A 50,387-nucleotide genomic window follows, 5' to 3' on the forward strand; every position below is an offset into this window, starting at 1 on the left:
TGGTATCGTTCTTCTCGGCTGAGGTGCTTGTACATTGGGCAATTTCGATTTGGCGGTTAAAGCGGCCATGATGCTCTCGCATCCTCAGCCACCTATAACCAGTTCATCTTTGTTGCACTTCGTCCTTGAATCCGCCAAAGAAAAAAGCCGCTCCTAAGAGCGGCTTTTGACTGAGCGAGAAAAACTTAAGCAGTTTCGCCGTACACAGACACAGTGATCTCAACCACTACGTCAGTGTGCAGAGCCACGCTCACAGTGCTGTCGCCAACAATCTTGATCGGGCCTGTAGGCATACGCACTTGTGACTTAGCCACAGCGTAACCGTTCTTTGCCAAAGCTTCAGCGATGTCGCTGTTGGTGACCGAACCGAACAAACGGCCGTCCACACCCGCTTTTTGGCTGAGCTTGACCGATGTACCGGCCAATTTTTCGCCTTGAGCTTGAGCAGCAGCCAACTTTTCAGCAGCAGCTTTTTCGAGTTCAGCGCGGCGCACTTCGAATTCTTTGATCGCTGTCTCAGTGGCGCGACGAGCGCGGCCTGAAGGGATCAAGAAGTTACGTGCGTAACCGTCTTTCACTCGGACGATTTCGCCGAGATTGCCGAGGTTCACGACCTTGTCGAGCAGAATAATTTGCATGGTCGGGCTCCTTAGATCTTGTGCTGGTCGCTGTAAGGCACCAGGGCCAAGAAGCGTGCGCGCTTGATGGCTGTGTTCAGCTGACGTTGGTAAATGGCGCGTGTGCCGGTCAGGCGTGCGGGGATGATTTTGCCGTTTTCGGCAATGAAATCACGCAATGTGTCGACGTCTTTGTAGTCGATTTCTTCAACGCCCGTGACGGTGAAGCGGCAGAAGCGCTTGCGTTTGAAGAGCAGAGATTGCGTATTGCGCTTAGGGCGCTTGTCTTTGTTGAATTTCTTGAATGTGGCCATGATCTGGGCCTCCTATGAAATTTGCTGAAAATCTTGAATATGAAGAACGACGTTTTTGCTATTGCGAGGGCTGGCTAAAAAACCGGTGAACTGCCACAGACTCCCCAAGGACTGGCGAACTAAACGTTCTGCCAAAGAACCTAAAGCGACTGTTTTGACGCTTGTTTTGACTTGCCGCTTGTGCCCCGCCTCTTCAATTTCAGACTCATGTTCGAGCCTCAAATCAAGTGCAGGTAAACCTGCTGGGGTGTACCGCATGGCCGAAACCTCTGCGATGCAAGCGTTCAAAACAACGTGATTCACACCTTGCAATAAGGCAAAAATTAGCCTGCGAACTCAGCTTGCTGAGTTTTACGGGCTTCTTCGCGCTCCACTGTCTTCATCATGAGTGAAGGTGCTGTATCAGCTTTCTTCTTCAAGACGGTCAGGTGACGCAACACAGCATCGTTGAACTTGAACGCGTGTTCGAGTTCAGACATCACAGCTTGGTCAGCTTCGATGTTCAAACAAATGTAGTGAGCTTTGGCAAGCTTGTTGATCATGTAGGCCAACTGGCGGCGGCCCCAGTCTTCCATACGGTGAATAGCACCACCACCAGCGGTGATCATGCCTTTGTAACGCTCCAGCATGGCTGGAACTTGCTCGCTTTGATCCGGGTGGATCAACAAAATGATTTCGTAATGACGCATGGACACTCCTTGTGGGTTGAAGCTGCTTGCGGCGTCAGACGCAGTGCAGCAAGGGAAAGCCCGTTAGTATAGTCAATTTTTATGCGGCCAGCGCTTGCTGAAGACGAATCCCATCAATAAACCGACCGGCACGCCAAAAACACCCGCACAAATCGGCTCCAACCCCCACCACAGCGTGTCACTCGGCTGCAAGTCCAAATACAAATGCACCCACGGATGGTTGGCCACGATGTAATAAAAAGAAATGGCAAGGCCTGACACCATCGCAGCCACCGCCCCCGTGCGACTCATCGCAGGCCAATACAAGCCAAGAAGCAGCACGGGGAAAAAAGTCGAGGCGGCCAAAGAAAAAGCACAAGTCACCCAAAACAAAATGTTCACAGGCCGATTTGTCGCAAACCAAGCTGCAAACAATGCCACCACCATCAACAAAATTTTGGACAACATGACGCGTCGCAAAGGTGGGGCTTGCGGATTCACCGTTTCAAAATACAAATCCTGAGCCAATGCGTTGGAAATGGTCAGCAACAAACCGTCGGCCGTCGACAAGGCCGCGGCCAGCGCGCCAGCAGCAATCAACCCTGTGAACACCGGCGATATCCGAACAATTTCAGGCACAGCCAACACCAAATACTCTTCGATCAATCGAATATCGGCGTACTGAACCACCCCATCGTTGTTGTAGTCGGTGATGCTCAGCAAGGCCAATTTGCGCAGCTTCAAGCGATCGGCCCATTCGGGCAACTGGTTCAAATGTGCCCCCACCAACTCAGTCAACACAAACGACTTGAGCAACACCGCCAACGACGAAGCGCACAGATAAACGATCACGATGAACACCAAGGCCCACACGATAGAACGCTGAGCCTGCGCAGGACTGGCTGCGGTGTATGAGCGCACCAAAATATGGGGCAGCGCAGCGGTCCCGATCATCAAACAAAAAACCAAGGCCATCGAATTGACCCACCCTTGCGTGAAGCCCTCCGGCCGTGGCGCTTGGAAACCCACAGGGTGTTTGATGGCCAGCGCCAAACTGTCGCGCTCGGCTTGCCATGCTTGTATCAACCGATCCACGCCGGTTTCTCGCCAAGCGGGGTTGGCCTCTAGGCGCTGAATATCACGCAAAGGCGCATTGTCAGATTTGGCTTTCGCAATTTGCTTGGCCAAGACTTGATGCTCCAACTCACGGGCATTCAACGGATCGGCCATCTTGGCGTCGAGGTCCCACATGCGCTGCGCCATCACCTCGCGCGTGGCCATCTCGGCGGGATCAGCCTCAATCACCTTGATGCGCGACTCCATCTGTTGCAGCGACTGGGCGGCCGCCACCGCAATCACGGGATGCCCTTGCGTCTGCCACGACACCGCCACCGACACGGCCACCATGGACGCGACGATCACCACGCACTGGACCACCTGCGTCCACGTCACAGCACGCATGCCGCCTAAGAAGGAGCACAACAAAATGCCCCCCAAAGCCAAGAAAACGCCCAACTCAAAAGTCAGCCCCGACAGCATGGAGGCCACCAAACCCACCCCGTAAATTTGCGCCACCAAGTAAATGCTGGAGCACAAAATGGCCCCCAAAGCAGCCAGCCAGCGCACCATAGGACTGTCAAAACGCTGGCCTAAAAACTGAGGAATGGTGGTCGCACCGGAGGCATTGAGTTTGGCGGCAAACAAAAAGCCCAGCAAACAAAAGCCCCCCGTCCAGCCCAACACATACGCCAGACCGCCGGCGTGAAAACCATCACCCACAAAGCCATCGGACAGCAACAGACCGGTCACGCCCAAAAACGACGCAGCGGACATCCAATCAGCCGCGGTGGCCATGCCATTGAACGGAGCCCTGACGCGGCGCCCCGCCACGTAATACTCATCGGCCATGGTGGTGCGACAAAACATACCAATGGTCGCGTAACCAATGATGGAGACCACCAAAAAGAAACCGTTGATCACGGACTTGGACACGCCCATCACATCGGCAATCAGCAAGCTCGCAGACAACACGATCAGCCCAGCCAAGCCGGCCAAGACCAAGCGCCAGCGCCAAGGTTTAAGCGGCATCGCGATCCTCTGTGGGGGCTTGCGCACCCCACCAAGCCAACACCACATACAACACAGGCATCGCTTGGGCGACCAACCAAAAATGCAGCAAGGTTTGGTCAGGCCAATGCCAAGCCCACGCCATGGCCAACAACGTCACACCAAATAGACAGAGCACGCCCACAAACGCTCGCCCATGAGAGGACGACCGCGCGACAGACTCCGGGTTGTTCGCCCGTGCGTCGATCAAGGGGGTCGGCTTAAGTTCGTGCATCACGCCTGAGTTTTATCAGCTTCCCATGTGAAAAGATCTCAGGATTTGCCCCTGAGATCTTTGTCACACAGCACCGTGTTGGTTTACTTGGCGAGAGATTTCCAAGTCTCAATCACGCTGTCTGGATTGAGCGAGATCGAGGTGATGCCTTGATCGGCCAGCCAATGGGCAAAATCAGGGTGGTCGCTGGGGCCTTGGCCGCAAATACCCACGTACTTGCCTTGCGCCAAACACGAAGAGATGGCTTTGGTCAACAAGGCTTTCACAGCAGGATCACGCTCGTCAAAGTCAGCGGCCAGCAACTCCAAGCCAGAGTCACGGTCCAGACCCAAGGTGAGCTGGGTCAAGTCGTTTGAACCAATCGAGAAGCCATCAAAGAACTTCAAAAAGTCGTCGGCCAAAATGGCGTTGCTCGGCACTTCGCACATCATGATGACCTTGAGATCGTTCACGCCGCGCTTCAACCCGTGCTCGGCCAACAGGTTGGTCACGCGCTCGGCTTGGCCCAAGGTGCGCACGAAAGGCACCATCACTTGCACGTTGGTCAAGCCCATGTCTTCGCGCACGCGACGCATGGCTTCACATTCCATCGCAAAGGCTTCACCGAAGTCTTCGCTGATGTAGCGCGCGGCACCACGGAAACCCAGCATGGGGTTTTCTTCCTCTGGCTCGTAGCGGCTGCCGCCAATGAGTTTGCGGTATTCGTTGGACTTGAAGTCAGACATACGCACGATGACGGGTTTTGGATAGAACGCCGCTGCAATGGTGGCAATGCCTTCGGCCACTTTGTCCACGTAGAACGCGCGAGGAGACGCGTGGCCACGGGCCACAGACTCCACCGCCTTCTTCAAATCGGCATCCACATTGGGGTAGTCAAGAATCGCCTTGGGGTGCACACCAATGTTGTTGTTGATGATGAACTCCAAACGGGCCAAGCCGACGCCTTCGTTGGGCAACTGGCAGAAGTCAAACGCCAACTGTGGGTTACCCACGTTCATCATGATCTTGGTTTTGATCTTAGGCATCTCGCCGCGCTGAACTTCAGTCACTTCGGTTTCGAGCAGGCCGTCATAGATGAAGCCCGTGTCACCCTCAGAGCAGCTCACCGTCACCAACGTGCCGTCTTTCAAACGCTCGGTCGCGTCACCGCAACCCACTACAGCAGGAATGCCCAACTCACGCGCAATGATGGCGGCGTGGCAAGTACGGCCACCACGGTTGGTGACGATGGCGCTGGCGCGCTTCATCACGGGCTCCCAGTTGGGGTCGGTCATGTCGGTCACCAGCACATCGCCGGGCTGGACCGTGTCCATCTCGCTGATGTTGTGCACCAAGCGCACAGGGCCTGTGCCAATTTTTTGGCCAATCGCGCGGCCTTCGGCCAACACGGTGCTGTGGCCTTTGAGCTTGTAACGGAATTCAGACTGGCCTTTGGCTTGGCTCTTCACGGTTTCTGGACGCGCTTGCAAGATGTACAACAAGCCGTCTGTGCCGTCTTTGCCCCATTCGATGTCCATGGGACGGCCGTAATGGGCTTCAATCACCATGGCGTAGTGGGCCAATTGCTCAACATCTGCATCGGTCAACGAGTAGCGGTTACGCAACTCAGTGGGCACATCGGTGGTCTTGACCAATTTGCCAGTGGCTTTTTTCTCTTCGGCTGTGGAGAACTCCATTTGCAAGAGCTTGGAGCCCAAGTTACGGCGAATCACAGCGCGCTTGCCAGCCTTAAGGGTTGGCTTGTGCACATAGAACTCGTCAGGGTTCACAGCGCCCTGCACCACGGTCTCGCCGAGGCCGTAGCTTGACGTGATGAACACCACGTCTTCAAAACCTGATTCGGTGTCGATGGTGAACATCACACCGGCAGCGCCTAAGTCGGAGCGCACCATGCGTTGCACACCGGCAGACAAAGCCACGTCGGCGTGGGCAAAGCCCTTGTGCACGCGGTAGCTGATGGCGCGGTCGTTGTACAACGAGGCAAACACCTCTTTCATTTTGTGCAGCACTTCATCGATGCCGTGCACGTTCAGAAAAGTTTCTTGTTGGCCTGCGAACGAAGCGTCAGGCAAGTCTTCGGCAGTGGCCGATGAACGCACCGCAAACGTGGCGGCAGCGTTGCCAGCAGACAAAGTGGCAAAAGCCTCGGAAATGGCCTTTTGCAAGTCAGCAGGGAAAGGTTGGGCTTCCACCATGGCACGGATTTCAGCGCCAGCTGCGGCCAAAGCACGCACGTCTTCGGTGTCGAGCTTGTCCAAACGGGCGTTGATTTTGTCGACCAAGCCGTCGTAAGCTAAGAACTCACGAAAGGCGTGAGCCGTGGTGGCAAAACCGGTAGGTACGCGCACGCCAGAAGGCAATTGCGAAATCATCTCGCCCAAACTGGCGTTTTTACCGCCGACCGACTCGACATCGGTCATTCTCAAGTTTTCGAACGGGACCACCAAGGCGGTAGGGCTGAACAGTGCTGACATAGGAAAGCTCCAAAAGTTAAAACAGGCGCGGCCACACGCAGGGGAACAACTTTGTTGTTTTTTGAATGGGTTGCCGTGAAGCGGTGGCGAAATTCAGATAATAGGCAATTGTAGGTGGCTACCCTAACCGCTTGGTGCACCAAACGTGTGCAAACCAGCTCTCGAACTTGAAAGTTTTTCATGCCCAACCCCACCGTTTTCTTCGTTTCCGACGGCACTGGCATCACCGCCGAGACCTTTGGCAACGCCATCCTTGCGCAGTTTGAGTTCAAGTTTCGCCACATTCGCCTGCCGTTTGTGGATTCAGTGGACAAAGCGCACCAAGCCGTGCGCCAAATCAACCACACCGCAGAAGTCGAAGGCCGCAAGCCCATTGTGTTCACCACCTTGGTCGACATGGATGTGCTCAAAGTCATTCAAGACGGCTGCAAAGGCCGCTTGCTGGACATGTTTGGCACGTTCGTGAATCCACTGGAAGAAGAGCTGGGCGTCAAATCCAATCACCGCATTGGGCGTTTTTCGGACGTGAGCAAAAGCAAGGAATACCACGACCGCATCGAAGCCATCAATTTCAGCTTGGCGCATGACGATGGCCAGCTCAACCGCGACTTGGAGTCTTCCGACGTGATTTTGGTAGGTGTGAGCCGCAGCGGCAAAACGCCGACCAGCCTTTATTTAGCAATGCAATACGGCCTAAAGGCCGCCAACTATCCGCTGATCCCCGAAGACTTCGACCGCCGTCAACTCCCCCCTGCCCTGACGCCACACAAAAAGAAAATCTTTGGACTGACCATTCAGCCCGAGCGTCTGAGCGAAATCCGCAACGAGCGCCGCCCCAACTCCAAGTACGCCAGCCTGCTCAACTGCAGAAACGAAGTGGCCGAAGCCGAAGCCATGATGCGTCGCGCGGGCATTCGCTGGTTGTCCACCACGCACAAGAGCATTGAAGAAATTGCCACCACCATCCTGCAAGAGATCAGCCCTGAGCGCTTGATTTACTAAAGCCAACCTCCCACATGCACAAAAGCCCCACATCGCAAACGCAATGTGGGGCTTTTGTTTGGGCGCAACGTCAACCTAACGGTGAAACCCAGCGCCTGTCAGCGCTGATTTACAAGCCGATGGCCGCGATACCAGCCTTGGCAATTTGCGCATCTTCGTTGGACTTCACACCGCTCACGCCAACTGCACCGATGCACTGGCCGTCTTTCATGATCGGCACGCCGCCTTCGAGCAAGCCTTTGAGATCGGGAGCGCTCAAGAAAGAAACGCGGCCACCGTTGATCACGTCTTCGTAAATTTTGCTTTCACGGCGACCCAACGCGGCTGTGTTGGCTTTAGAGGGCGCAATGTGTGCAGAAATAGGAGGTGCACCGTCCAAGCGCTGCAAAGACAGCAAATGGCCACCGTCGTCCACGATGGCAATGGTCACCGCCCAGTTGTTCTTCAGGGCTTCCGCTTCAGCGGCAGCAGCGATGGCTTTGATATCAGCAGATTCGAGAAAGTGTTTGGTCTTCATAGCAATACGAGAGGTCAGTTTGAAAGACGCTAAGCATACCGACTGAGCGAGGTCGAATTAAGCCGCTGAAAGCAAAAGAAACCTCAAGAAAAGTAGGAAGTAAATCAAAAGGAACAGACACATTAGAATTCGCCACATCTGCATGTGCAGGTGTTTTTCGGAGACCTTGGTATGTACAACCAATTCCAAACTGCTGACCATTACGTTTTAGACGAACAACAGCGCAACCGCGTCATGCGTAACACTTACGTCTTGCTCGCTCTGAGCATGCTGCCCACCGTGCTCGGAGCATGGATTGGCGTTGAAACCGGCATCAGCCGTGTGTTCTCAGGCGGCTTGGGCATGATCTTGATGCTTGCCGGTGCTTTTGGCTTCATCTACGCCATCGAAAAAACCAAACACAGCGTCACAGGCGTGTATGTGCTGTTGGGCTTCACCTTCTTCATGGGCCTGATGCTCTCTCGCATGATCGCCATGGTGTTGGGCTTCAAAAACGGCGCTGAATTGGTGATGACCGCGTTTGGTGGCACAGCTGGCGTGTTTTTCTTGATGGCCAGTTTGTCCACGGTCATCAAACGTGACCTGTCCAGCATGGGCAAATGGTTGACGATCGGCGCCATGGTGCTGTTGGTGGGCAGCATCATCAACATGTTCGTCGGCTCATCGGCGGGCATGATGGCCATTTCGGTCTTGTCCATCGGCATCTTCAGCGCCTTCATGCTGTATGACCTGAAGCAAATCGTGGACGGCGGCGAAACCAACTACATCAGCGCCACCTTGACGCTGTATTTGGACGTGATCAACGTGTTCCAAAGCCTGCTGGCCTTGCTGGGCATCTTTGGCGGCGAACGCGAGTAAACACAACCATACGCCAACGAACGCCCTAGGCGTTCAGCGCACACAAAAAAGGCTGCTCATGAGCAGCCTTTTTTTACGTCGATCCAAACAGCTTTGTTTGTGTTGAACGCGGCCTGATCGGCCTCACGCCAAGTCAAACACCGCCATGCTTTCCACATGCGCCGTGTGCGGAAACATATTCACAGCGCCCGCCGATGAGATGCGGTAACCCGCTGAATTGACCAGCACCCCCGCATCTCGCGCCAGCGTGGCGGGGTTACAGCTCACGTAGACGATGCGCTTGGGCGGCGTCCAGCCTTGACGCAACTCGGGTTGTTCATGCAACGTCGCCAAGGTTTGGGCCAAGGCAAACGCACCTTCGCGCGGTGGGTCCACCAACCACTTGTCAGCCGTGCCGTCTTGAATCAACAACTCAGGCGTCATTTCAAACAAATTGCGTGCCACAAACTGCGTAGGCGCCAAAGGCGTGTGACGCCCCGCTTGGTTGGCCACCAAGTTTTCGCGCGAACGTGTCACCAAAGCCTCGCTGCCCTCAATGCCGAGCACCTCGCGTGCCATCGTCGCCAAAGGCAAGGTGAAGTTGCCCAAGCCACAGAACCAATCAATCACACGTTCATTCGGCTTCACATCCAACAAGCGCAAGGCACGGGTGACCAACACGCGGTTGATGTGTGGGTTGACTTGCGTGAAATCTGTGGGCTTGAATGGCATGGTGATGCCGAACTCAGGCAAAGCGTAAGACAGCGGCACCGCGCCCTCTTCGTCCATCAACTTCACCGTGTCAGGGCCTTTGGATTGCAACCACCACTGCACGTTGTATTGCGCGGCAAATTGGCGCAGCAGCGTCATGTCGCCATCGCTCAACGGCTCCATGTGACGCAACACCAAGGCTGTGACGTGATCACCACAAGCCAATTCAATTTGAGGCAAGGTCTCACGCGCCTCCATGCTGCCAATCAAGGCACGCAGGGGTAGCAACATGGCATCCACATGGGGCGGCAAGATGCGGCAGCTGCGCATGTCGGCCACATAGCGGCTCTTGCGCTCGTGAAAGCCCACCAAAACCTCGCCCTTCTTGATGACATAACGCACCGACAAACGGGCGCGGTAACGGTAGCCCCAAGCGGGGCCTTGAATCGGGCGCAGCATGGTTTCGGGTTTGACTTTGCCCAAATGCCACAAGTTGTCTTCCATCGCGCGTTGTTTGATGGCGACTTGCGCCGTGGCATCGAGGTGCTGCATCTTGCAGCCACCACAGGCACCCGCATGCAGCCCGAAGTTCACACAGCCGGGCGTCACACGCTGTGAGGACTCTTGCATGACTTCCAGCAACGAGCCCATTTCCCAATTGTTTTTCTTGCGATGGATGTTGGCGCGCACCACCTCAAAGGGCAAGGCGCCTTCCACAAACACCACTTTGCCGTCGGCGCGGTGTGCCACGCCTTGGGCTTCGAGGTCCATCGATTCAATGGTCAGCGCGTTGTCCGGCCATTTCTTTTCTGTCGTCGTTGTATCGGTCATCAGTTCGCAGGCAAATATTTGGCGGGGTCCACCGGTTTGCCTTGACGGCGAATTTCAAAATGCAGCTTCACTTGATCGGCGTCGCTGTTGCCCATTTCGGCAATTTTTTGACCCCGCTTGATGGCTTGGTCTTCTTTCACCAGCAAGGCTTGGTTGTGCGCGTAAGCCGTCAAATACGTGTTGTTGTGTTTGACGATGATCAAGTTGCCATAGCCACGCAAGCCCGCGCCGGCATACACCACGCGACCGTCGGCGGCTGCGAGCACGGGATCACCGGCTTTGCCTGCAATGTCCAAGCCTTTGTTTTTGGCTTCATCAAACCCAGCAATCAAATTACCACGGGTGGGCCACTGAAAATTGACAGCCTCTTCAGCTTCTGCGGCCACAGGCGCAGCAGGCTTGGCCCCTGCCGCCGCAGACGCCGCACTGGCCGCTGGCATCGCAGGTGTCGCACCCGCGGAGGCTGCAGGCAAGTTGGCGACGGCGGCTGGGGTCGTCCCAGGCTTGGTCGCCACCACCTCGGGAGCAGGCGGCGCAATGCGCAGCACTTGGCCCGTCTCAATCAAATTGGGGTTTTCTAAGTTATTCCAGCGCACCAAGTCGCGCCAAGTTTGGCCGTTGTCCATGCCAATGCGAATCAAGGTGTCGCCCGGTTTGACGGTGTAGTAACCCGCCTTGCCCGTATTTTCAGCACCTGGCAGTGGCTTGGTTGCAGATCGCGATGTCTGAGGAGAGCGTTCATCCACAGGCGCTTGGCGTGTTTTATTGGCGCACCCCGACAGCACACAGGCTGTCATCAGGGCAACAGCACCCCATTTTCCTGCACGTAACATGCGTTTTTCTCCGTCGTCAAGCAATGCCTGATTTTAGAGGTACGAAGTGCACCGCTTCGAGCAAAGTTTGCTGCAAGCCCTGTGGCGTCTTGTCAATCACCACCAAGGCCTGTTGACCCGCGGTGGTTTGCATGGGCGCCACGATGCGCCCGCCCATGGCCAATTGGTCAATCCAAGCTTGCGGCACCGCCTCGCCGCCCGCTGCTGCGATGATGGCGCTGTAGGGCGCACCCTTGGGATAACCCAACATGCCATCGCCAAACATCAAATGCAGATTGGGCAAGCGCATGGGCCGCAAGTTCTCTTTGGCTTTGTCGTGCAAGCCCCGCAAGCGCTCCATGCTGTAGACCTCGCGCGCCACCAACGACAGCACGGCCGCTTGGTAGCCGCACCCAGTGCCAATTTCAAGCACGCGCCCCATAGGCGCAGCCTGCAGACCTGGCGCCTCGCGCAGCAAAGTAATCATGCGGGCCACCACATTGGGCTTTGAAATTGTTTGCCCCAGCCCAATCGGCAAGCTGGTGTCTTCGTAGGCTTGGTTCACCAAGGCTGAATCGACAAAGCGGTGGCGCTCAATGCGCCCCATCGCGTCGAGCACCACGTTGTCTTGCACGCCCTGCTCAGCCAGCTTTTGCACCATGCGTTTGCGCACCGCCGAAGAATCAAGGCCCACCCCCGTTGGGCTGGCCAGGGGCGTAGGCGCTGCCCCGCGCATCGCCGTTTGCGGGGTCACCACACGCGTGGCACCCAGCAAGGCCTTGGGCTTGGCTTGGTCATTCGAGGTGTCTAAACGTGCTGGAAAACTGGGCCTAGGTTTCATGCCGTCTTACTCTCGCTCAAACGCTGAGCCCACACAGGCAAGGTGGCGTGCTCCGTGAGGTCCACATGCAAGGGCGTGATCGAGAGGTGGCCTTCAAACGTGGCATGAAAGTCGGTGCCATCGCTGTCGTCTTTGGCCGCGCCCGCGCTGCCAATCCAATACATGGTCTCGCCGCGTGGGCTCATTTGGGTGATCACCCGCTCCGCCGAGTGGCGACGGCCCAAGCGTGTCACCCGCAGCGGTTTGAGTTGCGCCAACGGCTGATTGGGAATGTTCACATTCAGCAGCCAAGGTTCGCCCTTGATTTGCCCCTGCTGCTGCATTTGCAACACCAAGGCGCGAGCGGCTGCGGCTGCATCGTCAATGTGCGCCCAACCCTTTTCTACTTGAGAAAATGCAATCGCGGGGATGCCAAACAGATAGCCCTCCATCGCGGCACCCACGGTGCCAGAGTAAATCGTGTCGTCGCCCATGTTTGCGCCGTTGTTGATGCCGGAGACCACCAAATCGGGGGTGTAGTCCAACAAGCCCGTCAGCGCAATGTGCACACAGTCGGCGGGCGTGCCGTTCACATAACGAAAGCCATTCGCTGCAGTGTGCACATACAGCGGCGAATGCAGGGTCAAGGCATTCGACTTGGCGCTGTTGTTGTGCTCGGGGGCCACCACTTCAACACGGCCCAAATCTTTGAGCGCTTCGTACAAAGCGACGATGCCTGGGGCCTGATAGCCATCGTCATTGGAAATCAAAATGTTCATGCGAGCCTTTAATTGCTTTTCAATTGTAGAGTTTGAGACAAACCCAGCGCCCCCGCACGCCTATCATTCAGCAAACACTCAAAGGAGACTCCTGTGCATGCTTGGCTTTGTGAAAACCCCATCGGCGTCGACGCCCTGACTTGGCAAGAACTGCCCACGCCCCAACCCGGTGCAGGCGAAGTTCTGATTCGCATCGAAGCGGCCAGCTTGAACTTCCCCGATCTGTTGATCGTGCAAAACAAATACCAAATGAAGCCGCCCCTGCCCTTCGTGCCGGGCTCTGAATACGCCGGCACCATCGAGGCCGTGGGCGAAGGCGTCACGCACCTCAAGGTCGACCAAGCCGTGGCCTGCCTCAGCGGCACCGGTGGCTTTGGCACCCACACCTTGGCCCCCGCCAAGCTGTGCATGCCTTTGCCAGCAGGGTTTCCGGCGGTCGATGCCGCCGCCTTCATCATGACTTACGCCACCTCGCACCACGCGCTGATGGACCGTGGCCAACTCAAAGCGGGTGAAACGGTGTTGGTGCTCGGCGCTGCGGGCGGCGTGGGCACAGCCGCCATTCAAATTGCCAAAGCGGCAGGCGCACGCGTCATCGCCGCTGCATCGAATGCGGAAAAATGTGCGCTCTGCACGTCCATCGGTGCCGACGCCAGCATCAACTACAGCACAGAGAACTTGCGCGACGCCCTCAAAGCCCTCACCGATGGCAAAGGCCCAGACGTCATTTATGACCCCGTTGGTGGCGAATTTGCCGAGCCCGCGTTTCGCTCCATCGCTTGGCGCGGCCGTTACTTGGTGGTCGGCTTTGCCGCAGGCCCCATCCCCGCGCTACCTTGGAACTTGGCCTTGCTCAAAGGCGCCTCCATCGTTGGGGTGTTCTGGGGCGACTTTGCACGCCGCGAACCCGCAGCCAATGCCGCCATGATGCAAGAGCTGGCCCAGTGGTATGGCGCTGGAAAAATCAAACCCGTCATTCACAACACCTTGCCCATGGCGCAACTCAAGCAGGCGTACGCCGACATGGGCTCACGCGGTGTGATGGGTAAATTGGTCATGGTCAATTGAGCACCACACCCCAAGCCCCCGGCGCACTCAAAGGCTTGCTGCCTTTCGTGCGCCCCTACAAGAGCCGCATTGTTTTAGCCAGTGTGTTCTTGCTGCTGGCGGCGGGCACCACGCTGAGCTTTCCGTGGGCGCTGCGTCAATTGATCGACCAAGGCTTGCACAACCCCACCGATGGCCAGCAATTGGTTGGCCACTTTCTGGCTTTGTTCGCGGTTGCGGGAGCCTTGGCGGTGTTTTCGGCGGTGCGCTTTTACTTGGTCACTTGGCTGGGTGAGCGCATCACCGCCGATGTGCGCAACGCCGTCTACGGGCATGTGCTGCGCCAAAGCCCCTCGTTTTTTGAAACCACGCAAACGGGCGAAGTGCTGTCGCGCCTCACCAACGACACCACACTGATTCAAACCGTCGTCGGGTCATCGCTGTCGATGGGTTTGCGCAACGTCATCATGGGCGTGGGTGCCTTGTTGATGCTGATTTGGACCAACCCGTTGCTCATGCTGCAAGTCGTGGGTGTGCTGGTCTTGGTGGTCTGGCCCAGCGTGCTGTTAGGTCGTCGTGTGCGGCGCCTCTCGCGCGCCAGCCAAGACCGCGTGGCCGATGCCAGCGCCATGGCCGCCGAAGTACTCAACGCCATTCCCGTGGTGCAAAGCTACACCGCAGAAGCACAAGAAACCACCCGCTTCATCCACGCCACCGACTCGGCTGTAGGCACCGCCTTAAAGCGCGCCAAAGCCCGTTCGATGCTGGTGGGCTTCATCATCTTGGCGTCTAGCGCGGCGTTGCTGTGGGGGCTCTACCAAGGCACGGTCTCGGTTCAACAAGGCACCACCACCGCGGGCGAATTGGGGCAAACCGTGGTGTATGTCATCTTGCTGGCCAGCGCCTTCGCCGTTTTGGGCGAGGTGTACGGCGACTTGCTGCGTGCCGCCGGTGCCACCGAGCGCTTGATGGAGTTGCTCCACACCCGCTCAGATGTGCATTCGCCTGAACACCCCCAGCACGCCACATGGCCTCAACACGGCTCAAGCCTGCAACTCAACCACGTGGCATTTCGCTATCCCTCACGGCCACAACAGCCTGCGGTGGACCAGCTGACGGCCCAAGTGAACGCCGGTCAAACGGTGGCCATCGTTGGCCCCAGCGGCGCAGGCAAAAGCACCTTGTTTGGGCTGCTGCTGCGCTTTCATGATCCCGATGCGGGCCACATCATCCTTGACGGCGTGGACCTCACCCAACTCGATTTGGTGGATCTGCGCCAACGCATTGGCATCGTGCCGCAAGAGCCCGTCATTTTTTCGGGCACCGCGTTTGACAATATTCGCTACGGCAGCCCCAACGCCACACAAGCACAAGTGATGGCAGCGGCCCAAGCGGCCTTCGCCGATGAGTTCATCACCGCCCTGCCCCAAGGCTACGACACGTTTTTGGGTGAACGCGGTGTGCGCTTGTCGGGCGGTCAACGTCAACGCATCGCCATTGCGCGTGCCATGCTCAAAAACCCGCCGCTCTTGTTGCTCGACGAAGCCACCAGCGCCTTAGACGCGCACAGCGAGCGCATGGTGCAAGCCGCGCTGAACACCGCCATGCAAGGGCGCACCACCTTGGTCATTGCCCATCGCTTGGCCACCGTGCAAAAAGCCGACGAAATTTGGGTGATGGACCACGGGGCCTTGATCGAACGCGGCACCCACACGAGCTTGCTGGCACAAGGCGGTTTATACGCCAGCTTGGCAGCGCTGCAGTTCAATACCGATACCGCCTCGTGAAGGACCGTACAGCGAAGTCAGCGCGTCACACCATACGCCAACATCAACAAGGTGCCCGTTAACAAGGCGGGCACCAAGCGGCGCTTAGGGCTTGACACCATCACACCAAGGCTCAGCGCGCAAATCAACACGCGCAACGCCATGGGGACCGTCGACAACAAGCCCAAGGGCATCAAAATCATGCGAATCGTGAGCGCTGCCACCATCGCGTAAGTCACCGCAGAAATCCACTTAAAAAACTCGCTCTCAGCGTGAATATGCCCCGACAACTTGACGCCCAAAGCACGGCACAGGTACGTGCCCAAGCATGCCGCGCTGAGTGCTAGCCACGTCTCCCAACCCTGCACCGCAGCACTCATGCCGACACCTCCACGGGTGCTGGGCGCAGCCACTTGCGGTCCAGCGCATAAGCCAAAGTTCCAGCCACCAAACCGGTGGTCAGCAAACTGCTATTGGCATCCAACACATAAAACCCCGGCCCGATCAGACAGCCCAACACAATCGCGATGCGATTGGCCCACGGCTTGACCTCGGTGAACGTCAACAAGAAAAACAACGGGTTGATGAACACCAAACCCAAAGTCACCGCCGCAGGCACCCAGCCCGCAGCCAGATAACCCAACACCGTGCCGGGCAACGCAATCAACCAGCATGGCAAGCCAATGCCTATGAAATAACTCAAGCGGTACTTGGGGGACATGTACGTGAACTCGCGCATGGACACCGCCCACGCTGTCATCGCCAGCAAGTGCACCCACGCATACAAACCACGGTTGCGATCTTGGCGGTGCAGTTGCGGAAACAAGGTCACCACCATCGTCACAAAACGCGCCGATGTCAGCGTCACCGCAAACGCAATGGCCAGCACGGATGAGCCCGAGATCAACATCTCCAACAACACCACTTGACCCGGCAACGCAAACATCAACAAACTCGTCAGGCCCGTCATCCAAGCATTGAACCCGTGGGTTTGGCCCATCGCACCGAAGCCAATCATGCCCGCGAACAACACCAACACGGGCGCCCCCAACGCGTCTTTGAAACCAGTGGCAAAAGCAGCCCGTCGGTTTGAAAAATGTCGGGACGGCTTTGTGGAATCAGGAGGTTGCATACAAGAAATTTTATAGTTGCGCCCTTGCACCATCGATTGGCATGCAGCATGCAGGTCAAACCGTCCGATAAATTGAGCACATGAAACAGCCCTGCCGGAAGTGACTGATTGTGAAAAACGTGTGCAGGGAGTGTGTCGAGTGTGCAGGCGAAAAAAATGCCCATACTTGCGAACAAGTACAGGCATTATTCTGGAGGCGCGACCCAGAGTCGAACTGGGCTAAACGGATTTGCAATCCGGTGCATAACCGCTTTGCTATCGCGCCATCTACTTTGACGAAAAAGGGAAGCTGCTGCTTCCCTTATCGAATTTGGAGCGGGAAACGAGACTCGAACTCGCGACCTCAACCTTGGCAAGGTTGCGCTCTACCAACTGAGCTATTCCCGCATAAGCCTTATATTCTAGCGCACTTTTTCAAAGAAATTAGCGCGCTTAGAAAACTTCATGCATTTACATCAATGTTTGACAGCTTCCGCTTTGACGTTCGCATCCGCCACAGCTGGTGCAACAGGAGGCACGTCATCAGGCAATGGCGTTGGCATGCGCTCTAAAGCGACTTCCAAGACTTTGTCGATCCATCGGACAGGAACAATCTCCAAACCATTTTTAACATTCTCAGGAATGTCTTGCAGGTCTTTGACGTTTTCTTCAGGAATCATCACGGTCTTGATGCCACCGCGCAACGCAGCCAAGAGCTTCTCTTTCAAGCCACCAATCGCCGTGACTTCACCGCGCAAGGTGATTTCGCCGGTCATCGCCACGTCGGCACGCACAGGGATTCCTGTGAGCGCAGACACCAAGGCTGTGGCCATGGCAGCACCCGCACTCGGACCATCTTTCGGCGTCGCACCATCGGGCACGTGAATGTGAATGTCGCGCTTTTCCAGCAATTCTTCAGAAATGCCTAAGCGACGCGCACGACTACGCACCACGGTACGAGCCGCCTCGACCGATTCTTTCATCACATCACCCAGAGAACCGGTGCGCGTGATGGTGCCTTTGCCAATCATGATGGCGGCTTCGATGGTCAGCAAATCACCGCCCACTTCGGTCCACGCCAAGCCGACCACTTGGCCCACTTGGTTTTCAGCCTCAGCACGGCCATAGGAGTATTTGCGCACGCCCAAGAAGTCTGCCAAATTGGCATCGGTCACTTTGACTTGTGGCGTCATTTGTTTGAGCAACAAGGCTTTGACCACCTTGCGACAAATCTTGGACAACTCACGTTCCAACGAACGCACACCCGCTTCACGCGTGTAGTAGCGCACGATGTCGCGGATGGCCGCTTCGTCCACGGCCAACTCTTCGTCTTTCACGCCGTTATTTTTGAGCTGCTTGGGCAGCAAATACTTCATGGCGATGTGCGTTTTTTCGTCTTCGGTGTAACCCGACAAACGAATCACTTCCATACGGTCTAACAAAGCCGGTGGAATGTTCATGGAGTTCGAGGTGGCCACGAACATCACGTCGCTCAAGTCGTAGTCGACTTCCACGTAATGGTCACCGAACTTGTTGTTTTGCTCGGGGTCCAACACCTCCAACAAAGCGCTGGAAGGGTCGCCACGGAAATCCGTGCCCAATTTGTCGATCTCGTCGAGCAAGAACAAGGGGTTGCGCGTGCCGACTTTGGTCAAGCTCTGCAGCACCTTGCCGGGCATGGCACCGATGTAGGTGCGACGATGGCCGCGAATCTCGGCCTCGTCACGCATACCACCCAAGGCCATGCGCACGTACTTGCGGCCCGTGGCTTTGGCAATAGATTGACCGAGCGAAGTTTTACCCACGCCAGGAGGCCCCACCAAACACAAGATAGGCGCTTTGACTTTGTCGACGCGTTGCTGCACCGCGAGATATTCCAAAATGCGGTCTTTGACTTTGTCCAAACCGTAATGGTCTTCGTTGAGCACGCTCTCGGCATTGCCCAAGTCGTGTTTGATCTTGGTTTTCTTGCTCCAAGGCAAGCCAATCAGCACGTCGATGTAGTTGCGCACCACCGTCGCTTCGGCCGACATGGGCGACATGAGCTTGAGCTTTTTCAGCTCGGCATCGGCTTTTTTACGTGCCTCTTGGGGCATTCGGGCCGCTTTGATCTTCTTCTCGATCTCTTCGATGTCCGCGCCCTCTTCGCCTTCACCCAGCTCTTTTTGAATGGCTTTGACCTGTTCGTTCAGATAGAAGTCGCGCTGGTTCTTTTCCATCTGACGCTTGACGCGACCACGGATTTTCTTGTCCACGTTGAGGATGTCCACCTCACGCTCTAACTGCTCAAACAAATTGGTCAAACGGTCGCGCACATTTGACAAATCGAGCACCACTTGCTTGCTTTCCAGCTTCAATGGCAAATGCGCGGCGATGGTGTCGGCCAGACGGCCTGCATCGTCAATGCTGGCGATGGAGGTCAAAATTTCAGGTGGGATTTTCTTATTCAGTTTGACGTACTGGTCAAACTGCTGCATCACGGCACGGCGCAAGGCTTCCACCTCGCTGCCAGCTTCTGCAGGCGCCACTTCGATGGGCGTGACATGCGCCGTAAAGTGCGACTCACCGTCTTCAATACCGTCCACTTTGGCGCGCTGCTGACCTTCGACCAACACCTTGACGGTGCCGTCGGGCAGCTTGAGCATTTGCAAAATGGTCGACACGCAACCAACTTCAAACATGTCGCCCACAGCGGGCTCATCTTTGGCAGCTGCTTTTTGGGCCACCAACATGATGCGTCGTTCAGCGGCCATGGCCGCTTCTAGAGCTTTGATGCTTTTTGGACGCCCCACAAACAAGGGAATCACCATGTGCGGGAAAACCACCACGTCGCGCAAAGGCAGCAACGGCAGTTCAAGAGGGGTAGCGGGTAACGGTGGTTGTCCAGACATGGTCAGCCTTCCAGTAAAAAAGGGACAGGCGATATGCGCTGTCCCCGAGATGAATCTTGTTTAAGCTGTCTTGGCAGCTTCTCGGTACACCAGCAATGGTGGTTTATTGTCTTCAATGGTGGCTTCTTCAACCACCACTTTTTCAACGTTCGACGCATTCGGTAATTCGAACATGGTGTCGATCAGCGATTGTTCAAGGATAGAACGTAAACCACGCGCACCTGTTTTGCGAATCAAGGCTTTTTTGGCAATCGCACGCAAAGCGCCAGGACGGAACTCGAGCTCCGCACCTTCCATCGCCAACAGCTTGGCGTATTGTTTGACCAACGCATTTTTGGGCTCAGTCAAGATTTGCACCAAAGCGTCTTCGGTCAACTCGGCCAAAGCAGCAATCACAGGCATACGCCCCACCAATTCGGGGATCAAACCGAATTTAATGATGTCTTGTGGCTCCACTTCGCCAAACACTTCGGTCAGGCTGCGGCTTTCTTTGCTCTTGACCGAAGCTCCAAAGCCGATGCCAGAAGCTTCGGTACGGCCTTCGATCACTTTTTCCAAGCCTGCGAACGCACCACCGCAAATGAACAAGATGTTGGTCGTGTCGATCTGCAAAAAGTCTTGGTTCGGATGCTTGCGACCACCTTGGGGAGGAATGCTCGCCATCGTGCCTTCGATCAGCTTGAGCAACGCTTGTTGCACGCCCTCACCCGACACATCACGCGTGATGGAGGGGTTGTCTGATTTGCGAGAAATCTTATCAATTTCGTCAATGTAAACGATGCCGCGTTGTGCACGCTCGACATCGTAGTTACAACTTTGCAACAACTTTTGAATGATGTTCTCAACGTCTTCACCCACATAACCGGCTTCGGTCAGGGTGGTGGCGTCGGCCATCACAAAAGGCACATCCAACATGCGGGCCATGGTTTGAGCCAGCAAAGTTTTGCCAGAGCCCGTGGGGCCGATCAACAAAATGTTGCTCTTAGAGAGCTCCACATCGTCTTTCTTGGCGCCCTCTTTGTGCTTCAACCGCTTGTAGTGGTTGTAGACCGCCACAGCCAGCGTGCGCTTGGCGGGCTCTTGGCCAATCACGTAATTGTCGAGGTTGGCTTTGATTTCGGCAGGCGTTGGCAACGCATCGCCCGCTTCCTGGGTCAAATCGGCGTTGGGCAACTCATCACGGATGATTTCGTTGCACAAGTCAATGCACTCGTCGCAAATGAAGACCGAAGGCCCTGCGATGAGTTTTTTGACCTCGTGCTGGCTCTTACCGCAGAACGTGCAGTAGAGCGTTTTTTCGCCGGAAGCGCCTTTTTTATCAGCCATGGATGTGTATTTAGAGGGAAAGGGAACGCAATTAACCGCGCTTGCTAATCACTTGATCGATCAAGCCATAGTCTTTCGACTCGTCGGCGCTCAGGTAGTAATCGCGTTCGGTGTCACGCTCAATTTTCTCGAGCGGTTGACCGGTGCGCTCAGCCAAGATGCGGTTCAATTGGTCGCGTGTCTTCAAGATTTCACGGGCGTGAATCTCGATTTCAGTCGCTTGACCACGGGTACCGCCCAAAGGCTGGTGAATCATGACCTTGGAGTTAGGCAAAGCGAAACGCTTGCCCTTTTCGCCTGCAGCCAACAAGAACGCGCCCATGCTGGCGGCCATACCGATACACAGCGTAGACACATGAGGCTTGATGAAGTTCATGGTGTCAAACACGGACATACCCGCGCTGACCGAACCACCGGGAGAGTTGATGTAGAGCGAAATGTCCTTGTCAGGATTTTCGCTTTCGAGGAACAACAACTGAGCCACCACCAAATTGGCGGTTTGATCATTCACCTCGCCCACCAAGAAGATCACGCGCTCTTTGAGCAAACGTGAATAAATGTCGTAAGACCGCTCGCCGCGGCCCGACTGCTCAATGACCATGGGGACCATGCCCAAGGCTTGTGTTTCCAGTGCGCTCATGTTGTTTCCTTATGACCGAAGACGGATCAGGATTGGCCCATCAATTCGTCGAACGAGACCGCTTTGTCGGTCACCTTCGCTTTAGACAAGATGAAGTCAGTCACGTTGTTTTCAATAACGACTGCTTCAACTTCGCCCAAACGGCTCATGTCGCTGTAGTACCAACGCACCACGTCAGCAGGCTTTTCGTAGCTTGATGCCAACTCTTCGATGTGCGCTTTGATTTGCTCAGCGGTGGCTTGCAAGTTGTTGGCGCGAACCAAATCGGCCACCACCAAACCCATGCGCACGCGCTTTTCAGCTTGTGGACGGAACACGTCATCAGGAATTGGGGCTTTGTCTGCGTCTTTGATGCCACGGGCCTTCAAGTCAGCGCGAGCGCCTTCAACCATGCGTTCGAGTTCAGCTTGCACGCTGGCGTTGGGCAAGTCAAGTTCAGCTTGGCTCGCCAAAGCGTCCAAAGCAGCTTGCTTGTTACGGCCCAACAAACGGAATTTCACTTCGCGCTCGAGGTTGTTTTTGATGTCTGCGCGCAAACCGGCAACGGTGGCGTCAGCCACGCCCAAAGACTTGGCCAACTCGTCGGTCACGTCGGGCATGTTGGCGACTTCCACCTTCTTCAAGGTCACCAAGAAATCAGATTGCTTACCGGCCACGTCTTTGCCGTGGTAGTCGGCGGGGAAGCTCAAGGGGAAAGTCTTGCTTTCGCCAGCCTTCATGCCGCGCACGGCATCTTCAAATTCTTTGAGCATCTGGCCTTCGCCGAGCAAGAACTGGAAGTCTTCGGCTTTGCCGCCTTGGAAAGGCTCGCCGTCGATCTTGCCTTCGAAGTCGATGGTCACGCGGTCGCTGTCTTGTGCAGCACCGTCAGCAGGACGCTGAGCGAAAGTGCGACGTTGCTTGCGCAAGATGTCGATGGTTTTGTCGATGGCCGCGTCGGTCACTTCGGCCGAGACTTTTTCAACGGTCACAGCAGACAACTCGCCCAGCTTCACTTCTGGGTACACCTCAAAAATGGCGTCAAAGTGCATTTCGCCTTCGGGTGCGCCTTCTTTTTCGTTGATACGGGGCTGACCTGCCACGCGCAATTGCGCTTCTTGAATGGCCGAGTTGAAAGCCTCGCCCACTTTGTCGTTCATCACTTCCATCTGTGTGGAATAGCCATAGCGCTGTGCCACAACGTTCATGGGCACTTTGCCTGGACGGAAACCGTCCATCTTGACTTGGCGTGCCACACGCTTCAAACGCACGTCAACTTCTGCAGCAATGGCGCTGACAGGCAGTGTCAAAGTGATTTTGCGTTCCAGTTTTTCCAGAGTTTCGACGGTCACAGCCATGTGGTTTCTCCTAATTTGGCAGGGTCAGCAGCAGCTTTGAAGCCGCTTGCTTTCAATAAATATCAATGGTGCGCGGGGCGGGACTCGAACCCGCACATCCTTGCGGACGTCAGGACCTAAACCTGGTGCGTCTACCAATTTCGCCACCCGCGCGGGTTTTTCAAAACAACAACGGGTGGCCTTGGTAGACCACCCGCTTGAAATCGGTCAACCGAGGATTTTAGACGGCTTTTCGACCTTAAACCACGCCGCGTACATTGCAGGCAACGCCAGCAAGGTCAAAACGGTCGCAACGATCAAGCCGCCCATGATCGCCACGGCCATGGGGCCCCAAAACACGCTGCGCGTGAGGGGGATCATGGCCAGCACGGCGGCGGCAGCCGTCAAGACAATCGGGCGCAAACGGCGCACAGCCGACTCCACAATCGCCTCCCAAGCCGGAATGCCTGCGGCGCGGTCTTGCTCAATTTGGTCAATCAAGATGACCGAGTTACGCTGAATCATGCCCATCAAGGCGATCACGCCAAGCAGCGCCACAAAACCAAAGGGCCTGTTGAGCGCCAGCAACGCCCCCGCCACGCCAATTAAGCCCAAAGGTCCCGTCAAAAACACCAACACGGCACGGCTGAAGCTGTGCAACTGCAGCATCAACAATGTGAAGGTGAGAAACAGCATGATGGGCATGCCTGCCGAAATCGAGCTAGAACCCTTTGAGCTTTCTTCCACCGCGCCAGCCACTTCAATGCGGTAGTTCGGTTGCGCCGACTGGGCCCAGGCCTCCTCGAGCTTTTTCAACTCAGGATACAGCTGGTTGGTCACGGTAGCGCCCTGCAAGCCCTCAATGATGTCGGACTGCACGGTAATCGCGTACTCGCGCTTCTCGCGCCACATCACACCTGGCTCCCACGTCAACACAGGTCGGACGATCTCGGTGGCCGGAATCATGCGGCCTGAGGCGGTTGGCAGATAGGCACTGGCCAAATCGCTGATGGCATCACGCTCGTCCAAAGGTTGGCGCAGCACGATGTCGATGAGCTTGTTGTCCTCTCGGAACTGCTCCACCGTGGTGCCCACAAGCAACGTGCGCGTGGCTTGTGCAATGGACTGGCTGCTCACGCCCAAGCTACGTGCTTTGGCCTGATCGACCTGCAGCTTGACCACTTTGATGGCTTCGTTCCAGTTGTCGTTCACACCACGGGTGGCTGGGTTGCTGCGCATGACAGCTTTCACCTCGTCAGCACGTTGGCGCAACACCTTCGGATCTGCGCCGACCACGCGGAACTGCACGGGATAAGGCACGGGGGGTCCGTTAGGCAGCAGCTTCACACGGGCGCGCGCTTCTGGAAACTCCTGCGCCAACAAGGCTGGCAAAGCTAGGCGCAAAGATTCGCGAAACTGTAAATCTTGCGGCACTACGATCAACTGAGACACGTTCGCTTGTGGAAACACCTGATCCAAAGGCAGGTAAAAGCGCGGCACGCCAGAACCAATCCAAGTGCTGACGGTTTGCACACCCTCTTGTTTGAGCAAGCGTTGCTCCACCGCTTGCGCCACCGCCTCGTTGGCTTTGAAGGACGTGCCCTCAGGGAACCAGAGGTCCACCAAAATTTCAGGACGGCTGGAGTCAGGGAAGAACTGCTGCTGCACACGCCCCATGCCGACAATGCCCAAAGCAAACATCAGCACAGTGGCGCCAATCGCTTTCCAGCGGTGCTCCACGCACCACGTCACTGCGCGGCGGAAGTTGGCGTAAAACGGGCCATCAAACAGCTCATGCTCAGCATCTTGCTCGGCATGGGGTTTGACCTTGAGCAGCAAGGTGCCCAAATACGGCACGAAGTAGACCGACACCCACCAGCTCAACACCAGCGCAGCCACCGTCACCGCAAAAATAGCGTAGGTGTACTCACCCACCGTCGACTTCGCCATGCCAATGGGCAAAAAGCCAGCCGCCGTGATCAACGTGCCCGTCAACATGGGCATGGCCGTCACTTCGTACGCAAAGGTGGCGGCACGCACACGGTCGTAGCCTTCTTCCATTTTGCGCACCATCATTTCCACGGCAATGATCGCGTCATCCACCAACAAGCCCAGCGCGATGATGAGCGAACCCAGCGAAATTTTGTGCAAACCAATGCCCAAATACTGCATGGCCAAAAAGGTCATGGCCAACACCAACGGAATGGTGATGGCCACCACCAAACCCGGGCGAATGTCCACATGCCAGCCAAACCGGCCGCCTTTGTGCAAGCCCAAAGCCACGAAGCTGACCACCAACACAATCAGCACCGCCTCAATCAGCACATGCACAAACTCACCCACCGACTTGGTCACCGCTTTGGGTTGGTCTTGCACCTGCACCAAGGTCACGCCCAAGGGCAGCGTTTTCTCAATGCGGGCCGTGGCTGCCTCTAAAGATTTGCCCAACGCGATGATGTCGCCCCCTTTGGCCATCGATACGCCCAAAGCAATGACAGGTTTGCCTTGGTGATGCACTTTGACCGATGCGGGTTCGACATAGCCACGCTGGATATTGGCAATGTCGCCGAGCTTGAACTGCTGGCCGGAACTGCCACGAATGGGCATGGCGCGCAGCTGTGCTTCGGTTTGAAATTGCCCCTCAATGCGCAATTGAATGTTGTCCAAGGGCGCTTGCACCATGCCTGCGTTTTCAACGGCATTTTCTTGCCCCAACTGCGCCAAGACGGCGTTTAAGTCCAAGCCCATCTGCACCAGGCGTTTTTGCGGAATTTCGATGAAGATTTTTTCATCCTGCACACCAAACTGCTCCACTTTGGCCACATCCGGCACGTAAAGCAATTGCTGACGCACATCGTCGGAAAACTTCTTCACCTCAGCAGGGCTAAAGCCAGGCGCGTCAATGGCGTAGATCACGCCATACACATCACCAAAATCATCATTAAAAAATGGGCCCTGCACGCCCTGCGGCAGGGTGTAGCGCATGTCGCCAATTTTTTTACGCACCGCGTACCAAACTTGCGGCACATCACCCGGCTTAGACGAGTCTTTGATCTGAAAAATAATTTGCGACTCGCCAGGCTTGGAATAGCTGCGAATTTTGTCGGCATAAGGCACCTCTTGCAGGGTGCGCTCTAACTTGTCGGTCACCTGCTCGGCCACTTGCTGAGCGGTCGCACCCGGCCAATACGTACGCACGACCATGGCACGGAACGTGAACGGCGGGTCTTCGTCTTGGCCCAGCTGAAAGTAGGCCGCCACGCCCAACAGCATCAGCACGACCATGAGGTAGCGGGTCAACGCCGGATGATCCAGCGCCCATTTGGAGAGGTTGAACTTGTCCATCGTCAACTCACTTCCCTGCGCCGAAGATCGACACTTTTTGGCCTGCCGTCAGCACATGCACGCCAGACATCACCACCTGATCGCCTGCATTCAGACCAGAACTCACCACCGCGTCGTTGCCATCTGCGGTCTTGACTTCAATGGCTTGCGATTTGACGGTCATCGTGGCGGGGTCTAACACCCAAACCGAAGTGGCGTCACCCTCTAAGCGCAAAGCGCTGCTGGGCAATTTGATGGTGGCAATCGCTGTCCCAGTGACCGGTTTCAACACCGTGACCGTGGCCCCCAACACGGCATCGGCACCGTTAGGCAATGCGGCTTTGACCAAAAAAGTGCGCGTCACGGCATCGGCGCTGGCTGCCACATCGCGAATTTGGGCTTGCAGCGTTTTGTCGCGGCCCCACAAGCGCACGCCCACGCTTTGACCGGTTTTGAACAATGCCAATTTGTCTTCTGGCACCGCAAACACCACGTCACGCGCACCGTCTAAAGCCAAACGCACCACCGGCTGACCCGCTGCGACGACTTGACCGGCATTGGCATCGACCGAGGTGATCACGCCAGCGCCATCGGCCACCAAACGGGTGTAGCCCGATTGATTGCCCTGCACCGAGTTTTGCGCTTGCGCTTGTTGCCACTGGGCTTGTGCCGCCGAAAAGGCCACCTCACGGCGTTGCAACTCAGCCGCGCTGATGAAACCTTGCGCGCGCAAATCTTGGTAACGCTTCAAATCAGCCGCGGCCAACTCACGGTTGGTTTGCGCCGCCATCAGTTGCGCCGCAGAAGCGTCTGCTGCCAAACGGTAATCTTGCGGGTCCAACTGCGCGAGTAATTGGCCAGCTTGCACACGTTGGCCAATTTCTGCAGGGCGACTGAGCAACTTGCCGCTCACCCTAAATCCCAAACTCGACTCCACGCGCGCGCGCACATCGCCCGAAAACTCCAACTCGGCAGTCCCCGCCGAAGCGCCAATGGTCATGACTTTGACGGCGCGAATGGGCTCTTGGGCCGCAGGCGGCTTTTGACAAGCCGCCAAAACAGCCAAGGAAAGGAGTGCGACAGGCACTCGAGCGCGAGAGAAAATTGTTTGCAACATGGTCTAACCGATCGCTAATGACTAACTGGTTAGTAATGTAGCCGATTGAGGAACGTCACAATCACCACAACTATGTCGTCCATTGAACATTACGAAAATTTTCCGGTCGCGTCGTGGCTGTGCCCTGCCCGTCTGCGCCCCGCCATCGTGGCGCTGTACCACTTTGCCCGTACCGCAGACGACTTGGCTGACGAGGGCGACGCCCCTGCCCACCGCCGACTGGAGGACTTGGCGCACTACAAAGCCGATCTGCAGGCTTGCTTGAGTGGTGCCAAAAACGCAAGCACGCGCTGGCCTGGGGTGTTTCAGGCCTTGGGCGCTGCTGTCGTGCAGCACCAATTGCCCGCCCAGCCTTTGTTTGACCTGCTGGATGCGTTTGAACAAGACGTGATTTACACCCGTGTAGGCCAACGCTACCGAGATCGGACCGAATTGATGGACTATTGCCGCCGCTCGGCCAATCCCGTGGGCCGTTTGATGCTGCATTTGTACGGGGTACAAGACGCCACGTCTTTGACGCAAAGCGATGCCATTTGCAGCGCTTTGCAGCTGATCAATTTTTGGCAAGACCGTCAACAAGACGTCCAGCGTGGTCGCGACTACCTGCCTGAAGGTCATACCCTCGCCGAAGAATTGGTCTTTGCTCGCGGGTTGATGGCCCAAGGTGCGCCGCTGGTCAAGCGCGTCCCAGGTCGGGCGGGCTGGGAGTTGCGCGCTGTGGTGCAAGGCGGACTGCGCCTTCTCGACAAACTCGATGCGCTGCAACGCCAACTCGGGGGCGATGGCACCACATGGCCTCGGCCACGCCTGCACAAAAGCGACGTGCTGCTGATGGCTTGGCGTTGTTGCCGAATGTGAACGTGGCAACGCCGATAATGAGTTCCGACATGACACCTCAAGACTACGTTCAGCAAAAAGCCTCTGCCTCGGGCAGCAGTTTTTATTACGCCTTTTTGTTTTTGCCGCCACAGCGGCGAGCGGCCATCACTGCGTTTTATGCGTTTTGCCGCGAAATCGACGACGTGGTTGACGAAGTGACCGACCCCGGCGTGGCCAGCAGCAAGTTGGCTTGGTGGCGCAAAGAAGTGCACCAAGCTTTCGCGGGCCACCCCACCCATCCCGTCATGCAAGCGTTGATGCCTTTGTGCGACACGTTTGGCATTGAAGAGGCGCCCTTGCAATCGGTGATTGAAGGCTGCGAGCTAGACCTCTCCCAAACCCGTTACCTCGACTACCCCAACTTGACGCGTTACTGCCATTTGGTCGCGGGCGTGGTGGGTGAAGTCTCTGCCAAAATTTTTGGCCAAACCGATCCCGCCACCACTGCGTATGCCCACAAGCTGGGTCAAGCGTTTCAGTTGACCAACATCATTCGAGATGTCGGCGAAGACGCCTTGCGCGGACGCATTTACCTGCCGGTTTCAGAGCTGCAGAAGTTCGATGTGAAGGCGCATGAAGTGCTCAATCGCATCGATTCCGAGCGTTTTCAAGCGCTGATGCAATTCCAAGCGCAGCGTGCCCACACCTTGTACGACGAAGCCTTGGCGTTGCTGCCTGCCGCCGATTGGCGCCATCAAAAACCGGGCTTGATGATGGCCAGCATTTACCGCACCTTGCTGCGCGAAATCGAAGCCCAGAAGTTTCCCGTGCTCAAACAACGCGTGGCGCTCACGCCCCTGCGTAAGCTCTGGCTGGCTTGGAAGATGCAAGCCTTGGGCCGTTTTTAAACCACCCACACTCGCTGTTTGGCTGTGAAGCACCTCACCATCGTTGGCGCAGGCTGGGCAGGACTGGCTGCTGCCGTCGCGGCCGTGGAACAAGGCTGGCAAGTTGAGTTGTTTGAAGCTGCGTCAGTGCCAGGCGGTCGCGCTCGCAGCCTAGAGGCGCCCCCAGATGTCACGCCTTTAGACAACGGCCAACACATCTTGATTGGCGCTTACCGCGACACCTTGGCGTTGATGCGACACGTCGGCGTCCAACCGGAAGCGGTATTGCAGCGCCTGCCATTGGATGTGCGCTTTGCCGATGGCCGTGGTTTGGCGCTTCCCAATTGGCCAGCCCCCTTGAACGTGTTGGCAGGCATTGTCCGCACACGCGGCTGGACTTGGCGCGACAAAGCCTTGCTGCTGAAAGCCTGCATGCAATGGCAGTGGGCAGGATTCACATGCGACGCCCGTTGGACGGTGGCAACGTTGTGCGCCCAGTCGTCATTGCCTGCGTGCGTGGTGCAAGCACTGATCGAGCCCCTGTGTTTGTCAGCGCTCAACACCCCCATCAGCCGCGCCAGTGCCACCGTCTTTTTGCGTGTGTTGCACGATGCCTTACTGGGCGGTGCAGGCAGTTCTGACGTGCTGGTGCCTCGCGTTGATTTGGGTGAACTGTTGCCGCAACCGGCCCTGCATTGGCTCAAGGCACACGGCGCGCAGGTGCATCTGGGACACCGCATCACCGCTGATGTCTTGAAACAGCAATACGCGGACTGCACGGCAGCAGCCGGAGGTCGCGCACTTTTGCTGGCTTGCCCACCTTGGGAGGCGGCTCGCCTCACCGCAGACCTCCACCCCACATGGGCGCACAGCGCAGCGGCCTTAACGCACGAAGCGATTGCCACCGTGTACCTGCACTGTGCGGACCCGCGCTTCAAAGGCTTGGCACGGTCCATGATGGCGCTGAACAGCGACTCGAAGATGTCAGACACATCGAAGTCGTCGGCGACGCAAACCGGCTCTGGCGCCGGTCCTGCGCAATTCATTTTTGACCGCGAGGCATTGATGCAACAAACGGGCTTGCTGGCTTGCGTGGTCAGCGCCAGTGTGGGCACGCGTGAGGCATTGGCCGCCCAAGTGCTGCAACAAGTGCAAGATCAATTGGGGTTGACTGAGCTTCAAGTCGTGCAAACCGTGGTCGAAAAACGGGCCACGCTGGCTTGCACACCGCATCTGTCGCGCCCCGCCGCGTTCATCGCGCCCCACCTGTGGGCCTGCGGTGACTACGTGGCTGGCCCCTACCCCTCGACCCTCGAAGGTGCGGTGCGCTCAGGCCAAGAGGTGATCACACAACTCGGACAAATGCCGCACGGTCAGCGGTTGCTTTAAATGCGGCGATGCATGCGACGCGATTCGCTCTTCCCAAACATGCCCTTCGGCATTGATCCACACAGCTTGCATGCCCGCGTTCAAGGCGCCAAAGGCATCTGCCATGGCGTCATCGCCCACATGCAACACGGCTTCAGGGTCTAAGTTCAGCTGCGCTGCCGCCGCATGAAAAATGCGCACATCGGGTTTGGCCACGCCAAAGGCCTTGGCACTGAGGGCCGACTGAAAATGTGGCGCAGCCTCGGTACGAAACACGTCGGCGTTGCCATTGGAGAGTGCCACCAAGGGATAACGCGCTGCCAGCTTAGCCAAGGCCTCCGCCACGCCGGGATACAGCGACACATCATTGCGCGCAGCAAAGAACACATCAAAAGCGGCCTCGGCCAAATCAGGCCGATCACCGGCCTCGCGCAAGCTGGCACGAATCGACTCACGGCGCAAAAAACTCAAATCGTGGCTGTACTCAGGAAAACGCTGCTCGACCTGCAAACGCATGGCGCGTTTGGTGTCGGGCAAGGCACACAAGATCGCGGTTTGTGGCGCGTGAATTTGCAACCACGCTTGCAAGGTCTGTTCAGCGCGAACAATGACCGGCATGATGGGCCACAAGGTGTCGTCGAGGTCAAGGGTAATAGCCTGAATTTTGGAGTGGTGAAGCATAGGTCGGCGAGAATACCGCATGCTGATCAAACCTGCTTTCGCAAAAGAACCCTCCTTCTCCCACGGCCAAACACCACGCACTGCCGTGCTCTTGTGCAATTTGGGCACACCCGATGCCCCCACTGCCGCCGCCGTGCGCCGCTATTTGGCTGAGTTTTTGGGTGACCCACGGGTGGTGGAGATTCCACGGCTGATCTGGATGGCTATTCTTCACGGCATCATTTTGCGGGTGCGTCCCGCCAAATCAGCAGCCAAATACGCCACGATCTGGACAGCCGAAGGCTCACCGCTGAAAGTTCATACCGCGCAGCAAGCACAAGCGCTGCAAGCTGCATTTGATGCAGCTGGCCAAGCAGTGACGGTTCGCTACGCCATGCGTTACGCCAACCCGTCGATGGCCTCGCAACTGGATGCACTGAAGGCCGAGGGCTTCACACGCATTTTGGTGTTGCCCGCTTATCCGCAATATTCAGGCACCACCACGGCGAGTGTGTTTGATGCCATTTACAAATGGGGATTGCGCACGCGTTTGCTGCCTGAGTTTCGTTTCATCAACCATTACCACGACCACCCAGGCTACATCGCCGCATTGGCCGAGCGTGTCCGTACGCATTGGGCAGAACACGGCCAAGCCGAGCGTTTGGTAATGAGCTTTCATGGCGTGCCAGAACGCACCCTGCACTTGGGCGACCCTTACCACTGCGAGTGCTACAAAACAGCCCGCCTGTTGGGTGAAGCGCTGGGACTGACGAAGGCGCAGTACATGGTCACGTTTCAATCTCGCTTTGGCAAAGCCAAGTGGCTAGAGCCCTACACCGAACCGACGTTGGTGGCCTTGGCAGAACAAGGCGTCAAGCGCGTGGACTTGATTTGCCCAGGCTTCACCAGCGATTGCTTAGAAACGCTGGAAGAGATCGCGCAAGAAGCACAAGAAGCTTATTTGCATGCTGGCGGCGAAGTGTTTCGCTACATCCCTTGTTTGAATGACTCGGCCATGTGGGTTCAGGGCATGCATGCGCTGTGCGTCGAGCACATGGGCGGCTGGTCATTCACAGCACCAGATGCCCAGCAGCTTGCTGCGTCACGGGCAGCTGCAATGGCTTTGGGATCGAAGGACTGAAAGAAGCGCGGTGGGTGTGATGGGGTTCAGCGCGATGCGGCTTCGGCCGCATCCGATGCACGCACAGAGGGCGATGAGGCCGCAGACGATGCGGCTTGAACACCCGTGACACGGGTTTGAGACGCAACAGATGCGCTGTTGACCGCGTCATCAGACGCAACACCAACCACCGCACTGGCAGATTCCGAAATGTCTGTGGGCAAAGCCTGTACAGGCGGTTCCGCTTCTGTGACAACAGGATATGCACCAGGGTTCAACCAAGCTGCCACCAGCAAGGCTGTGGCAAATAAAGCTGCTATCACCCACAAAGACATGTGCGTTGATTTAGGGGCTGGCGTCAGTGCGGGTTGTTCTGGCTCAACCTGTGCAACTGCCTCTACTGAAGATGAAGGGATCTCTTGCAGATGAGCTTCAGCGTCTGAATGCACGGAATGCAGACCATCGACAACGGTTGAAGGTTGCAACAAGGCATCGGGACTTGAAGGCAAAGAATGCTGAGGTTGTCCCAACACTTGTGCCGTCGACAAGCCCAACAAAGATGCCACTTTCTTCGCGGCCGTCAATTTGACCGCTTCGCTGTAGAAAGACTCAGAACCACCTTCTTCCAGTTGACGAATTTGCTTGACCGACAAACACGAACGCATGGCCATGTCGGTCATGGTCCAGCCACGGGATTCGCGCTGCAGCCGCAAAAGGCTACCGTCGATAGACACGTCGTGATCGCTCATAAAAACATCGTCAAACTAAGCAAATCAGCATGACACCGATCACTTGACCAGCAGCAATTCACCCTTGATGGAGGCGCCTTTTTGCACCGACAACGTTTGGTAAACCACATGACCATCCACCGAAGCAGACGAGGTCACGATCAATTCATTGCAAGTCGCGGTGCCCGAGAATTTACCTTTGATGTGCAAGCTGCTGCAAGTGACCACGCCTTCAACTTGACCGCGTGCGCCAATGGTCAACTCATCCACTTGAATTTGGCCGTTCAAAGCGCCTTCCACATGGATGGCACCTTTGGCGCTGATTTCGCCACGGAACGAAAAGCCCTCACTCAGAATGGAAGGTTTGCTGGCGGTGGTAGTGATCATGTCCATCATGCTGTTTCGCTGAGTTAATGCAGAACTGGCTGCGGCGGGTGCGGGAGGTGTTGACACCTGTGGAATTTCTACGTGAACAGCCTCTTCAACCTCAGGCGCCGAAGCGACATCAGCAGAAAGATTAGAGCTGCTTGTTTTGGATTTGCTGAACATATTGAGCCGTTCTGATAACTTTTTGTGGATTGACAGGATAGCCGCCAATCAAAATTTCCAAATGCAAATGCTTGCCCGTCGACGATGAGCCCGTACTGCCAATGTTGCCCAATACAGAGTCATTTGTCACTTTGTCGCCTAACTTAACCGCGATGTTGGCCAAATGTGCATACAAAGACTCCACACCATTGGTGTGACGCACAACCACCATATTGCCGTATTGCGCATGAAACTGCGCCAACACCACAACGCCTGGCTTCACGGCATGCACTTTTTCATCACCCGTCTGGCTCAGCATGTCTAAGCCAGTGTGGAAATGCGTTTGACCAGAAATTGGGTGGCGACGTATACCGAAATCAGAAGTCACGCTGAAGTTTGGAACAGGCATCGAACTGGGCAAGGCATATAAAACTTCGCGCAATGAACGGTTGGTCGCCAGTTCGTCGGCGACTTTACCGCGCAGCAAAGGATTACCTTTGACATCGTCGTCTAGGTTGAAACCACCGTTGGCGGCATTCTGCTGAATAATTTTGACGATTTTCTCAGTCAGACCTGAAGACTCCAACTGCGACTTCATCGATGAATTTTCTTGCGATACCGCCACCATGGACGTATCGACAAAGCGACGAATACTGATGTCACGATCACGAATGGTTTGCGCAAGTGCCACCATTTGCTCATCGTTCATAGACAGTTTTTCGCCAGGCTCGCCACTGCTGTCTGACGCGCTGCTCAGCAAGGCGCGGTACACCTCTTCATGCGAGCGCTCTAAGCGCGAACGACTCCACATCAAGTTCACGCTGGTGACGGCCAGGGCCAACACCATGAAAAGCAAAACGCCTGCGGACACAATGCCGCCCCGAACAAACAGACGCTGCATACGCGCGCTGATATTCAGGTAATGCAAGTCACCGTTTTGTTCCAAGATGATGCGGGCATCCTCATACTGACGGGTCCATCCCTGGGAAACCAGACCCGGCAGCAGGCGAACACCCACAAACAATCGATGTAACAACATGTCAGACGTCGAAAAGTGTTTTAGGCTGCGGAAGCTGTCGCGCCCATTTGAATAGCAGGACCATCAGCACCTTGGCTCAAAGTACCTTCGATTTCGCCGCCTTTTTCAATTTCAATTTCAGAATATTGAACTTTGCCAGCAATCTTGCCGGTCGAACGCACGATGAGGCTTTTTTCACTGATGATGGTGTTGTGGAGTTGGCCACGCACATCAATCACTTTGGCTGAAACGCGGCCTGTGATTTTGCCAGTTGGGCCAATCAAGACCTCTTCTGCCGTTAAATCGCCCTCAATAACACCGTTCACGATGGCTTTAGAAGGCACAGTAAATGTGCCTCTCACGACAACACCGTCACCGATAACAACACTCTCTAGCGAATCAGATTGATTAGACATATGAACTCCTTGCCAAAATTTTAGCAAACAAACTATCAAAAACTACATACTATCAATTTTATTATTGACGAGTTGTAGTTAAAAAATCTCGCAGGTAGCAAGCAATTATAACAATATTTAGAAGTTTTAATACAACGTATGACTTATTAAATGAGAGAACTACAAAATCATGCAATTCCGCGATAACCCTTCATGACTGTCACCTGCAGTACTTTACAGATTTTGTTATGCAACCAAAGGCCTCACACTGCGCGTATTAAAAAAGACAAAAAGGGGACAAAGGCATGAAAAGACGCGAACTTATATTAGGGGCACCACTCACGTTAGGGCTTTCTGGCCTTGGCTTGGCGCAGGGCGCTTACCCCAGCAAACCCATTCGTTTTATCGTGCCTGTGGCCGCGGGAGGCGGCTCGGACATGATCGGTCGTGCCGTGTGTGAACGCCTAGGCCGCGTTTTGGGTCAAGCCATGGTCGTCGACAACCTGAGCGGCGGGGGCGGCGTGATTGCGTCGCAAACCACCGCACGTGCCACACCCGATGGCTACACCCTGATGCAAGGTTACGTCGCCACCCATGGCACCGCCCCTGCCACGCGCAAACTGCCATACGACGCGGTGAAAGACTTCACCGCCATTGGCATGGTGGGCAGCACGCCCAACGTGCTGTGCGTGAACTCAGCCTTGCCTATTCAAGATGTCAAAAGCTTTTTGGACTACACACGCAAAAATCCAGGCAAAGTGTCTTACGGCTCCGCGGGAGCCGGATCACTGACACACATGACGGCCGAGTTGTTCAAATTGCAAACGGGCGCCTTCATGGTCCACATTCCTTACCGAGGCATCGCACCCGCCATCACCGATTTAATGTCAGGCCAAACCCAAGCCATGTTTCCGGGCTTGGCGGCCGCTTTGCCACACCTGCGTGGCGGACGCATTCGTGCGCTGGCCGTCACAGGCTCACAACGTCACCCCTTGCTCAAAGACATCCCAACGCTCGAAGAAGCCGGCTTGAAAGGGTTTGATGCGCAACAGTGGTACGGGATTGTTGGCCCAGCCAACATGCCACCGGCCATCGTCAAACAACTCAACGACGGTTTGGCTAAAGTACTCGCCCAACCCGACTTCAAAGACAAACTGTCAGCAGAAGCCGTTGAGCTCATGCCCATGACACCCGAAACCTTTGCCAACTACATGAAAACCGACATCGCGCGCTGGAGTGCCTTGGCCAAAGAGCGCGGCATCTTGCTCGACGCCTAACCCTTTTCTTTTTTTCCTTTCTCAACTTCACAACCTCTGCTATGGCTATCAACACCACCGTCGCTGCCGACCACAACGCCCCTCCCATCACGCAAATCTTGGCCAACTTTGTCGCCAACCATCCCTCCAAAGGATGGAGCGATGCCGTCGACCATGAAGCACACCGCACCTTTTTGAATTGGCTGGGCTGCGCCGTGGGTGCCGCAGACCACGCGGCTGCCCGTGCAGCTTTGGCCGCGGTGCAAATGTTTGAACCCTCCAAACAAGCCAGCATTGCGGGCCGCAAAGACCGTGTCGACATGGGCAGCGCCGCACTGATCAACGGCATCACCTCACACACCTTTGACTTTGATGACACCCACCTCAAAACCATCATTCACCCCGCAGGCCCTGTCGCCTCTGCGCTGCTGCCACTCGCCGAACACTTAGGCTCAACCGGCCGCGAAGTGATTGACGCCTTGGTCTTGGGCATTGACGTGGCCTGCCGCATGGGCAACACCGTCTACCCCAACCACTATGACCGCGGCTGGCACATCACCGGCACCACCGGCATGTTGGGATCGGCCGCTGCTTGCGCACGTTTGCTCAAACTCAACACCGAACAAACCGCCATGGCTTTGGGCATTGCAGCGTCTCAGCCCATCGGTCTGCGCGAACAATTCGGCACCATGACCAAACCGTTCCACCCAGGCGCAGCAGCCCGCGCAGGTTTGATGTCAGCGCTGTTGGCCAAACAAGGCTTCACCGCCAGCCCCAAAGCGCTGGAAGCGCCACGCGGCTGGGCCCAAGTGGTGTCTGACAAATACGACTGGACCGAAGTCACCCACGAGTTGGGCGAGCGCTTTGAAATCAGCTTCAACACCTACAAGCCCTTTGCTTGCGGCATCGTGATTCACCCCAGCATCGACGCTTGCGTCCAACTGCGCGAGCAAGGCGTCAAGGCCGAAGACGTGGAACGCATCGAACTGCGCGTGCATTCGCTCGTGCTGGAGTTGACGGGTAAAAAGGAGCCCAAAGATGGCTTGCAAGGCAAATTCAGCGTCTACCACGGGTGTGCCGCTGGCTTGATCTTTGGCCGCGCCGCCGAAGAGGAGTTTGACGACCACATCGTCACCCGCGCCGATGTCGTGGCCTTGCGCAACAAAGTACAAGCCACGGTGGACAACAACGTGCGGGAAGAAAGCGCCGACGTCACCGCCTTCCTCAAAGATGGCCGCCAGGTGCATGTGTTTGTTGAACACGCGATTGGCTCATTGCACCGCCCCATGAGTGATGCGGCACTGGAAGCCAAATTCCACGGCATGAGCGACGCTGTACTGGGTGCCGACACAACCAACGCCCTGCTCCAAGCGTGTTGGAAGCTGGGTGACGCCAAAGACGTGCGCCAAGTCACTGCCCTGACCACGCCTTAAACCACTGCAAAACGTGCCCCCATTTCTGCGATGATCGCAGGAATGGATGCATTTGTATGACAACTTCTTTCACCCCCATCGTCTCCTCTGAGCGCTTGTCGGTACAAGTGGCGCAGCGGCTTGAAAACGAAATTCGTGAAGGGCGTCTCAGCCCCGGCGAGAAGCTGCCCACCGAAGCCAAGCTCGTCGAGCTGTTCAAAGTCAGCCGCACCGTGGTGCGCGAGGCTTTGTCGCGCTTGAAATCGATTGGCTTGGTGGAGTCACGCCAAGGCAGTGGCGTGTTTGTGCATCACCAAGCGGCATTTGAACCACTTAACTTTGATCCGCGCTTGGCCGACTCGCGTGAAGCGGTGCTTCAAATCGTTGAAGTTAGACGCGCACTCGAAGCCGAATGCGCCCAACTTGCAGCCACGAACCGCAGCACGAGTGACATCCTCCATCTGCAACAGGCCCTCGCTGCGCTAGATCTGGCGGTGGCAGACGGCAAAGATGGCGTCGAAGAAGATGTGCTGTTTCACCAAGCCATCGCGAAAGCGGCAGGCAACCCATTTCTCATCGGCACGCTCGACTTTCTTGCACAATTTTTACGCGGAGGCACGCAAGTCACACGCGCCAACGAGGCGCGTCGCGCAGACTTCGCCCAAGCGGTGCGCCAAGAGCACCACGCCATCGTGAGAGCCATCGTCGACGGCGATGCCAAACAAGCCCACCGCTTGGCCACGCTGCACATGCGCAACGCGGCCAAGCGCATTCAGCAAGCAGACAACAGCTTCTGGCAACAAGAAGGCAGCGTCTTGGCACAGGTTTTGATCCCCAAAAATTAAGGGTAAGTCCTAGAAAAATGCACCGAAATTGGCCCAGAAACTTGTATGACAATCACACCAATTTCTGAAATCACGTTATGTCACACACACATTTGAAGGTCGGTTTAATCGGGTTAGGCGCCATGGGCAAAGGTATGGCGGGCTCGCTGCGCCGTGCTGGTTTTGCGCCGCATGTCTATGACGTCCGCGCAGAAGCCGCCCAAGACTTTGCCAAAGACGGTGGACACGCCTGTGCGAATTTGGCCGAACTCGGCGCCCACTGCGATGTGGTGGTGTCGGTTGTGGTGAATGCCGCGCAAACCGAAGAAGTGTTGTTTGGCAAAAACGGGGACGGCACCGGATGTGCCGCCACCATGAAGCCCGGCAGCGTCTTTGTGATGTGCTCGACCGTAGACCCCAACTGGTCTGTCGCGCTCGAAGCGCGTCTCGAAAAACTGGGCCTGCTGTATGTGGACGCCCCCATCTCTGGCGGTGCAGCCAAAGCGGCCAGCGGTGACATGACCATGATGACCGCCGCCAAACCCGAGGCCTATGCCCTGTGCGAACCCATGCTCAACGCCATGGCTGCCAAAGTCTACAAACTGGGCGACCACGCAGGCGCGGGCAGCAAAGTCAAGATCATCAACCAACTGCTCGCAGGCGTGCACATCGCGGCTGCGGCAGAGGCCATGGCCTTGGGCCTGCGCGAAGGTGTGGCGCCAGAAGCCTTGTACGAGGTGATCACCCACAGCGCAGGCAACAGCTGGATGTTTGAAAACCGCATGGCCCATGTGCTCGCGGGTGACTACACGCCTTTGTCTGCCGTCGATATTTTCGTCAAAGACTTAGGACTGGTGCTCGACATGGCCCGCGTCAGCAAGTTTCCCCTGCCGCTCTCCAGCACCGCACATCAAATGTTCATGCAGGCGTCTACCGCGGGTTTTGCGCGCGAAGACGACAGCGCCGTGATCAAAATCTTCCCTGGCATCGAACTGCCGAGCGCGAAAACCCCGAGTGCTTGAGCCGCATTCCGTGTTCATAATTCAGCAAATTTTTAAAAGGAGACAACCCATGAAACATTCCCTGATTGCCTTGAGCTTGTTGGCCGCCGGTATCACTGGCGTCCAAGCGCAAACTGTTCTGAAAATTGGATACGCCACCACCCAAGCCTCGCACTACGGCGTGGGCAGCACCGCGTTTTGTGACGAAGTTGAAAAAGGTACACAAGGTCGCTACAAGTGCCAACAATTCCCAAGCAGTGCCTTGGGCGGCGAGCGCGAAATGATTGAAGCCGTGCAACTGGGCACCTTGGACTTGGTCAACACCTCCACAGGCCCCGTCGGCAACTTTGTGCCTGAAGTCAAAATTGTGGACATCCCATTCCTGTTCCGTGACTACGACCACGCGCGCAAAGTCATGGACGGCCCCATCGGCCAAGACATCTTGACCAAGTTCCCAGCCAAAGGCTTGGTGGCCCTGTCGTGGACCGAAAACGGTTTCCGCCACATGACCAACAGCAAGCATGCCATCGTCAAGCCAGAAGATGCAGCGGGCTTGAAGATGCGCACCATGGAAAACAAAGTGCACATGGACGGCTACCGTGCGTTTGGCATTCAGCCCACGCCCATGGCCTTCCCTGAAGTGTTTGGTGCGTTGCAACAAGGCACTGTGGACGGTCAAGAAAACCCAATTCCCGTGATCTTGGCGTCCAAGTTCTCGCAAGTGCAAAAGCATTTGTCACTGACCGGCCACGTCTATTCGCCCGCTTTGCTGATTACTTCACCACGTTTGATGAACAAACTCAGTGACGCAGACAAAAAGGTGTTTTACGCAGCCGCCAAGAGTGCCACCGTGGCTCAACGCAAAAAGGTCAACGAAGACGAAAACAACGGCATCGCCCAACTTGAAAAAGACGGCATGACCGTGGTTCGCAAAGTGGACGGCCAAGCCTTCCGCAACGCACTGCGTGATGTGTACGCCAGCTACTCCAAAGAGTTTGGCGCTGACAACATTCGCAAAATCCAAGACGTCAAATAAGACGGCAGCCCTTTCGAGGGCTGACATTCCAGGCGGGGGCACACGCGTTCAGGCGCGAAAGGCCACCCGCTTTTTTTAAGTCGCTAAGGCATGTCCTATGAAAACCTTTGAACACTACTTTGTGGCCACCAATCGGTGGATGCTCATCATCATGCTGGCCGTGATGTCGGTCATCATCTTTGCCAACGTGGTGCTGCGCTACTCCACCAACGTGTCCATCGAATGGGCCGAAGAAGTGGCTCGCCATTTGATGATTTGGCTCACATTCATTGGCTGCGGGCCTGTCTTGCGCTACGGCGGTCACATTGCCGTTGAAAACCTGCAAGATAACTTGCCTCGCCCCATGGCCATCGCCATTCGCGCATTCATCGCGGTTTTACTGACCGGCTTGTTTGTGTTTTTCACGTGGTACGGCATTGAGTACATGGACCGCACGCAGTACCAGCAAACGCCAGCCACGCAAATTTCGTTTGCCTACATTTATGCCGCATTGCCGATTGGCGCTGCCATGACTCTTATTCATTGGTTGTTGATCGTGCGTGACTATGTGCTCGAGCGCAAGTTCGCCTCTGACGCCCACTTTGACGCCACTGCCAGCGCGTCGCTCTGACCTTGATTGCACACTTATGAACGCCAGCGTCATCCTTCTCATTTCTGCCTGCATCTATCTTGCTGTGGGTGTGCCTGTGGCTTTTGCTTTAGGGCTTTCTACCGTCACCGCCTTGTTGGTGTCGGGCAACTTTCCGCTGCTTGTGCTGCTGAAAGAAACCTTCACCGGCGTGGACAGCTTCCCGCTGATGGCCGTGCCGTTTTTCATCTTGGCGGCTGAGTTGATGAGCGGCGGTTCGCTCACCGAAGTGCTGCTGAAGTTTGCGGGCCAATTTGTGGGCCACAAACGCGGTGGCTTGGGCTACACCAACGTGGTCTCGCTCACCTTCTTCTCGGGCATTTCTGGTTCGGCTTTGGCCGATGCCGCAGGCCCCGGCTCCATGCTGATTCGCATGATGGACAAAGCGGGCTACGGCCGTGCTTACGCCGCCGCTTTGACCGCATCGACCGCCATCGTGGGCCCCATCATTCCGCCCTCGATCATCATGATCATTTATGCCTTGGCCGATGACAACGTCTCGGTCGGTGCCTTGTTTGTGGCGGGCATCATCCCTGGCATCTTGATTGCTGTGGCCATGTGCGTGGTCAACTGGCATGTCTCCAAAGTACGCAACTACAAGGGTGACGACGAACAACCCAGCGGCAAAGAAATGTGGCTCACCACCTGGAAAGCCACACCGGCTATTTTGCTGCCCGTGTTGATTTTGGGCGGCATGCGTTCGGGTTGGTTCACCCCCACTGAAGCCTCGGTCGTGGCCGTGTTCTACGCCCTGCTCTGCGGCAAATATGTGTACCGCACTTTGGAGTGGAAAGCCGTGCCAGACATCTTGGCGCGCTCGGCCATGTTGACCGCATCGGTGCTGTTGATCATCGGCATGTCGGCCTCATTCGCTTGGATCTTGACGATTGAAGGCGTGCCTCAAATCGTGGCCGGTTGGATTGCAGACATGCACCTCTCGCCTTGGATGTTCTTGATCGTCATCAACGTGTTCTTGCTGCTGTTTGGCATCTTCATTGAACCGTTGCCAGGCGTGATGGTGTTGGTCCCCATCTTGGCCCCTGTGGCGGCCAAAGTGGGCATTGACCCGATTCACTTCGCGATGGTGGTGATTTACAACCTCACGCTGGGCATGATCACGCCCCCAGTCGGCGGCTTGCTGTTCGTCACGTCCAACGTGTCACGCGTGCCCTTGTCTGACTTGACCCGTGAATTGACGCCCTTCTTGTGGGCACACGGCGTGGTTTTGGTGGTCTTGACCTTTGTGCCAGCTTTGAGCAACTGGCTGCCACATGTGATGGGATTCCAATAAGCCATGGCGAAGCAGATTCACCTCGGCTGCATTGCCGATGACTTCACAGGCGCGACTGACCTCGCCAATAACTTGGTTCGTGCGGGCATGCGTGTGGTGCAAACCATTGGCGTGCCGACCGAACCGTTGGCTGCCGATGTCGACGCGGTGGTCGTTGCCCTGAAGTCGCGCACCATTGCACCCGCAGATGCGATTGCCCAGTCGTTGGCAGCGCTGACGTGGTTGCAAGCGCAAGGCGCGCAGCAGATCTATTTCAAATACTGCTCCACCTTTGACAGCACGCCCACCGGCAACATTGGCCCCGTCACCGAGGCGTTGATGCACGCCTTAAAGACCGACTTCACCATTGCCACGCCTGCGTTCCCTGACAACGGTCGCACCGTGTTCAAAGGCTATTTGTTCGTGGGTGATGTGCTGCTCAATGAGTCCAGCATGAAGGACCACCCGCTGACGCCCATGACCGATGCCAACTTGGTTCGCGTCATGCAAGCGCAATGTCAAGCCAAGGTCGGCCTGATCGACCACCGCAGCGTGGCACAAGGCCCCGCAGCGGTGCAACAACGCATCGCCGATTTGAAGAGCCAAGGCATCACCATTGCCGTGGTGGATGCTGTGTCCAACGACGACTTGCTCAAACTCGGGCCGGCCTTGAAAGGCATGCCGTTGGTGACGGCAGGTTCCGGCGTGGCCATTGGTTTACCCGCTAACTTTGGGCTCAGCCCCACCCCCCAATCAAGCACCTTGCCTCACGCGCAAGGCTTGCAAGCGGTGGTGTCGGGCAGCTGCTCGCAGGCCACCCTTCGCCAAGTGGCGCATTTCCAAGCCTCAGGTCGCCCCGCGTTGGCGGTAGACCCCTTGGCATTGGCACGCAGCGCGCAAGGCGGTGCCGATGTCGTGGCCAGAGCCTTGGCTTGGGCGCAGCCCCACTTGAATTCGGGCCCCGTGCTGATCTACTCCTCCGCCGCCCCCGATGCCGTGAAGGCGGCGCAAGCACAGTTGGGCGTGGAAGAAGCAGGCCTCTTGGTCGAACGCACCATGGCCGCGATTGCCAACGGCTTGGTCGCGCTTGGCGTCCAGCAACTCGTGGTTGCGGGTGGTGAAACCTCAGGCGCTTGCGTGCAAGCCCTGCACATCGACCAGCTGCAAATTGGCCCGCAAATTGACCCCGGCGTGCCGTGGTGCCATGCGCACACGCCACATGGCGCGGTGCACCTGACCTTGAAGTCTGGCAACTTTGGCACAGACGATTTCTTCACCAAAGCCTTTGCACAACTGGCGTGATCGGCCGTTTTTATGAGCGCACTCACTGAACACCAAGCCCGTGAAGAGATGTGCCGCGTGGGCCAAAGCTTGTTTGCGCGCGGCTATGTGCACGCGACAGCGGGCAACATCAGCGTGCGTCTAGACGATGGCTTTTTGATCACCCCAACCGACGCGTGTTTGGGGTTTTTAGACCCCGCGCGGTTGTCCAAACTCAACCTCCAGGGCGAGCAAATCAGCGGCGACAAGGCCAGCAAAACCATCGCGCTCCACACCCGCATTTATGCAGCAGCGCAGCAGTTTGACGTGCACACCCGATGCGTGATTCACACCCACAGCACCCACTGTGTGGCGCTCACGCTGCACGATGGTTTGATCAACACCGCAGTGGACACGCGCGAACTGCTGCCCGCGGTCACGCCCTACTTCGTGATGAAAGTGGGGCATGTGCCGGTGATCGACTACCACCGCCCAGGTGCAGTGCCTGCAGCAGACGCCGTCGAACGCGCCATCTTGCATTACGGCCAGCAAGGCACGCCGATTCGAGCGGTCATGCTGTCACGCTTAGGCCCCAATGTGTGGCACGACAGCCCCGCCTCAGCCATGGCAATCTTGGAAGAGTTGGAAGAAACCGCGCGTTTGGTGCAGCTGAGTGCACACCCTATTTCACCCTTGTCACAGCCCCAACTTCAAGAACTGCGCGACGCCTTTGGCGCGCGCTGGTAAGGACACCCCATGCCTCAATTTGCCGCCAACCTTTCCATGATGTACCCCGAGTTGCCGTTTTTGGACCGCTTTGAAGCGGCAGCCCAAGACGGTTTCACCGCGGTGGAGTACTTGTTTCCCTACGCTTTTGCCAAAGAAGAATTGGCAGCACGCCTCAAAGACCACCAGCTGCAACAAGTGCTGTTCAACGCCCCACCCGGTGGCACCGATGCAGCCAGCATCGATGCGGCGTGGAGCAGCAACACACGCGGCACGGCGAGCATCCCTGGGCGAGAAGCCGAGTTTCGTCAAGGCGTCGAACTGGCGCTGACCTATGCAGACACCTTGAATTGCCCTCGCATTCACCTGATGGCTGGCTTGCTGGGCGAAGGGCAGACACGCGCCAGCAACTTGAGCACCTACGTGTCCAACCTCCAATGGGCGACTACCCTGGCCGCCAAAGCGGGCCGCGATGTGTTGATTGAACCCATCAACACCCGCGACATTCCGGGCTTCTTTTTGAACCGCCAAGATCACGCACACGACATCATCGAGAAGGTGGGCGCCGACAACCTGAAGGTACAAATGGACCTGTACCACTGCCAAATCGTCGAGGGCGATGTGGCCACCAAGATCCGCCAATACCTGCCCACCGGACGTGTCGGGCACTTTCAAATCGCGGGCGTGCCTGAACGCCACGAGCCTGACATCGGCGAACTCAACTACCCGTACTTGTTTGATGTCATTGACGAGGTGTCAAAAGCTTGTGGCTGGCAAGGCTGGGTCGGTTGTGAATACAGGCCGCGTTTAGGCGGACAAGCCGGCGGCACATCGGCTGGGTTGAATTGGTTCAAAGCCGCACGCCAATCACGTTAACCCCGAACTCGCGTCGTCAGCGAAATGCGCCGTTCATTGGCTACCATTGCGGCTCTTTGACACTGAAAACAACATGGACAACACATTCATCATGGCTGGCGTCATGGGCTGGCCGGTGGCCCATTCACGCTCGCCGATCATCCACAACCACTGGATTCGCCAACACCAACTGCGTGGCGCCTATGGCCTGTTTCCAGTCGAACCTCACAACTTGGGTGATGCCATTCGCGGCCTCAAAGCCTTAGGACTCGCGGGCTGCAATCTGACCATTCCTCATAAAGTAGCAGCCATGTCTTACATGGACTGGGTGCAACCGTTGGCCCAACGCATGGGGGCGATCAACACCATCGTGGTGCAAGCCGATGGCGCTTTGCATGGTTTCAACAACGACGGTTTTGGCTACCTGCAAAGCTTGCGCGATGCCCAACCCCACTGGCGTGCCGATGCAGGCCCTATCGTGGTGCTGGGCGCAGGCGGTGCGGCACGGGCCATTGTGTTGAGCTTGATGGACGAAGGGGCTACCGAAATTCGCCTGATCAACCGCACGTTTGGCAAAGCACAGGCCTTGGCCGACGAGTTTGGCACGCCCGTGCAAGCCTTCGATTGGTCTGAACGCCACGCGGCGTTGGCCGGCGCAGCCTTGTTGGTCAACAGCACCAACCAAGGCATGCACGGCCAACCCGAATTGGATGTGCAACTTCACGAGTTGCCAATGACAGCGTTGGTCTCTGATGCGATTTACGTGCCATTAGAAACCCCTTTGTTAGCCGCAGCGCGACAGCGTGGCAATGCCACCGTGAATGGCTTGGGCATGCTGCTCAATCAAGCACGTCCTGCCTTCCATGCCTGGTTTGGCGTGATGCCCGACATCGATGACACGCTTGTAAAAGCATTAACCAAAACTTTGTAATTCACTACGTACGTCAATTAAAATGAATTGATGTATATAGGATTACTTGAAGACGAACCAGATCTCGCCCAGCATGTGCGCGAGATTTTGGAAGGCGCAGGCCATGCCGTCAGCACGTTCAACAATGGGGAAGACATGGTCAAGGCCATTGGTCGCGACACCATTGATTTGTTTGTGCTCGATTGGCGTGTACCGCGCCTATCAGGCTTTGAAGTCCTCAAACACATTCGTCAAGTCAAATCACTGCAAGAGCCTGTTCTATTTTTGACAAGTCGCTCAGATGAACTCGACATCACCGATGCGCTCAATGCAGGTGCCGATGATTACTGCGTCAAACCCGTTCGCCCCAAAGAGTTTTTAGCCCGTGTCGCGGCTTTGCTTCGCCGAACCTACCGCGATCGCAATGACGAAGAAAGCCTGCGCACCTTGCTGGACTACAAGTTCAACAAAGTGGCCAACACGGTCACCTTCCAAAACAAAACACAAACTTTGTCGGAAAAAGAATTCAAGCTGGCCTTGTTTTTGTTTGAAAACGCAGAACGCGCCATTTCACGTGAACGACTCACGCATGAGGTGTGGGGCAATGACATGCAAGCCCTGTCGCGAACGCTCGATGTGCACATCGCTTGGATTCGCAAAAAACTAGATTTATCGGCGACCTCAATGCGCCTGCGCCTGCGCCCCGTGCACGGCTACGGCTACCGATTGATGACCGTTCATGAAGGACATCCCGATGACTAGATTTTCTCTTCGCGCAGGCATCACATCCCTTGGCGCTATGGCGCTTTTCACCGCTCACGCACACGCCTCAAGCGTGTTACCGTCCGATGAAGCGCAAGATTTGATTGTCTACAAAGTGAAATCTGGTGACACCCTGCTCGAGCTGTCGCGCAAGTATTTCGTATCTTCGGCGGGCATCAGCCAAGTCGCACGTATCAACCAACTTCAAGATGCCGACCGCATCACGGTCGGACAAAGTTTGTCCATTCCTCGCCAAAGCGTGAAGCACTGGACCTCGGTCGCACGCGTGATGGGCATGTCATGCGCCAGCAGCTACACCGCAGAGCAAGGCAACACGCGGCTGACGGTCGGCACGCCATTACACGAGGGCGCCTTGCTCAAAGTTCCCGCAGGCTGCCATACCGCCTTGCTGCTGGAAGACAGTTCCATCGTGCGCCTGCCCTCTGGCGCCGTGCTCAAACTCAGCACCTTGCGCAAGAACGCCCTTGAAAAAGCACCGGAAGTGCGCTTGGAGCTGGCCACTGGCCGCGTGGAACTGGAGGTCATGAAAGAGCGCTCGCCGCTGACGCCTTTTGAGATTCGAACGCCACGCTCGGTGATGGGCGTGCGAGGTACACAATTTCGTGTCGGCTTTTCACCAGACACCCAAGGCAGCTTGGTCGAGGTCACCCAAGGCGTTGTCAAAACGCAAGGTACAGCCGATGCTGAATCTGTCGATTTAACGCAAGGCATGGGCGTCACCATCGATGCATCAGGCAAGGCCTCTGCCCCCGAAGCTTTGCTGCCAGCGCCTCGTTACGCCAGCTTTTCCAAGTCGCCCAATCACCCGACCGAACTGTCGGTACAGCTGCAGCACATGGACAACGCGGGTAGCTTTCAAGCGGACATCGCCACCACCGCGAATTTGAGCGGATTGAGACGAACGCAGCAATGGGCTAACCCTGAATTCAAAATCGACCAATTGATCAACCAAGCGATGTTCTATCAAGTCGCGGCGATTTCAAAAAACGGACTTTTAGGCACGCCTGCACTGATGGCCTTTTGTGCCGCCCCCGTCAGCGCAGAACAAGCACGATGCAGCGCCGTATTTGAAACACCACTGGCCGAAGGTGCATCCATTACCTTCACACTCAATCGGCAAAATGCAGCGGCCCACCAAGAGGTCATTCGCACCGGCCATCTGACAGCGGTCAATGGGAAATTTGCTGTGAAAGACCTGCAGCCCGGTCATTACAGCTGGTCACTGTCGTACCCCTTAGCGAAAGCCTCTGCGGATCAGGCTGGCGTCTATCAGAGCGGTGCTTTCGAATTGATTGCGCTCCCCACGGCGGCCCCGTGAATACCCGGCGCGAACAAAAGAGTCTGCTCCGGCAGGAATGGTGGCTCACCGCCATCGCGGTGCTGGCAATTCTGGCCGCGTTGGTATTTGCAGATTTGGCCCGTCCGTTTGGCAACGTGTTGTACGACCACTTGATGCGCTTGCATGGGTTCAAAGCAACCCAAGACATCGTGATCGTGGCCATCGATGATCGCTCGCTTGCAGAACTCGGAGGGTGGCCACTCAAACGCTCTCGCTACACACAGTTGCTGGAACGGTTGGACGATGACCGCTATCGCCCCAAAGCCATTGGGTTTGATTTGCTCTTTTTAGACCGAAGCAACCAAGACCCAGCCCTTGCCGAGCAAATGAAGCGCCACAACACCGTATTGCCGCTGGCGTTTGAACTTCAAAATGATGCCCAGCATCACTTCCGCCCCACGCCGCCTGTCGCACCACTCGACGATGCCGCAGCGCTGGGGCACATCAATGCTTTGTTTGATGTAGACGGCGTCATTCGAGGCGTGCAGGCCACAGAGCAGCAATGGCCACACTTTGCCTTAGCCCTGCAAGGAAAAGATGGCACAAGCGTCAAACCTTACCAGCGGTTTCGCATGGTCGATCCAAGCATTGGCTTTCCGTTGGTGTCACTGTCTGACGCCTTGATGTCCAATGCTTTTTTAAGCCTATTCAAAGACAAATACGTTTTGATCGGCGTCACAGCGCCCAGTCTTGGCGACCGCTACCCCACGCTCTACTCAGGCCAAAACAACGCCAGCACGCCAGGGGTTGCCATTTTGGCCAGCGTACTCAACGCCTCTCTGAACCACACCATGATCGACGTGGCCCCTGCATCCGTGGTGTTTGGGGTTTCGTGCCTCGCCATGATTCTGATGCTCTTGAGTTTGTTGATCTTGTCACCTCACCATGCTTTGGCATTTGCGGTCACGTTAATGACGATCAGCGTGGGCGCCAGCTATGCGGCCTCAGCGCAAGAAAACTACTGGCTCGACCCGACCGCATTTTTATTAGCCACGGTGGTCTTACAGCCACTTTGGGCTTGGGGGCGGCTTGATGCGATTGTGAATTTTGTACAAGAGAAGGCCACTTTATTACGTGAATTCAGACACACGCACCGCGTTCAACACGACATCGTCAACTCGCATGAAGTGGTCTTACAGCACGCCAAATTGCTAGATCACGCCATCGATTCAGTGCGCAGCGAACTGAACTTTCTTGCCGCCATCATTGACGAAATGCCCGACGCTGTGGTCATCTTCGACCAACACGATGAGCTACTGCTGAGCAACCAACGTATCAAACAACTGCTGGGGCAAGCCCACCTCAATCCAGGTAGCCAACGGTCCATATTTTTCGAAACCCTCAAGCTACCTCAACCCTTGGCAGAGTCAACAGCATCGCCTCCTTTTCAGCTAGAGACATCGATCGGTCTGCGAGACTTTTATTTAAAAAGTACCTCGGTCAATGCGCCCAACGGCGAAAGTTTTCATCTGTTAATTTTGTTAGACATCACAGAGCTGCGGCAATATCAAAATCAACGCGACCGAGCGCTGCAATTTTTGTCACACGATATGCGAACACCTCTCGCATCCATCATGTCGCTGACACGCCCACCAAAGGGGGGCGCTGAAGACCCTCAATCCCGTATACAACGGCAAAAAATTGTGCAGCACTCGCAAACACTGCTGCAGATGATGGACGACTTCATCCTCACCATCACAGCACAACAGCCTCACTACAGCCTGCAAACCGTGTTGGTGGACGAATTGCTCAACGATGCGATTGAGAAAGTACGCGACCTCGCTTTCAGCAAACAACTAAGCATCTTGGACGACAGTGAGGCTTTACCTCTGTTTGTGAAAGTCAACACCCGACTGATGGTACGAGCGTTGGTGAATTTATTGGTGAACGCTGTGAAGTTTTCACCGTCACAAAGCTGCATCACGCTGCAAATTCAACAACCTTGCGAGCAAAAAGTCAGCATCAGTCTCAAAAATACAGTCGCTACGCAAACAGACGAGCATCTGCTCACTGGATTTGGCCTTGGTTTAGATTTCATAGACACGGTGATCGTCAAACACAAAGGTCAGATTGAACGCCACATACCTGCACACGGTTTAGCCAATATCACCATCACACTGCCCTGTGAAGCAGCCGTACTTCAAGAATAAATTTACGTCAAATTAGGCGGATTCAAGGACGAAGTGCAACAAAGATGAACTGGTTATAGGTGGCTGAGGATGCGAGAGCATCATGGCCGCTTTAACCGCCAAATCGAAATTGCCCAATGTACAAGCACCTCAGCCGAGAAGAACGATACCAAA

General features: G+C 56.2%; 47 protein-coding genes and 3 tRNA genes. 22 read left to right on the forward strand and 28 right to left on the reverse strand.

The window, feature by feature from the left end:
* Nucleotides 1–185 precede the first annotated feature (185 nt).
* From rplI to ppsA, 7 genes are all read right to left on the reverse strand, one after another.
* A complete protein-coding gene (rplI, locus tag RMS95_RS12870) occupies nucleotides 186–638 on the reverse strand; it encodes a 50S ribosomal protein L9 (RefSeq protein WP_310646606.1) in 453 nt (150 codons plus the stop codon).
* Between the two features lie 11 nt (nucleotides 639–649).
* The gene (gene rpsR, locus RMS95_RS12875) at nucleotides 650–931 is read right to left on the reverse strand and encodes a 30S ribosomal protein S18 (RefSeq protein WP_044397946.1); all 282 of its coding nucleotides are present in this window, start codon (nucleotides 929–931) and stop codon (nucleotides 650–652) included.
* Nucleotides 932–943: 12 nt separating this feature from the next.
* Nucleotides 944–1,234: a primosomal replication protein N gene (gene priB, locus RMS95_RS12880; RefSeq protein ID WP_310646607.1), complete on the reverse strand. Its 291-nt coding sequence runs from the start codon at nucleotides 1,232–1,234 to the stop codon at nucleotides 944–946.
* A gap of 20 nt (nucleotides 1,235–1,254) precedes the next feature.
* Nucleotides 1,255–1,620, reverse strand: coding sequence for a 30S ribosomal protein S6 (gene rpsF / locus RMS95_RS12885; RefSeq protein ID WP_100134240.1), 366 nt, complete (start codon nucleotides 1,618–1,620; stop codon nucleotides 1,255–1,257).
* A gap of 72 nt (nucleotides 1,621–1,692) precedes the next feature.
* Nucleotides 1,693–3,687: a VC_2705 family sodium/solute symporter gene (locus RMS95_RS12890; protein ID WP_310646608.1), complete on the reverse strand. Its 1,995-nt coding sequence runs from the start codon at nucleotides 3,685–3,687 to the stop codon at nucleotides 1,693–1,695.
* Nucleotides 3,677–3,940, reverse strand: coding sequence for a hypothetical protein (locus tag RMS95_RS12895; RefSeq protein ID WP_310646609.1), 264 nt, complete (start codon nucleotides 3,938–3,940; stop codon nucleotides 3,677–3,679). Before RMS95_RS12895 ends, RMS95_RS12890 begins: the two co-directional genes overlap by 11 nt.
* Before the next feature lie 83 nt (nucleotides 3,941–4,023).
* Nucleotides 4,024–6,414: a phosphoenolpyruvate synthase gene (gene ppsA / locus RMS95_RS12900; RefSeq protein WP_310646610.1), complete on the reverse strand. Its 2,391-nt coding sequence runs from the start codon at nucleotides 6,412–6,414 to the stop codon at nucleotides 4,024–4,026.
* Between the two features lie 180 nt (nucleotides 6,415–6,594).
* Here ppsA and RMS95_RS12905 point away from each other — a divergent pair, with 180 nt between their 5' ends.
* Nucleotides 6,595–7,416: a pyruvate, water dikinase regulatory protein gene (locus RMS95_RS12905; RefSeq protein WP_310646611.1), complete on the forward strand. Its 822-nt coding sequence runs from the start codon at nucleotides 6,595–6,597 to the stop codon at nucleotides 7,414–7,416.
* Between the two features lie 109 nt (nucleotides 7,417–7,525).
* On the opposite strand, the gene RMS95_RS12910 is transcribed toward RMS95_RS12905, so the two are convergent.
* Complete coding sequence (locus tag RMS95_RS12910; RefSeq protein ID WP_310646612.1) at nucleotides 7,526–7,933, reverse strand: heme-binding protein; 408 nt, start codon at nucleotides 7,931–7,933, stop codon at nucleotides 7,526–7,528.
* Between the two features lie 171 nt (nucleotides 7,934–8,104).
* Here RMS95_RS12910 and RMS95_RS12915 point away from each other — a divergent pair, with 171 nt between their 5' ends.
* The gene (locus RMS95_RS12915; protein ID WP_310646613.1) at nucleotides 8,105–8,791 is read left to right on the forward strand and encodes a Bax inhibitor-1 family protein; all 687 of its coding nucleotides are present in this window, start codon (nucleotides 8,105–8,107) and stop codon (nucleotides 8,789–8,791) included.
* Nucleotides 8,792–8,914: 123 nt separating this feature from the next.
* Here the strand turns inward: RMS95_RS12915 and rlmD are convergent, their stop codons facing one another.
* The 4 genes from rlmD to surE are packed head-to-tail and all read right to left on the reverse strand — an operon-like array spanning nucleotide 8,915 to nucleotide 12,723.
* Nucleotides 8,915–10,312, reverse strand: coding sequence for a 23S rRNA (uracil(1939)-C(5))-methyltransferase RlmD (gene rlmD, locus RMS95_RS12920; RefSeq protein ID WP_310646614.1), 1,398 nt, complete (start codon nucleotides 10,310–10,312; stop codon nucleotides 8,915–8,917).
* Nucleotides 10,312–11,145, reverse strand: coding sequence for a peptidoglycan DD-metalloendopeptidase family protein (locus RMS95_RS12925; RefSeq protein WP_310646615.1), 834 nt, complete (start codon nucleotides 11,143–11,145; stop codon nucleotides 10,312–10,314). Before RMS95_RS12925 ends, rlmD begins: the two co-directional genes overlap by 1 nt.
* Nucleotides 11,146–11,161: 16 nt before the next feature.
* On the reverse strand, nucleotides 11,162–11,965 hold the full coding sequence (locus tag RMS95_RS12930) for a protein-L-isoaspartate(D-aspartate) O-methyltransferase (RefSeq protein ID WP_310646616.1): 804 nt from the start codon (nucleotides 11,963–11,965) through the stop codon (nucleotides 11,162–11,164).
* Entirely contained in the window at nucleotides 11,962–12,723 is a 762-nt protein-coding gene (surE, locus tag RMS95_RS12935) for a 5'/3'-nucleotidase SurE (RefSeq protein WP_310646617.1), read from the reverse strand. The genes RMS95_RS12930 and surE overlap by 4 nt, the downstream gene beginning before the upstream one ends.
* A 93-nt stretch (nucleotides 12,724–12,816) precedes the next feature.
* On the opposite strand from surE, the gene RMS95_RS12940 reads away from it, so the two are divergent.
* Both RMS95_RS12940 and RMS95_RS12945 read left to right on the forward strand, forming a co-directional pair.
* On the forward strand, nucleotides 12,817–13,791 hold the full coding sequence (locus tag RMS95_RS12940) for an NADPH:quinone oxidoreductase family protein (RefSeq protein ID WP_310646618.1): 975 nt from the start codon (nucleotides 12,817–12,819) through the stop codon (nucleotides 13,789–13,791).
* A complete protein-coding gene (locus tag RMS95_RS12945; RefSeq protein WP_310646619.1) occupies nucleotides 13,788–15,557 on the forward strand; it encodes an ABC transporter transmembrane domain-containing protein in 1,770 nt (589 codons plus the stop codon). The genes RMS95_RS12940 and RMS95_RS12945 overlap by 4 nt, the downstream gene beginning before the upstream one ends.
* Before the next feature lie 17 nt (nucleotides 15,558–15,574).
* On the opposite strand, the gene RMS95_RS12950 is transcribed toward RMS95_RS12945, so the two are convergent.
* The 11 genes from RMS95_RS12950 to RMS95_RS13000 all read right to left on the reverse strand — a co-directional run bounded on the left by RMS95_RS12950 (nucleotide 15,575) and on the right by RMS95_RS13000 (nucleotide 27,231).
* Entirely contained in the window at nucleotides 15,575–15,916 is a 342-nt protein-coding gene (locus RMS95_RS12950) for an AzlD domain-containing protein (protein ID WP_310646620.1), read from the reverse strand.
* Nucleotides 15,913–16,668, reverse strand: coding sequence for an AzlC family ABC transporter permease (locus RMS95_RS12955; protein ID WP_310646621.1), 756 nt, complete (start codon nucleotides 16,666–16,668; stop codon nucleotides 15,913–15,915). The genes RMS95_RS12950 and RMS95_RS12955 overlap by 4 nt, the downstream gene beginning before the upstream one ends.
* 191 nt (nucleotides 16,669–16,859) lie before the next feature.
* Nucleotides 16,860–16,933: transfer RNA gene (locus RMS95_RS12960), tRNA-Cys, on the reverse strand.
* Nucleotides 16,934–16,979: 46 nt separating this feature from the next.
* Nucleotides 16,980–17,055, reverse strand: a tRNA-Gly gene (locus RMS95_RS12965).
* 68 nt (nucleotides 17,056–17,123) lie between these two features.
* Nucleotides 17,124–19,538, reverse strand: coding sequence for an endopeptidase La (gene lon / locus RMS95_RS12970; protein ID WP_310646622.1), 2,415 nt, complete (start codon nucleotides 19,536–19,538; stop codon nucleotides 17,124–17,126).
* A 60-nt stretch (nucleotides 19,539–19,598) separates the two neighbouring features.
* The gene (gene clpX / locus RMS95_RS12975) at nucleotides 19,599–20,864 is read right to left on the reverse strand and encodes an ATP-dependent Clp protease ATP-binding subunit ClpX (RefSeq protein ID WP_310646623.1); all 1,266 of its coding nucleotides are present in this window, start codon (nucleotides 20,862–20,864) and stop codon (nucleotides 19,599–19,601) included.
* A gap of 31 nt (nucleotides 20,865–20,895) precedes the next feature.
* Nucleotides 20,896–21,504 carry an ATP-dependent Clp endopeptidase proteolytic subunit ClpP gene (gene clpP, locus RMS95_RS12980; protein ID WP_310646624.1) on the reverse strand — a complete coding sequence of 203 codons (609 nt, stop codon included), beginning with the start codon at nucleotides 21,502–21,504 and terminating at the stop codon, nucleotides 20,896–20,898.
* Nucleotides 21,505–21,530: 26 nt separating this feature from the next.
* Nucleotides 21,531–22,841, reverse strand: coding sequence for a trigger factor (gene tig / locus RMS95_RS12985; RefSeq protein ID WP_310646625.1), 1,311 nt, complete (start codon nucleotides 22,839–22,841; stop codon nucleotides 21,531–21,533).
* 66 nt (nucleotides 22,842–22,907) lie between these two features.
* A tRNA-Leu gene (locus RMS95_RS12990) sits at nucleotides 22,908–22,994 on the reverse strand.
* Nucleotides 22,995–23,048: 54 nt separating this feature from the next.
* The gene (locus RMS95_RS12995; protein ID WP_310646626.1) at nucleotides 23,049–26,165 is read right to left on the reverse strand and encodes an efflux RND transporter permease subunit; all 3,117 of its coding nucleotides are present in this window, start codon (nucleotides 26,163–26,165) and stop codon (nucleotides 23,049–23,051) included.
* A gap of 7 nt (nucleotides 26,166–26,172) precedes the next feature.
* Nucleotides 26,173–27,231 carry an efflux RND transporter periplasmic adaptor subunit gene (locus RMS95_RS13000; RefSeq protein ID WP_310646627.1) on the reverse strand — a complete coding sequence of 353 codons (1,059 nt, stop codon included), beginning with the start codon at nucleotides 27,229–27,231 and terminating at the stop codon, nucleotides 26,173–26,175.
* Nucleotides 27,232–27,333: 102 nt separating this feature from the next.
* Between RMS95_RS13000 and RMS95_RS13005 the strand changes: the two genes are divergently transcribed.
* Genes RMS95_RS13005 through hpnE form a run of 3 tightly spaced genes read left to right on the forward strand, consistent with a single transcriptional unit; the run spans nucleotide 27,334 to nucleotide 30,356 of the window.
* Complete coding sequence (locus tag RMS95_RS13005) at nucleotides 27,334–28,119, forward strand: squalene/phytoene synthase family protein (protein WP_310646628.1); 786 nt, start codon at nucleotides 27,334–27,336, stop codon at nucleotides 28,117–28,119.
* Between the two features lie 29 nt (nucleotides 28,120–28,148).
* On the forward strand, nucleotides 28,149–28,988 hold the full coding sequence (hpnD, locus tag RMS95_RS13010) for a presqualene diphosphate synthase HpnD (RefSeq protein WP_310646629.1): 840 nt from the start codon (nucleotides 28,149–28,151) through the stop codon (nucleotides 28,986–28,988).
* A gap of 24 nt (nucleotides 28,989–29,012) precedes the next feature.
* On the forward strand, nucleotides 29,013–30,356 hold the full coding sequence (hpnE, locus tag RMS95_RS13015) for a hydroxysqualene dehydroxylase HpnE (protein ID WP_310646630.1): 1,344 nt from the start codon (nucleotides 29,013–29,015) through the stop codon (nucleotides 30,354–30,356).
* Here the strand turns inward: hpnE and RMS95_RS13020 are convergent.
* On the reverse strand, nucleotides 30,297–31,016 hold the full coding sequence (locus RMS95_RS13020) for an HAD-IA family hydrolase (protein WP_310646631.1): 720 nt from the start codon (nucleotides 31,014–31,016) through the stop codon (nucleotides 30,297–30,299). The two genes, hpnE and RMS95_RS13020, sit on opposite strands and share 60 nt — an antisense overlap.
* Nucleotides 31,017–31,035: 19 nt before the next feature.
* Here RMS95_RS13020 and hemH point away from each other — a divergent pair, with 19 nt between their 5' ends.
* On the forward strand, nucleotides 31,036–32,136 hold the full coding sequence (gene hemH / locus RMS95_RS13025) for a ferrochelatase (protein WP_310646632.1): 1,101 nt from the start codon (nucleotides 31,036–31,038) through the stop codon (nucleotides 32,134–32,136).
* A 26-nt stretch (nucleotides 32,137–32,162) separates the two neighbouring features.
* Here the strand turns inward: hemH and RMS95_RS13030 are convergent, their stop codons facing one another.
* The 4 genes from RMS95_RS13030 to RMS95_RS13045 all read right to left on the reverse strand — a co-directional run bounded on the left by RMS95_RS13030 (nucleotide 32,163) and on the right by RMS95_RS13045 (nucleotide 34,805).
* The gene (locus RMS95_RS13030) at nucleotides 32,163–32,864 is read right to left on the reverse strand and encodes a helix-turn-helix transcriptional regulator (RefSeq protein WP_310646633.1); all 702 of its coding nucleotides are present in this window, start codon (nucleotides 32,862–32,864) and stop codon (nucleotides 32,163–32,165) included.
* Between the two features lie 39 nt (nucleotides 32,865–32,903).
* A complete protein-coding gene (locus tag RMS95_RS13035; RefSeq protein WP_310646634.1) occupies nucleotides 32,904–33,236 on the reverse strand; it encodes a polymer-forming cytoskeletal protein in 333 nt (110 codons plus the stop codon).
* Nucleotides 33,237–33,360: 124 nt separating this feature from the next.
* Nucleotides 33,361–34,410, reverse strand: a complete 1,050-nt coding sequence (locus RMS95_RS13040; protein WP_310646635.1) for a M23 family metallopeptidase — start codon at nucleotides 34,408–34,410, stop codon at nucleotides 33,361–33,363.
* A gap of 20 nt (nucleotides 34,411–34,430) precedes the next feature.
* A complete protein-coding gene (locus RMS95_RS13045) occupies nucleotides 34,431–34,805 on the reverse strand; it encodes a polymer-forming cytoskeletal protein (protein WP_104797777.1) in 375 nt (124 codons plus the stop codon).
* 284 nt (nucleotides 34,806–35,089) lie between these two features.
* Here RMS95_RS13045 and RMS95_RS13050 point away from each other — a divergent pair, with 284 nt between their 5' ends.
* From RMS95_RS13050 to RMS95_RS13115, 14 genes are all read left to right on the forward strand, one after another.
* A complete protein-coding gene (locus RMS95_RS13050; protein WP_310646636.1) occupies nucleotides 35,090–36,061 on the forward strand; it encodes a tripartite tricarboxylate transporter substrate binding protein in 972 nt (323 codons plus the stop codon).
* A 41-nt stretch (nucleotides 36,062–36,102) separates the two neighbouring features.
* Nucleotides 36,103–37,473: an MmgE/PrpD family protein gene (locus tag RMS95_RS13055; protein WP_310646637.1), complete on the forward strand. Its 1,371-nt coding sequence runs from the start codon at nucleotides 36,103–36,105 to the stop codon at nucleotides 37,471–37,473.
* A 56-nt stretch (nucleotides 37,474–37,529) separates the two neighbouring features.
* Nucleotides 37,530–38,297 carry a FadR/GntR family transcriptional regulator gene (locus tag RMS95_RS13060; protein WP_310646638.1) on the forward strand — a complete coding sequence of 256 codons (768 nt, stop codon included), beginning with the start codon at nucleotides 37,530–37,532 and terminating at the stop codon, nucleotides 38,295–38,297.
* Nucleotides 38,298–38,374: 77 nt separating this feature from the next.
* Nucleotides 38,375–39,298, forward strand: coding sequence for an L-threonate dehydrogenase (gene ltnD, locus RMS95_RS13065; protein WP_310646639.1), 924 nt, complete (start codon nucleotides 38,375–38,377; stop codon nucleotides 39,296–39,298).
* A 49-nt stretch (nucleotides 39,299–39,347) separates the two neighbouring features.
* Nucleotides 39,348–40,313, forward strand: a complete 966-nt coding sequence (locus tag RMS95_RS13070) for a TRAP transporter substrate-binding protein (protein WP_310646640.1) — start codon at nucleotides 39,348–39,350, stop codon at nucleotides 40,311–40,313.
* Nucleotides 40,314–40,410: 97 nt separating this feature from the next.
* Nucleotides 40,411–40,923, forward strand: a complete 513-nt coding sequence (locus RMS95_RS13075; RefSeq protein ID WP_310646641.1) for a TRAP transporter small permease — start codon at nucleotides 40,411–40,413, stop codon at nucleotides 40,921–40,923.
* Nucleotides 40,924–40,939: 16 nt separating this feature from the next.
* A complete protein-coding gene (locus RMS95_RS13080) occupies nucleotides 40,940–42,232 on the forward strand; it encodes a TRAP transporter large permease (RefSeq protein ID WP_310646642.1) in 1,293 nt (430 codons plus the stop codon).
* Between the two features lie 3 nt (nucleotides 42,233–42,235).
* The gene (gene otnK, locus RMS95_RS13085) at nucleotides 42,236–43,513 is read left to right on the forward strand and encodes a 3-oxo-tetronate kinase (RefSeq protein WP_310646643.1); all 1,278 of its coding nucleotides are present in this window, start codon (nucleotides 42,236–42,238) and stop codon (nucleotides 43,511–43,513) included.
* A 12-nt stretch (nucleotides 43,514–43,525) separates the two neighbouring features.
* Nucleotides 43,526–44,218, forward strand: coding sequence for an aldolase (locus tag RMS95_RS13090; RefSeq protein WP_310646644.1), 693 nt, complete (start codon nucleotides 43,526–43,528; stop codon nucleotides 44,216–44,218).
* A 9-nt stretch (nucleotides 44,219–44,227) separates the two neighbouring features.
* On the forward strand, nucleotides 44,228–45,073 hold the full coding sequence (gene otnI / locus RMS95_RS13095) for a 2-oxo-tetronate isomerase (RefSeq protein WP_310646645.1): 846 nt from the start codon (nucleotides 44,228–44,230) through the stop codon (nucleotides 45,071–45,073).
* A 73-nt stretch (nucleotides 45,074–45,146) separates the two neighbouring features.
* Nucleotides 45,147–45,983, forward strand: coding sequence for a shikimate dehydrogenase (locus RMS95_RS13100; protein ID WP_310646646.1), 837 nt, complete (start codon nucleotides 45,147–45,149; stop codon nucleotides 45,981–45,983).
* A gap of 30 nt (nucleotides 45,984–46,013) precedes the next feature.
* Nucleotides 46,014–46,724: a response regulator transcription factor gene (locus tag RMS95_RS13105; protein WP_310646647.1), complete on the forward strand. Its 711-nt coding sequence runs from the start codon at nucleotides 46,014–46,016 to the stop codon at nucleotides 46,722–46,724.
* Entirely contained in the window at nucleotides 46,717–48,063 is a 1,347-nt protein-coding gene (locus tag RMS95_RS13110; protein WP_310646648.1) for a FecR domain-containing protein, read from the forward strand. The genes RMS95_RS13105 and RMS95_RS13110 overlap by 8 nt, the downstream gene beginning before the upstream one ends.
* Nucleotides 48,060–50,234 (forward strand): CHASE2 domain-containing protein, encoded by a 2,175-nt coding sequence (locus RMS95_RS13115; RefSeq protein WP_310646649.1) that lies wholly within the window; start codon nucleotides 48,060–48,062, stop codon nucleotides 50,232–50,234. The genes RMS95_RS13110 and RMS95_RS13115 overlap by 4 nt, the downstream gene beginning before the upstream one ends.
* The last annotated feature ends 153 nt before the right edge of the window (nucleotides 50,235–50,387 follow it).

Origin of the sequence: Limnohabitans sp. (assembly GCF_031539175.1) — a bacterium.
Lineage (GTDB): Bacteria > Pseudomonadota > Gammaproteobacteria > Burkholderiales > Burkholderiaceae_C > Limnohabitans.

Bases quoted from the DNA above. Each gene is read 5' to 3' on its own strand.
- RMS95_RS12890 (WP_310646608.1), bottom strand. From the start codon at position 3,687: ATGCCGCTTAAACCTTGGCGCTGGCGCTTGGTCTTGGCCGGCTTGGCT.
- RMS95_RS13050 (WP_310646636.1), top strand. From the start codon at position 35,090: ATGAAAAGACGCGAACTTATATTAGGGGCACCACTCACGTTAGGGCTT.
- surE (WP_310646617.1), bottom strand. From the start codon at position 12,723: ATGAACATTTTGATTTCCAATGACGATGGCTATCAGGCCCCAGGCATC.
- RMS95_RS13035 (WP_310646634.1), bottom strand. From the start codon at position 33,236: ATGGACATGATCACTACCACCGCCAGCAAACCTTCCATTCTGAGTGAG.
- RMS95_RS13055 (WP_310646637.1), top strand. From the start codon at position 36,103: ATGGCTATCAACACCACCGTCGCTGCCGACCACAACGCCCCTCCCATC.
- RMS95_RS13045 (WP_104797777.1), bottom strand. From the start codon at position 34,805: ATGTCTAATCAATCTGATTCGCTAGAGAGTGTTGTTATCGGTGACGGT.
- RMS95_RS12930 (WP_310646616.1), bottom strand. From the start codon at position 11,965: ATGAAACCTAGGCCCAGTTTTCCAGCACGTTTAGACACCTCGAATGAC.
- RMS95_RS13070 (WP_310646640.1), top strand. From the start codon at position 39,348: ATGAAACATTCCCTGATTGCCTTGAGCTTGTTGGCCGCCGGTATCACT.
- RMS95_RS13110 (WP_310646648.1), top strand. From the start codon at position 46,717: ATGACTAGATTTTCTCTTCGCGCAGGCATCACATCCCTTGGCGCTATG.
- clpX (WP_310646623.1), bottom strand. From the start codon at position 20,864: ATGGCTGATAAAAAAGGCGCTTCCGGCGAAAAAACGCTCTACTGCACG.
- RMS95_RS12915 (WP_310646613.1), top strand. From the start codon at position 8,105: ATGTACAACCAATTCCAAACTGCTGACCATTACGTTTTAGACGAACAA.
- RMS95_RS13100 (WP_310646646.1), top strand. From the start codon at position 45,147: ATGGACAACACATTCATCATGGCTGGCGTCATGGGCTGGCCGGTGGCC.
- RMS95_RS12925 (WP_310646615.1), bottom strand. From the start codon at position 11,145: ATGTTACGTGCAGGAAAATGGGGTGCTGTTGCCCTGATGACAGCCTGT.
- rpsR (WP_044397946.1), bottom strand. From the start codon at position 931: ATGGCCACATTCAAGAAATTCAACAAAGACAAGCGCCCTAAGCGCAAT.
- rpsF (WP_100134240.1), bottom strand. From the start codon at position 1,620: ATGCGTCATTACGAAATCATTTTGTTGATCCACCCGGATCAAAGCGAG.
- hemH (WP_310646632.1), top strand. From the start codon at position 31,036: ATGCTGATCAAACCTGCTTTCGCAAAAGAACCCTCCTTCTCCCACGGC.
- RMS95_RS12955 (WP_310646621.1), bottom strand. From the start codon at position 16,668: ATGCAACCTCCTGATTCCACAAAGCCGTCCCGACATTTTTCAAACCGA.
- otnK (WP_310646643.1), top strand. From the start codon at position 42,236: ATGGCGAAGCAGATTCACCTCGGCTGCATTGCCGATGACTTCACAGGC.
- RMS95_RS13090 (WP_310646644.1), top strand. From the start codon at position 43,526: ATGAGCGCACTCACTGAACACCAAGCCCGTGAAGAGATGTGCCGCGTG.
- RMS95_RS13080 (WP_310646642.1), top strand. From the start codon at position 40,940: ATGAACGCCAGCGTCATCCTTCTCATTTCTGCCTGCATCTATCTTGCT.
- ppsA (WP_310646610.1), bottom strand. From the start codon at position 6,414: ATGTCAGCACTGTTCAGCCCTACCGCCTTGGTGGTCCCGTTCGAAAAC.
- RMS95_RS12905 (WP_310646611.1), top strand. From the start codon at position 6,595: ATGCCCAACCCCACCGTTTTCTTCGTTTCCGACGGCACTGGCATCACC.
- RMS95_RS12910 (WP_310646612.1), bottom strand. From the start codon at position 7,933: ATGAAGACCAAACACTTTCTCGAATCTGCTGATATCAAAGCCATCGCT.
- RMS95_RS12995 (WP_310646626.1), bottom strand. From the start codon at position 26,165: ATGGACAAGTTCAACCTCTCCAAATGGGCGCTGGATCATCCGGCGTTG.
- clpP (WP_310646624.1), bottom strand. From the start codon at position 21,504: ATGAGCGCACTGGAAACACAAGCCTTGGGCATGGTCCCCATGGTCATT.
- rplI (WP_310646606.1), bottom strand. From the start codon at position 638: ATGCAAATTATTCTGCTCGACAAGGTCGTGAACCTCGGCAATCTCGGC.
- RMS95_RS13020 (WP_310646631.1), bottom strand. From the start codon at position 31,016: ATGCTTCACCACTCCAAAATTCAGGCTATTACCCTTGACCTCGACGAC.
- RMS95_RS13075 (WP_310646641.1), top strand. From the start codon at position 40,411: ATGAAAACCTTTGAACACTACTTTGTGGCCACCAATCGGTGGATGCTC.
- hpnD (WP_310646629.1), top strand. From the start codon at position 28,149: ATGACACCTCAAGACTACGTTCAGCAAAAAGCCTCTGCCTCGGGCAGC.
- rlmD (WP_310646614.1), bottom strand. From the start codon at position 10,312: ATGACCGATACAACGACGACAGAAAAGAAATGGCCGGACAACGCGCTG.
- RMS95_RS13030 (WP_310646633.1), bottom strand. From the start codon at position 32,864: ATGAGCGATCACGACGTGTCTATCGACGGTAGCCTTTTGCGGCTGCAG.
- RMS95_RS13105 (WP_310646647.1), top strand. From the start codon at position 46,014: ATGTATATAGGATTACTTGAAGACGAACCAGATCTCGCCCAGCATGTG.
- RMS95_RS12895 (WP_310646609.1), bottom strand. From the start codon at position 3,940: ATGCACGAACTTAAGCCGACCCCCTTGATCGACGCACGGGCGAACAAC.
- otnI (WP_310646645.1), top strand. From the start codon at position 44,228: ATGCCTCAATTTGCCGCCAACCTTTCCATGATGTACCCCGAGTTGCCG.
- RMS95_RS13005 (WP_310646628.1), top strand. From the start codon at position 27,334: ATGTCGTCCATTGAACATTACGAAAATTTTCCGGTCGCGTCGTGGCTG.
- RMS95_RS12950 (WP_310646620.1), bottom strand. From the start codon at position 15,916: ATGAGTGCTGCGGTGCAGGGTTGGGAGACGTGGCTAGCACTCAGCGCG.
- lon (WP_310646622.1), bottom strand. From the start codon at position 19,538: ATGTCTGGACAACCACCGTTACCCGCTACCCCTCTTGAACTGCCGTTG.
- RMS95_RS13040 (WP_310646635.1), bottom strand. From the start codon at position 34,410: ATGTTGTTACATCGATTGTTTGTGGGTGTTCGCCTGCTGCCGGGTCTG.
- RMS95_RS13060 (WP_310646638.1), top strand. From the start codon at position 37,530: ATGACAACTTCTTTCACCCCCATCGTCTCCTCTGAGCGCTTGTCGGTA.
- tig (WP_310646625.1), bottom strand. From the start codon at position 22,841: ATGGCTGTGACCGTCGAAACTCTGGAAAAACTGGAACGCAAAATCACT.
- ltnD (WP_310646639.1), top strand. From the start codon at position 38,375: ATGTCACACACACATTTGAAGGTCGGTTTAATCGGGTTAGGCGCCATG.